General features: G+C 62.7%; 49 protein-coding genes and 2 pseudogenes (2 of these 51 running past the window's edge). 23 read left to right on the top strand and 28 right to left on the bottom strand.

Features of this window, described 5'->3' with window-relative positions; translation table 11 throughout:
• The 4 genes from REH34_RS18635 to REH34_RS18620 form a co-directional block, all read right to left on the bottom strand.
• Positions 1-165, bottom strand: the 5' portion of a protein-coding gene (locus REH34_RS18635; protein WP_311968742.1) for an SDR family NAD(P)-dependent oxidoreductase. Its footprint begins 633 nt before the window's first position; the window shows 165 of its 798 coding nt (coding positions 1-165); its start codon is at positions 163-165; its stop codon lies beyond the left edge, outside the window.
• Positions 165-953, bottom strand: coding sequence for a phytanoyl-CoA dioxygenase family protein (locus REH34_RS18630; protein ID WP_311968741.1), 789 nt, complete (start codon positions 951-953; stop codon positions 165-167). The genes REH34_RS18635 and REH34_RS18630 overlap by 1 nt, the downstream gene beginning before the upstream one ends.
• 30 nt (positions 954-983) lie before the next feature.
• A complete protein-coding gene (locus REH34_RS18625) occupies positions 984-1682 on the bottom strand; it encodes a GntR family transcriptional regulator (RefSeq protein WP_311968740.1) in 699 nt (232 codons plus the stop codon).
• Positions 1683-1890: 208 nt separating this feature from the next.
• Positions 1891-2334: a response regulator gene (locus REH34_RS18620; protein WP_226504466.1), complete on the bottom strand. Its 444-nt coding sequence runs from the start codon at positions 2332-2334 to the stop codon at positions 1891-1893.
• A gap of 218 nt (positions 2335-2552) precedes the next feature.
• On the opposite strand from REH34_RS18620, the gene REH34_RS18615 reads away from it, so the two are divergent.
• The 7 genes from REH34_RS18615 to REH34_RS18585 all read left to right on the top strand — a co-directional run bounded on the left by REH34_RS18615 (position 2553) and on the right by REH34_RS18585 (position 10773).
• Complete coding sequence (locus tag REH34_RS18615) at positions 2553-4493, top strand: DUF294 nucleotidyltransferase-like domain-containing protein (RefSeq protein ID WP_311968739.1); 1941 nt, start codon at positions 2553-2555, stop codon at positions 4491-4493.
• Positions 4490-5209 carry a 3'-5' exonuclease gene (locus REH34_RS18610; RefSeq protein WP_311968738.1) on the top strand — a complete coding sequence of 240 codons (720 nt, stop codon included), beginning with the start codon at positions 4490-4492 and terminating at the stop codon, positions 5207-5209. The genes REH34_RS18615 and REH34_RS18610 overlap by 4 nt, the downstream gene beginning before the upstream one ends.
• Positions 5210-5329: 120 nt before the next feature.
• Positions 5330-5848 (top strand): RNA polymerase sigma factor, encoded by a 519-nt coding sequence (locus REH34_RS18605; RefSeq protein ID WP_226504334.1) that lies wholly within the window; start codon positions 5330-5332, stop codon positions 5846-5848.
• Positions 5815-6813 carry a FecR family protein gene (locus tag REH34_RS18600; RefSeq protein WP_311968737.1) on the top strand — a complete coding sequence of 333 codons (999 nt, stop codon included), beginning with the start codon at positions 5815-5817 and terminating at the stop codon, positions 6811-6813. Before REH34_RS18605 ends, REH34_RS18600 begins: the two co-directional genes overlap by 34 nt.
• Before the next feature lie 142 nt (positions 6814-6955).
• Complete coding sequence (locus tag REH34_RS18595; RefSeq protein WP_311968736.1) at positions 6956-9391, top strand: TonB-dependent siderophore receptor; 2436 nt, start codon at positions 6956-6958, stop codon at positions 9389-9391.
• 63 nt (positions 9392-9454) lie between these two features.
• Positions 9455-10573 (top strand): PepSY domain-containing protein, encoded by a 1119-nt coding sequence (locus tag REH34_RS18590; RefSeq protein WP_311968735.1) that lies wholly within the window; start codon positions 9455-9457, stop codon positions 10571-10573.
• Positions 10570-10773, top strand: a complete 204-nt coding sequence (locus REH34_RS18585; RefSeq protein ID WP_311968734.1) for a hypothetical protein — start codon at positions 10570-10572, stop codon at positions 10771-10773. Before REH34_RS18590 ends, REH34_RS18585 begins: the two co-directional genes overlap by 4 nt.
• Positions 10774-10803: 30 nt before the next feature.
• Here REH34_RS18585 and REH34_RS18580 read toward each other — a convergent pair whose 3' ends face one another.
• The gene (locus REH34_RS18580) at positions 10804-11316 is read right to left on the bottom strand and encodes an ATP-dependent zinc protease (RefSeq protein ID WP_226504329.1); all 513 of its coding nucleotides are present in this window, start codon (positions 11314-11316) and stop codon (positions 10804-10806) included.
• A gap of 224 nt (positions 11317-11540) precedes the next feature.
• Here REH34_RS18580 and REH34_RS18575 point away from each other — a divergent pair, with 224 nt between their 5' ends.
• Entirely contained in the window at positions 11541-12428 is an 888-nt protein-coding gene (locus tag REH34_RS18575; RefSeq protein WP_311968733.1) for an acyltransferase, read from the top strand.
• A 296-nt stretch (positions 12429-12724) separates the two neighbouring features.
• Here the strand turns inward: REH34_RS18575 and REH34_RS18570 are convergent, their stop codons facing one another.
• Both REH34_RS18570 and REH34_RS18565 read right to left on the bottom strand, forming a co-directional pair.
• Entirely contained in the window at positions 12725-13294 is a 570-nt protein-coding gene (locus REH34_RS18570) for a DUF2780 domain-containing protein (protein WP_311968732.1), read from the bottom strand.
• A gap of 249 nt (positions 13295-13543) precedes the next feature.
• On the bottom strand, positions 13544-15967 hold the full coding sequence (locus REH34_RS18565; protein ID WP_311968731.1) for a glucose/quinate/shikimate family membrane-bound PQQ-dependent dehydrogenase: 2424 nt from the start codon (positions 15965-15967) through the stop codon (positions 13544-13546).
• A gap of 386 nt (positions 15968-16353) precedes the next feature.
• Between REH34_RS18565 and REH34_RS18560 the strand changes: the two genes are divergently transcribed.
• On the top strand, positions 16354-17205 hold the full coding sequence (locus tag REH34_RS18560; protein ID WP_311968730.1) for an RHS repeat-associated core domain-containing protein: 852 nt from the start codon (positions 16354-16356) through the stop codon (positions 17203-17205).
• 154 nt (positions 17206-17359) lie between these two features.
• Positions 17360-18025, top strand: coding sequence for an RHS repeat-associated core domain-containing protein (locus REH34_RS18555; RefSeq protein ID WP_311968729.1), 666 nt, complete (start codon positions 17360-17362; stop codon positions 18023-18025).
• Between the two features lie 89 nt (positions 18026-18114).
• On the opposite strand, the gene fdhA is transcribed toward REH34_RS18555, so the two are convergent.
• From fdhA to REH34_RS18515, 8 genes are all read right to left on the bottom strand, one after another.
• On the bottom strand, positions 18115-19314 hold the full coding sequence (gene fdhA, locus REH34_RS18550) for a formaldehyde dehydrogenase, glutathione-independent (protein ID WP_311968728.1): 1200 nt from the start codon (positions 19312-19314) through the stop codon (positions 18115-18117).
• Between the two features lie 228 nt (positions 19315-19542).
• A complete protein-coding gene (gene purU / locus REH34_RS18545; RefSeq protein WP_311968727.1) occupies positions 19543-20400 on the bottom strand; it encodes a formyltetrahydrofolate deformylase in 858 nt (285 codons plus the stop codon).
• Positions 20401-20638: 238 nt separating this feature from the next.
• On the bottom strand, positions 20639-21271 hold the full coding sequence (locus REH34_RS18540) for a sarcosine oxidase subunit gamma (RefSeq protein WP_226504320.1): 633 nt from the start codon (positions 21269-21271) through the stop codon (positions 20639-20641).
• 123 nt (positions 21272-21394) lie between these two features.
• Positions 21395-24412 carry a sarcosine oxidase subunit alpha gene (locus REH34_RS18535; protein ID WP_311968726.1) on the bottom strand — a complete coding sequence of 1006 codons (3018 nt, stop codon included), beginning with the start codon at positions 24410-24412 and terminating at the stop codon, positions 21395-21397.
• Positions 24409-24705 carry a sarcosine oxidase subunit delta gene (locus REH34_RS18530; protein WP_226504318.1) on the bottom strand — a complete coding sequence of 99 codons (297 nt, stop codon included), beginning with the start codon at positions 24703-24705 and terminating at the stop codon, positions 24409-24411. Before REH34_RS18530 ends, REH34_RS18535 begins: the two co-directional genes overlap by 4 nt.
• A 14-nt stretch (positions 24706-24719) precedes the next feature.
• Positions 24720-25970 (bottom strand): sarcosine oxidase subunit beta family protein, encoded by a 1251-nt coding sequence (locus tag REH34_RS18525; protein WP_226504317.1) that lies wholly within the window; start codon positions 25968-25970, stop codon positions 24720-24722.
• A gap of 23 nt (positions 25971-25993) precedes the next feature.
• Positions 25994-27247, bottom strand: coding sequence for a serine hydroxymethyltransferase (gene glyA, locus REH34_RS18520; RefSeq protein ID WP_226504316.1), 1254 nt, complete (start codon positions 27245-27247; stop codon positions 25994-25996).
• Between the two features lie 174 nt (positions 27248-27421).
• Complete coding sequence (locus tag REH34_RS18515; RefSeq protein ID WP_311968725.1) at positions 27422-28147, bottom strand: TraX family protein; 726 nt, start codon at positions 28145-28147, stop codon at positions 27422-27424.
• Positions 28148-28366: 219 nt separating this feature from the next.
• On the opposite strand from REH34_RS18515, the gene REH34_RS18510 reads away from it, so the two are divergent.
• Positions 28367-29410 (top strand): low specificity L-threonine aldolase, encoded by a 1044-nt coding sequence (locus REH34_RS18510; RefSeq protein ID WP_226504314.1) that lies wholly within the window; start codon positions 28367-28369, stop codon positions 29408-29410.
• Between the two features lie 137 nt (positions 29411-29547).
• Here the strand turns inward: REH34_RS18510 and REH34_RS30265 are convergent, their stop codons facing one another.
• Entirely contained in the window at positions 29548-30276 is a 729-nt protein-coding gene (locus REH34_RS30265; RefSeq protein WP_409373336.1) for a methyl-accepting chemotaxis protein, read from the bottom strand.
• A gap of 135 nt (positions 30277-30411) precedes the next feature.
• A pseudogene (locus REH34_RS30260) lies at positions 30412-31320 on the bottom strand (cache and HAMP domain-containing protein); the annotation flags it as partial.
• 455 nt (positions 31321-31775) lie between these two features.
• Here REH34_RS30260 and REH34_RS18500 point away from each other — a divergent pair.
• The 5 genes from REH34_RS18500 to REH34_RS18480 all read left to right on the top strand — a co-directional run bounded on the left by REH34_RS18500 (position 31776) and on the right by REH34_RS18480 (position 37691).
• The gene (locus tag REH34_RS18500) at positions 31776-32270 is read left to right on the top strand and encodes a CS1 type fimbrial major subunit (protein WP_311968723.1); all 495 of its coding nucleotides are present in this window, start codon (positions 31776-31778) and stop codon (positions 32268-32270) included.
• Between the two features lie 111 nt (positions 32271-32381).
• Complete coding sequence (locus REH34_RS18495) at positions 32382-34904, top strand: CS1-pili formation C-terminal domain-containing protein (protein ID WP_311968722.1); 2523 nt, start codon at positions 32382-32384, stop codon at positions 34902-34904.
• Between the two features lie 18 nt (positions 34905-34922).
• Positions 34923-36164 (top strand): hypothetical protein, encoded by a 1242-nt coding sequence (locus REH34_RS18490; RefSeq protein ID WP_311968721.1) that lies wholly within the window; start codon positions 34923-34925, stop codon positions 36162-36164.
• Positions 36165-36194: 30 nt separating this feature from the next.
• Positions 36195-36923, top strand: a complete 729-nt coding sequence (locus tag REH34_RS18485; RefSeq protein WP_311968720.1) for a molecular chaperone — start codon at positions 36195-36197, stop codon at positions 36921-36923.
• Positions 36924-36953: 30 nt separating this feature from the next.
• Positions 36954-37691: a molecular chaperone gene (locus REH34_RS18480; protein WP_226504308.1), complete on the top strand. Its 738-nt coding sequence runs from the start codon at positions 36954-36956 to the stop codon at positions 37689-37691.
• Between the two features lie 174 nt (positions 37692-37865).
• Here REH34_RS18480 and REH34_RS18475 read toward each other — a convergent pair whose 3' ends face one another.
• Both REH34_RS18475 and REH34_RS18470 read right to left on the bottom strand, forming a co-directional pair.
• Complete coding sequence (locus REH34_RS18475) at positions 37866-38168, bottom strand: cell division protein ZapA (protein ID WP_311968719.1); 303 nt, start codon at positions 38166-38168, stop codon at positions 37866-37868.
• Complete coding sequence (locus tag REH34_RS18470) at positions 38165-38389, bottom strand: hypothetical protein (RefSeq protein WP_226504306.1); 225 nt, start codon at positions 38387-38389, stop codon at positions 38165-38167. Before REH34_RS18470 ends, REH34_RS18475 begins: the two co-directional genes overlap by 4 nt.
• 307 nt (positions 38390-38696) lie before the next feature.
• Here REH34_RS18470 and REH34_RS30255 point away from each other — a divergent pair.
• Positions 38697-39467: pseudogene (locus REH34_RS30255) on the top strand (MCP four helix bundle domain-containing protein); the annotation flags it as partial.
• Positions 39450-40322 carry a methyl-accepting chemotaxis protein gene (locus REH34_RS30250; RefSeq protein WP_409373335.1) on the top strand — a complete coding sequence of 291 codons (873 nt, stop codon included), beginning with the start codon at positions 39450-39452 and terminating at the stop codon, positions 40320-40322. The pseudogene REH34_RS30255 and the gene REH34_RS30250, both read left to right, overlap by 18 nt.
• A gap of 180 nt (positions 40323-40502) precedes the next feature.
• On the opposite strand, the gene gbcB is transcribed toward REH34_RS30250, so the two are convergent.
• Positions 40503-41603 (bottom strand): glycine-betaine demethylase subunit GbcB, encoded by a 1101-nt coding sequence (gene gbcB, locus REH34_RS18460; RefSeq protein ID WP_226504304.1) that lies wholly within the window; start codon positions 41601-41603, stop codon positions 40503-40505.
• A gap of 287 nt (positions 41604-41890) precedes the next feature.
• Here gbcB and gbcA point away from each other — a divergent pair, with 287 nt between their 5' ends.
• The gene (gbcA, locus tag REH34_RS18455; protein ID WP_226504303.1) at positions 41891-43186 is read left to right on the top strand and encodes a glycine-betaine demethylase subunit GbcA; all 1296 of its coding nucleotides are present in this window, start codon (positions 41891-41893) and stop codon (positions 43184-43186) included.
• A gap of 510 nt (positions 43187-43696) precedes the next feature.
• Positions 43697-45706 carry an acyltransferase family protein gene (locus REH34_RS18450; RefSeq protein ID WP_311968718.1) on the top strand — a complete coding sequence of 670 codons (2010 nt, stop codon included), beginning with the start codon at positions 43697-43699 and terminating at the stop codon, positions 45704-45706.
• A 158-nt stretch (positions 45707-45864) separates the two neighbouring features.
• Here the strand turns inward: REH34_RS18450 and REH34_RS18445 are convergent, their stop codons facing one another.
• The 7 genes from REH34_RS18445 to REH34_RS18415 all read right to left on the bottom strand — a co-directional run bounded on the left by REH34_RS18445 (position 45865) and on the right by REH34_RS18415 (position 55342).
• On the bottom strand, positions 45865-46635 hold the full coding sequence (locus REH34_RS18445) for an electron transfer flavoprotein subunit beta (RefSeq protein WP_226504465.1): 771 nt from the start codon (positions 46633-46635) through the stop codon (positions 45865-45867).
• Between the two features lie 34 nt (positions 46636-46669).
• Positions 46670-47890 carry an electron transfer flavoprotein subunit alpha/FixB family protein gene (locus REH34_RS18440; RefSeq protein WP_311968717.1) on the bottom strand — a complete coding sequence of 407 codons (1221 nt, stop codon included), beginning with the start codon at positions 47888-47890 and terminating at the stop codon, positions 46670-46672.
• Positions 47890-49836: a dimethylglycine demethylation protein DgcB gene (gene dgcB, locus REH34_RS18435; RefSeq protein ID WP_311968716.1), complete on the bottom strand. Its 1947-nt coding sequence runs from the start codon at positions 49834-49836 to the stop codon at positions 47890-47892. The genes REH34_RS18440 and dgcB overlap by 1 nt, the downstream gene beginning before the upstream one ends.
• Before the next feature lie 179 nt (positions 49837-50015).
• Positions 50016-52076: a dimethylglycine demethylation protein DgcA gene (gene dgcA / locus REH34_RS18430; RefSeq protein WP_311968715.1), complete on the bottom strand. Its 2061-nt coding sequence runs from the start codon at positions 52074-52076 to the stop codon at positions 50016-50018.
• A 15-nt stretch (positions 52077-52091) separates the two neighbouring features.
• Positions 52092-52622, bottom strand: a complete 531-nt coding sequence (locus tag REH34_RS18425; RefSeq protein WP_226504297.1) for a DUF5943 domain-containing protein — start codon at positions 52620-52622, stop codon at positions 52092-52094.
• Between the two features lie 84 nt (positions 52623-52706).
• Complete coding sequence (locus REH34_RS18420; RefSeq protein ID WP_226504296.1) at positions 52707-53684, bottom strand: dipeptidase; 978 nt, start codon at positions 53682-53684, stop codon at positions 52707-52709.
• A 158-nt stretch (positions 53685-53842) separates the two neighbouring features.
• Positions 53843-55342: an amidase family protein gene (locus REH34_RS18415; RefSeq protein WP_311968714.1), complete on the bottom strand. Its 1500-nt coding sequence runs from the start codon at positions 55340-55342 to the stop codon at positions 53843-53845.
• Positions 55343-55580: 238 nt separating this feature from the next.
• Here REH34_RS18415 and REH34_RS18410 point away from each other — a divergent pair, with 238 nt between their 5' ends.
• Complete coding sequence (locus REH34_RS18410) at positions 55581-56015, top strand: lysozyme inhibitor LprI family protein (protein WP_311968713.1); 435 nt, start codon at positions 55581-55583, stop codon at positions 56013-56015.
• Positions 56012-56428, top strand: coding sequence for a DUF3010 family protein (locus REH34_RS18405; protein ID WP_311968712.1), 417 nt, complete (start codon positions 56012-56014; stop codon positions 56426-56428). Before REH34_RS18410 ends, REH34_RS18405 begins: the two co-directional genes overlap by 4 nt.
• A gap of 27 nt (positions 56429-56455) precedes the next feature.
• On the opposite strand, the gene REH34_RS18400 is transcribed toward REH34_RS18405, so the two are convergent.
• Positions 56456-57391: a GlxA family transcriptional regulator gene (locus tag REH34_RS18400; RefSeq protein WP_311968711.1), complete on the bottom strand. Its 936-nt coding sequence runs from the start codon at positions 57389-57391 to the stop codon at positions 56456-56458.
• 228 nt (positions 57392-57619) lie between these two features.
• On the opposite strand from REH34_RS18400, the gene choX reads away from it, so the two are divergent.
• Positions 57620-57671, top strand: partial view of a choline ABC transporter substrate-binding protein gene (gene choX, locus REH34_RS18395; RefSeq protein WP_311968710.1) — the start only. 896 nt of this gene lie beyond the right edge of the window; the window shows 52 of its 948 coding nt (coding positions 1-52); its start codon is at positions 57620-57622; its stop codon lies off the right edge, out of view.

The raw sequence follows: 57671 nt of genomic DNA, 5'->3' as shown, positions 1-57671 counted from the left end.
CATCGCGCAGGTCTGCTCGGCACTGGCCAGGTTACGGTCCACCGCCAGCACCCGCGCGCCTTCACGGGCATACAGCAACGCGGCAGCGCGACCATTGCTCATGCCGTCGGCAATGGCCCCGGCGCCGGTGACGATCACGGTCTTGCCGTGCATGCGCGGGCTCATCAGGCCACCGCCTGGTCGAAACCGGCGAGGCAGTGATCGTCTAGCGTTTCGATCGGCGTGAAGTCGCGATGGGCGATAAAGTCCGGGCGCTTGAAGCGAGTGATGGCGTTGTCCACCGAGTTGGTGGTCACGTACAGGGTGTTGCGATCCCAAGGCGACAGATTTGGCGACGAGGCATGCACCAGCGTGCTCTGGAAAATCAGCACGGTACCCGCCCGACCCTTGGGCGCGACGATGCCGCCTTCGGCCACCAGCTCGGCGACCTTGGCGTTATCCAGCGTCCACAGCGGATAACTGGTGGTGCTGCGGTCGTGGCTGGCCTCGATGCGCCCGCGTTTGTGGGAGCGCGGAATGAACATCAGCGGGCCGTTGAATTCGTTGACCTCGTCGAGGAACACCGCGACGTTCATGGCCCGCGCCTCGGGCATGCCGTCGTCCTCGTGCCAGGTGCCGAAATCCTGGTGCCATTGCCACACGTCGCCGTTGAACGCGGCCTTGGCATTGACCTTGAACTGGTGCATGTACACGTCGCTGCCAAGCAATTGCCGCGCCGGATCGATGAGCCGGGGATGGCGGGCCACGCGGGCGAACACCTCGTCAAAGGTGTGGGCGGCGAACACGGTGCGCACGGCGCCGCTTTTTTCCTTGATCACCTCATCGCGATCGAGTTTGTACAAGCGTGGCAGACGGGACTTCATCAACGCCGCCTCGTCCGGGCTGAACAGCCCTTCGAGGAGGATGTAGCCGTCGGTTTCATAAGCTTCGATTTGTTCTTGTGTCAGCTTCATGAGTGTCTCCAGGGAGTGTTGCGCAGGCCATCAGGCCTGCTTGCGTTTGGACGCGTGTGCCGAGCCCTCCAGAATCCGCGCCAGGTGTTCGGCTGCGCTTTCGGCATGCTGCTGGGCGAGGAACCCGGCACGGTCCTCGTCGCCAATGAGTACGGCTTGCAAGATGGCCTGGTGCTCGTCCCAGACGCTGTCGAAGGAGCGCACCTCGTGCTTGAGCACCGAGCTCATGGTGCGGCGGATATGCTGCCAGTGCAGCGCAGTGGTTTCGGCGATCATCGGATTGCCCGAGAGCTGGTAGAGCCACTGGTGGAAGGCCATGTCCAGGCGCAGCAGGGCGTTGAGGTCTTGCCCTGCGGCGGCTTGGCGCCCGGCGGCGATCAAGGCGTGCCCCTCGGCCTCGCAAGTTTCGGGGCCGAGATCGTACACCCGCCGCGCCGCGCCCCGGGCCGCCAGCGCGTCGAGGGCGGCCCGCACCTGATATAGCTGCACCAGCTTCTGCGGGTCCAGCGGGGTGATGATCACGCCTTTGCGCCCGGATTCTTCGATAAAGCCCTGGCGCTTGAGCAGTTGGAAAGCCTGCAGGATTGGCTGGCGCGACACGCCCAGTTGCTCGGCCAGACCTTCCTGAGTGACCCGCTCGTTGGGCTGCAGGGTGCCTTGGCAGATGGCATCGAGGATCGACTCGTAGACCTGCTCGACCAGTTGCGTTTGGGAAGGGATCTTGTGCATGGGCCAGTGCGCCTGTTTAGATACAGTGTTCTGTATACAGACTACAAAGCCATGGGGGTTACGTCAAATGGATCTTGGTGATGGCTGACGGCCTCTTCGCGGGCAAGCCTTGCTCCCACGGGGGTACGCCGTAGGACCTGTTTACCCGGTGGGAGCAAGGCTTGCCCGCGAAGAGGCCAGTGAAATAAACATACCCATTGCAGACTGCCTACAACCCCAACTCCCGCCGCGCCAGCTTCACCAGCTTCAACGCGTCGATCGGCTTCAGCAAAAAATCCACCACGCTCAAATGCATGGCTGCGATCGCGTCCTTCACCCCGGCGTCGCCGGAAATGATGATGATCGGCAATGCCGCCCGCTCCGATTCGCGCACCTTGCGGATCAGCTCCAGGCCATTCATGGGCCCCATGCGCAGATCGGTGATGAGCAGGCCGATGGAGCGGTCGGTGATCAGTCGCAACGCCTCTTCGGCGCAGCCGGCGGTCACGCAGGCGATATCGTGGAGCTCGAGAATCTGCGCCATCAAGTCCCGCGAATCGGCATCGTCATCCACCACCAGTGCACGCAGCGGCGGCAGGCTCGGGGCGAGCATCGCTTCACTCAGGGCCTCGCGCTCGGCATCGCTCAGCAGCTCAGGATCGTGGTCGGTCATACGTCTCTCGGCAAACAGAAAGCCAAAGGTAACTGCATTGGTTTCAGACCCGCGCAATCTCAATCCGCCATCACCCTCTGTCGGATCGATGCGCTGGTGTTGCATGATGCGTAGGATCGTAGCGTTCTAGAAGCTTTTTTTTTAGACTGTCATCGTACAACTATAAAAAACGCCACCCGCTGGCGACCACTGCTCAAGCACCACAGGCGACCGCAGTCATGACCAAAGACGAAGAGGCCTTCAGCAAGGCCGGCAAGACCGCGGTGCAGCAGAACATCCATGGCACGCTGCAATTCCTCCAGCGATTCTCGCCTTTCAACCAGATGGAACACGCGCACCTGGCCTATCTGGTGGAGCAGTGCCGACTGTGCTTTTATGCCGCCGAAGAGAGCATCATCAAGCCTGCCGATGGCCCGGTCGACTACTTCTATATCGTCAAGCAGGGCCGCGTGGTCGGCGAACGCCCGCACTCGGCCAGGCGCGGCACCGAGACCACCTTCGAAATCACCACCGGCGAATGCTTCCCGCTGGCCGCCCTGCTCGGCGAACGCGCGACCCGCACCGAGCACCTGGCCGCCGAAGATACCTTCTGCCTGCAGCTCAACAAGGCTGCGTTCGTCAAACTGTTCGCGCTGTCGAGCACCTTTCGCGACTTCGCCCTGCGCGGGGTCAGCAGCCTGCTCGATCAGGTCAACCAGCAGGTCCAGCGCCAGGCCGTGGAGACCCTCGGCACCCAGTATTCGCTGAACACCCGCCTGGGCGATCTGGCCATGCGGCACCCGGTCACCTGCGGCCCGCAGCTGCCCCTGCGCGATGCGGTGGCGCTGATGAACGAGCACCAGGTCGGCAGCATCGCGGTGATCGACGAGCTGCGCTTCCCGCGGGGCATCTTTACCCTGCGCGACCTGCGCCAGGTGGTGGCCGACGGCACGGGCGACTTCACCCAGCCGATCGCCGACTACATGATCCCCGAGCCGTTCTACCTGAGCCCGGAAGCCAGCGCCTTCGACGCGGCCATGGCCATGACCGAGCGGCATATCGCGCACATCTGCCTGGTTCGTGATCGGGTGCTGTGCGGTGTGATTTCCGAGCGCGATCTGTTCTCCCTGCAACGCGTCGACCTGGTGCACCTGTCGCGCACCATCCGCAACGCCACCCGGATCGAGGCGCTGGTGGCGATTCGCAGCGAGATCAGCCAGCTGGTCGAGCGCATGCTGGCGTTCGGCGCCTCGTCGACCCAGATTACCCGCATCATCACCCAGCTCAACGACCACACCACCTGCCGGGTCATCGAACTCACGCTCGAAGAGATGGGCGATCCCGGCGTGCCGTTCACCTGGCTGTGTTTCGGCAGCGAAGCGCGGCGCGAGCAGACCCTGTACAGCGATCAGGACAACGGCATCCTCTTCGAGGCCCGCGACGATGCCGAGGCGGCGGCCTTTCGCACTTTGCTGCTGCCGGTGGCGCAGCAGATCAACCAGCGCCTGGCGCAGTGCGGCTTCGCCCTGTGCCGCGGCAACATCATGGCTGGCAACCCCGAGTTGTGTCTGTCGCGGGTCGAATGGGCGCGGCGCTTTGCCGGCTTCATCCGCGAGGCCACCCCGGAGCACTTGCTGAGTTCAAGCATCTATTTCGACCTGCGTTCGGTGTGGGGCGACGACACCGGTTGCGCGCGCCTGCGCCAAGGCATGCTCGATCAGGTGGCGGAGAACAAGCTGTTCCAGCGCATGCTGGCCGAGACCGCCCTGCGCCTGCGCCCGCCGGTGGGGCGTTTCCGCGAGTTCGTGCTGGTGCGCCGCGGTGCCGATCGGGTCGCCACCCTGGATCTCAAGGCCGATGGCCTGACGCCCTTCGTCGAGGGTGCGCGCCTGTTGGCGCTGGCCCACGGCATCGACGCCAGCAACACCATGGAGCGCCTGCGCCAACTGGTGCTCAAGGAAGTCATCGATGCACTGGATGGCGCCGCCTTTGAAGAGGCCTATCAGTTTATCCAGCAAAGCCGTATGCAGCAGCACCAGCGTCAGGCCCGCGAGAACCGTCCGTACTCCAACCGCATGGACCCGGACAGCCTCAACGACCTCGACCGGCGCATCCTGCGCGAATCGCTGCGCCAGGCCAAGCGCCTGCAAAGCAGCCTGGCCCTGAGGTATCAGCTGTGAGTCTGCTGGCCCGCCTGCCCAGTTGGCTTCGTCGTGCGGCTCCCCTCTTGAGCGCCGAACAGCAAGCCCGCCTGCTGGCCTTGCCCGCTCCGGCCGCACCGAGTGACCAAAGCCTGCGCCGCCAGCGTTGGGTGGTGGTCGATACCGAAACCACCGGCCTGAACCTGAGCCGCGATTGTCTATTGTCCATCGGCGCGGTGGTGATCGAGGATGGCGCCATCGACCTGGGTGCCGGCTTCGAGCGGACCTTGCAATACAGCAGCAACAAGACCGCCCCCAGCGTGTTGATCCATGGCCTGAGCCCCAGCGCGCTGGCCGCCGGCAGTGAGCCGAAAGAAGCGCTGCTGGAGTTTCTCGAGTTCGTCGGCGACAGCCCGTTGCTGGCCTTCCACGCCTGGTTCGACCAACACATGCTGGGCAAGGCTCTCAAGGAAAACCTCGGTTACAAATCCGCCCATCGCTGGCTCGACGTCGCAGACATCGCGCCCATGCTGTTTCCCGATCAGGTCGGGCGCCTGGCGGGCCTCGACAACTGGGTCGAGCACTTCGCCCTGCACGTCGAGGAGCGCCATCACGCCAGTGCCGATGCGTTGGTGACTGCCGAGCTGTGCATGATTCTGTTCAGCCACGCACGGCGCCAGAGCATCGACAGCCCCGTGCTGCTGGAAGATCGCCTGAACCAGTGGCGCCGGCATCAGCAGGCGCCGTCGGTGTGATCGACTCTATCCTTGCATGCCCAGAATCTTCCGACAGAGCCCTATTGCACCTTCCGGAACCCCCTGCCACAATCGCGAACAATTCTCGTTAGTTATAACATTTTGTTTCCGGGGACCGCCTTGTCCATTGCCCAGAGCCCTCAGCGCGAGTTGATCGGTACGCTTTACCGCGACCACCGCAGCTGGCTGCTTGCCTGGTTGAAGCGCAGCATCGCCTGCCCGCAGCGTGCCGAGGACCTCAGCCAGGATACCTTCGTGCGCCTGCTGGGCCGCGAGCGCCTGGACACCCCGCGCGAACCCCGGGCGTTTTTGCTGGCCATCGCCAAGGGCCTGCTGTTCGACCATTTCCGTCGCGCCGCCCTGGAACAGACCTACCTGGCCGAACTGATGCGCCTGCCCGAGGCCGAACAGCCCTCCCCCGAAGACCGCCAGTTGATCCTCGAAGACCTCAAGGCCATCGACGCACTGCTCGGTAAACTCTCCAGCAAAGCCCGCAGCGCCTTCTTGCTCAATCGCCTCGACGGCCTGAGCCACGGCGAAATCGCCGAGCAACTTGGGGTCTCGGTGCCGCGAGTGCGCCAGTACCTCGCCCAAGGCATGCGCCAATGCTACGTGGCACTCTACGGCCAGCCGACGTGAATGCCGCCAGCGCTCCGGTCTCGGCGCACGTGCTGGATGCCGCCATCAACTGGCAGCTGCGCCTGGACGGCCCCCTCAGCGCGCCTGAACGCGAAGCCCTGATACGCTGGCTCGCCGCCCATGAAGAGCACGCCCGCGCCTGGCAGCAACTGGGCATGCTCGACCAACGCTTCAGCAACGCCACCGGCCCGGTGCGCAAGGCCCTGCTGCAATCGCGCGAGGGCAGCCGCCGGCGCGTGCGTACCTTGGGTGGGGGCTTGGCTGGCGTGGTCGCGCTGATCGCCGTCGCGTTGATCGCCAATGACCGCACCGCGCCGCTGGGCTACTGGCTGGCCGACCAGCGCACCGCCACCGGCGAGCAAAAGGTGGTGCAACTGGACGACGGCACGGTGATCAACCTCAACACTCATAGCGCCATCGACGTGCGCTTCAGCGCCGAGCAACGCCTGATCGTGCTGCGCGAGGGCGAAATCCTCGTCGAGACCGGGCACAAATATCACGATCAGCGCCCGTTCATCGTCACCACCGACGATGGCCAGATGCGCGCCCTGGGCACGCGCTTCGTGGTGCGCCGCGAGGACCATGGCACCCGCCTGAGCGTCTTGCACTCTGCGGTCGCAGCGCAGGCGCAAGCCGCTGGCGGCGAACGCATCATCAACGAAGGCGAACAAGTGCTGCTGCACCGCGACGGCCTCGACGCCACCCTGGCCCTGCGCCCCGGCGCCGACGCCTGGACCCGCGGCATGCTGGTGGTCGACAACGTGCGCCTGGCCGACCTGATCGATGAACTGGGCCGCTATCGCCGCGGCCACCTGGGCGTCGGCCCCGACGCCGCCGACCTGCGCATCACCGGCAGCTTCCCGCTCAAGGACACCAACCTGGCTCTCAAGGCCCTCCCGACTACCTTGCCGGTACAGATCGAACAGCGCACGCCGTGGTGGGTGACGGTAGTGGCCAAACAATAAGCTGCAAATACGTGTAGTGATGCAACTGGCCACAAGAACACCGTAAAAACCCTGCCAAAAAAATTATTTCCCTCCGCCCTATCACTTTCTCGATCTCGTCCGGCACACATGCAATCGCCTATTTCCTTCCAGGAGCTGCTGCATGTCCCGCCCTATGAACGCGCTGTTACGCCCTCGCTTGCTGGCCGTTGCCATCGCCATGGCGTTGCCGTTGGCCGGCACCGTTGCCTACGCTGCCGAGCAGGGCGCGGTGCGCAGCTACACCCTGCCGGCCGGCCCCTTGGCCAGCACCTTGAATCAAATCGCGAGCCAGGCCGGTATTACCCTGGCGCTGGACCCGAGCCTGGCCAACGGCCGCACTTCGGCGCCGGTCAACGGGCCATTCAGCGGGGTGGGCGCCTTGCAGGCAGCATTGAACGGCACGGGCGTGCAGCTGCAGCAGAGCAGCGCCGGTACCTACACCCTGGTGGCGGCGCCGGTGGGGGCGGTGGCGTTGCCGTCGACTGACATCAATGCGGCCGCAAACGAGGAAAGCGCCTGGGGGCCCGTCGAGGGCTACGTCGCAACCCGTACCGCGGCCGGGACCAAGACCGACACCGCACTGGTGGAAACCCCACGCTCCATCTCCGTGGCCACCCGCCAGCAGATGGACGACCGCGGCGTGCAGACCCTCGAAGACGCCGTCAAATACATGCCCGGCATCGTCTCGGCGAGCTACGGCAGCGACACCCGCTACGACTGGATGCGCGTACGCGGCTTCGAGCCGACCCAGTTCCTCGATGGCCTGCCGCTGCCCAAGGGCACCTACGCCAACCCGAAAATGGAAACCTGGGACCTGGACCGCCTCTCCCTGCTGCGCGGCCCGGCCTCTTCGCTGTACGGCCAGACGCCTCCCGGCGGCCTGATCGACATGGTCAGCCGGCGCCCGAGCGACGTCACCAGCCACGAAATATCCCTGCAGTACGGCAGCGACAACTGGCGCCAGATCAATTTCGCCAGCACCGGCAAGATCGACGACGAAGGCCGCTTCCTCTACGGCATCAGCGGCGTGATCCGTGACAGTGGCACCCAGATCGACCACGTCGACAACAAGCGCTACAACATCGCCCCCAGCCTGACCTGGAACATCGACCCGGACACCAAACTGACCTTCCTCAGCCAGTTCACCCGCGACGATACCGGCACCACCAGCCAGTTCCTGCCGATTCAGGGCACCAAGATCAAGACCCCGTTCGGCGACATCTCCCACCACAAGAACCTGGGCGATCCTGACTACGACTACTACGACCGCACCTACTACGCGCTGGGCTATGCGTTCGAGCATCGCTTCAACGACGTGTGGCAGTTCCACCAGAACCTGCGCTACACCAAGTCCGATCTCGCGTTCCAGACCGTCACCGTCAACTCCTACATTTCGGGTCTCCCCAATTACACCGTGGACGCCAACGGTAATCTCGGCCGCGGCAGCACCAACGTCGACGAAGACATCAGCCAGTTCGCCCTGGACAACAACTTCCAGGCAGACTTCAACACGGGCGATATCAGTCATACCTTGCTGATGGGAGCCGACCTGCAGCGCATCAACACCAATTACCTGTCGATCTTCGGCACCGCCTCGTCGATCAACGTCAACGACCCGGTGACCACCACGCCAACCGTTCGCCCTGCGCGCTCCACTGCGTTCTACGACTACGATCAGAAAACCACCCAGACCGGCGTCTACCTGCAAGACCAGATGGCCTTGGACAAATGGCGCTTCACCCTGGGCGGTCGCGAAGACTGGGTGCACACCGGCACCAAGTTCTTCAACAAGAGCGATGCCACCAACACCGCGCGAGACAGCAACTTCAGCCTGAACTCGGCCGTCAGCTACGTGTTCGATTCGGGCGTGGTGCCTTACCTGTCCTACGCCGAGTCGTTCCAGCCGACCATGGGCGCGGACATGACCACCACCAGCTCGTTCAAGCCGACCCAGGGCAAGCAGTGGGAATTGGGCATCAAGTACCAGCCGCCGGGCTCCAAGACCCTGCTGAGCGCTGCCGTGTATAACCTGACGCAGAAAAACGTAGCGGTCACCGACAGCGCCAGCGGCACCCCGATCACCAGCCAGGAAGGCGAAGTCAAAGTCAAAGGCCTCGAACTGCAAGCCATCTCCGACCTGACCGACAACATCAAGCTGATCGCCGCCTACACCCTGGCCAAGTCCGACATCCAAAAAGGCGACAACAAAGGCAACCGTCTGCAACTGATGCCGAACCAACAAGCCTCCCTGTGGACCGACTACACCTGGCACAACGGCGTACTCAACGGCTTCGGCATCGGCGCGGGCGCCCGCTACACTGGCAACACCTATGGCGACCAGGCCAACACCTGGCTGGGCAAGGCCGACGCCTACACCGTATTCGATGCCTCGGCGCACTACGACCTAGGCGCGCTGTCCGGCAAGCTCAAAGGCGCCTCCCTTGGTGTAACCGCGAAGAACGTCTTCAACAAGGACTACATCTCCACCTGCGACGGTTACTACTGCTACTACGGCGACCAGCGCAGCGTCGTCGCCAGCGCCACCTACAAATGGTAAGCGCCTGATGCCTCACACCAGCCGCCCTCAGGGGCGGCTTTTGTCGTTCTGGACACCTGTGAAATGAACAGTAAAACAATTCGTCGCTGGTCCTTCATCCACACCTGGTCCAGCCTGATCTGTACGCTCTTCCTCCTGTTGCTGGCGCTCACCGGCCTGCCGTTGATCTTCCACCATCAGATCGACCATCTGCTGGGCAACGAGCCGACTTTCGCCACGCTGCCCGCCGGCACCCCGAACCTGGACCTGCAGCAACTGGTCGAGGCCGCCGAGCGCCATCGCCCGGGCGAGGTGGTGCAGTATTTCGGCTGGGATGACGACGCCCCTGAAGGCGTGATGGCGATCACCGCCGCCACGGCCGACACCGAGCCCAACTCGTCCCACACCTTCATGCTCGACGCGCGCACCGGCCAGGCGCTGGCGATGCCGTCAGCCAACGGCGGCTTCATGATGGTCATGCTGCGCCTGCACGTGGACATGTACGCGGGGCTGCCGGGCAAGCTGTTGCTGGCGTTCATGGGCGTGCTGTTCGTGCTGGCGATCGTCTCCGGGGTGGTGCTCTATGCGCCCTTCATGCGCCGCCTGGACTTCGCCACCGTGCGCCAGCACAAGTCGCGCCGGGTGCGCTGGCTCGACCTGCACAATCTGCTGGGCATCGTCACGCTGACCTGGGCGCTGGTGGTGGGCGTCACCGGGGTGGTGAGCGCCTGCGCCGACCTGCTGATCGCCGCCTGGCGCAACGACAGCCTCAGCGCCATGGTCGCGCCCTACCGCGATGCGCCGCCGCTGGTGCAGCGTGCGCCGGCCACACGCTTGCTGGAGATAGCCGAACAGGCCGCGCCGGGCATGACCGCCGATTTCATCGCCTTCCCCGGCACGCGGTTTTCCAGCGCGCATCACTATGCGGTTTTCCTCAAAGGCGCCACGCACCTGACCTCGCACCTGCTGACCCCGGTGCTGATCGACGCACGTACCTTGCAGGTCACTGCGGTCGCCGAGCGGCCTTGGTACATGGATGCCATGGGGCTGTCACAGCCATTACATTTCGGTGACTACGGCGGGCTGCCGATGCAGGTGCTGTGGGCACTGCTGGATGGCTTGACGATCATTATCCTGGGCAGTGGCGTGTATCTGTGGTGGGTACGACGCCGGGCGGCGGCGCAGCTCGAGGTGGCGCCATGAGCAAGCGCAAGCCCAGGCTGTGGCCGGTGTTCAAGGTGCCGGTGTCGATAGGGCTGCTGAGCGCCGCCGGGTTGTTCGCGGCGCTGCTGGGCGATGGCGCTTGGGACACGCTGAGCTGGGTGGGGCTGGGGCTACCGGCGTGGCTGGCGCTGCGCGGGCTGTTGGCGCGACGCGGCCCGATGCCACCGCACAAGCACTAGGCGACCGCTCACGAGCGGCTATGCACCGGGTCAGGAGCAGTCCGGCTGTCCTGCCGTAAAGCGCCGCATCGGGTTGATCGCCGCGTTGAAGTCGCGCATCCCCTTGACCCCGATCAGCAGCGGGTAGGTGAAGTTGCTGCGATCGGTCAGGCTGACCTCGACCGTCTGCTTGTCTTCGCCAATGCACATGCTCAGCTCGATCACCGGACGCTCGGCCGCCTCGGCCGCCTCTCGGACGTCATCTTCTTCGATACGGCTCTTGACCTTGGCGACGCGCGCCAGCCGGTGCTCGTACACCTTGGCGTCGTCCTTGTCGCTGCCCAGCTGAAAACTCACCCACTGCTCGCCGTCTCGCTCGAAGCGCTGGATGTTCCTGGCCGACAACGATGAGGTCAGCGCGCCGGTGTCCATCTTGGCTTTGAGCGTCTCGCCGATCTCCGGCAACTTGATGTATTCGTAACGGCCATACAGTACGGGGTCTTCGCCAGCCAGGGCCAGGATCGGCAATACCAGGAGCGACAGCAGGACACAAACCGATTTCACGTAAGGATTTCCTCGATGGGCGCGCGCGGCCGTCCTTGCCTGGCAAAACGCAGTAACAGCATAAGACCACTCATCACCAAGAGGTTCGCGGTTCCAGCAAGCATGGCCTGTGGCCGTTTTAATAAAAAGTAAAAATTTAGTTAGCTAAAGCCGACCGGGTGAATTGGCGTAAGCCCCTGACCTGCTTATCATTGCCGGCCAAAACAATGACCCCGAGTTTCGCCATGCGTCGCGTGCTTACTGGCCTGACTGCCAGCCTGCTGTTACTCCTCAATACGCTGTTCTGGATCGTCCCTCTGCTGATTTTCGCCGTGATCAAACTGGCGTTGAGGGGTCGCTGGCGCGACCACGCGTCGCGGGCGGTGATGTGGTTCGCCGAAACCTGGGCCGAGGTCGACAAACTGATCTTCGCCCTGTGCACCCCTACCCGATGGGACATCCGTGGCGCCGAACATTTGCGCATCGACCGCTCCTATCTGGTGGTCAGCAATCACCAGTCGTGGGTCGACATCCCGGCGCTGATCCAGGCCTTCAACCGGCGCACGCCGTTCTTCAAGTTCTTCCTGAAAAAAGAGCTGATCTGGGTGCCGCTGTTGGGCCTGGCCTGGTGGGCGCTGGACTACCCCTTCATGAAGCGCTACAGCAAAGCCTTCCTCGACAAGCACCCGCAGCTCAAGGGTGAAGACCTGAAAATCACCAAGGCCGCCTGCGCGCTGTTCAAGCGTCAGCCGGTGACCATCGTCAATTACCTCGAAGGCACGCGCTTCACTCAGGCCAAACACGACGAGCAGCGATCGCCCTATCGTTATCTGCTAAAGCCCAAGGCCGGCGGCGTGGCCTTCGTGCTGGCGGCGCTGGGGGAGCAACTGGACACCGTGCTGGACGTGACCGTGGTGTATCCGAATGGGCGGATTCCGGGGTTCTGGGATTTGCTGTGCGGCTCGGTGAGCAAGGTGATCGTGGATATCCGCGCACTGCCGATCGAGCGGGGGCTGGTCGAAGGGTGCTATGAAAGCGACCCGGTGTTTCGCGAGAAGGTGCAGGGCTGGGTGAATGGGTTGTGGGAAGCCAAGGACGAGCGGATCAAGTCAATACACGCACAAAGGCTTTGAGATACGGCGCGTATTACCTGATCCAGCAGCACTGAATTCAGTAAAAGTGGCACGCTCAAGCTCTTCTGATATAGGTCACAGGACGATAATCCACCTTGTGTCCGGCGGACGACGATGATGCGCACGCTTTGAGCCCTGTTTGTGATCAATCATCGGGACTGATGGAGGGCCAATTGGATTGCTGCCAGTGAAGAGGACATCCGTCACCACGCAATACTTACGGCGAGAATCCAACTAGCAGTTCTGTCAGCTTGTGGCATCGATACAGAACCGCTAGTTATCAAACGAGCAGCATGTCAGTTACCGGTCCCCCAGATGCTGCCGAGGCTCTTGAGCACCGTCCCGCCCACGCCTTGCTGCCCCAAATACTGCAGAATCACCGGCGCAAATTGGCCGACCATACCACTGTCCATGCCCAGTTTGGTGAAGGCGCTGTTCATGTCGGCCGTAGACTTCACGTTATCAAGCGCACTGCCTAGGCCGGCGGCACTGCTGCTGCCGCCCGAGCCCAGCAGCCCACCCAGGCCGTTCAGGCCACCCAAGGCATTGGCGCCTGACAGCGAATCGAGGCCCGGCACCTGCTTGGTCAACTGCGAATAATCGCCGCTGCCGAGTTTGTTCTTGGCAAGCGCGAGCATGGCGCCGGTACCGCCTACCGCTTGCTGCGGGGTGACGTTGAGCTGGGTGCCCAGGGTGTTCAGCAACCCCGCCGCCTGCGGGGCCGCCGCCACTGCTGCGCCGTCGCTTTTGTTGTTGCCCTGAAGGGTCGAAGCAGCGTTGACGGCGTCGTTCAGGTTGAAAGCGAAAGCCGAACTGGACGCCAGGGCCATCAGCACGGCGAGGGACAGGGAACGTGGGGTATTCATGAAAGGCAGCCTCTTGCAGCAAAAGTCGAATTCGCCCTGTTGGAGGGTGAAAGGCTGATTATGTTGCAATTGTGTCGAAAATTATGTGAAGGGCTGACGGCCCCTTCGCGGGCAAGCCTTGCTCCCAAACCTGTGGGAGCAGGGCTTGCCCGCGAAGAGGCCCGCAAGATCACGCTGATTGATCGCCTGAAACAAAAAACCCGCTGCCACCCTTTCAGGCGACAGCGGGTTTCGAGTACCGCGACCTACTTACTTGCTGTCAGGCAACGCGTAAGCGATCACATAGTCGCCACGATCAGGTGACTGACGCGCACCGCCGGCAGTGATGACCACGTATTGCTTGCCGGTCTTGGGCGAAACGAAAGTCATCGGGCCGCCCTGGCTGCCCACGGGCAGACGGGCCTTCCAGGCCTCTTCACCGTTGGCGGTGTTGAAGGCGCGCAGGTAGTAGTCCTGAGTACCGGCGATGAACACCAGGCCACCTTGGGTCGACAGCGTGCCACCCAGGGTCGGCATGCCGATCGGCAGTTGCAGGCCCATCTTGATGCCCATCGGGCCAGTGTCCTGCACGGTACCGACGGGTACTTGCCAGGCGATTTTCTGGGTCTTCATGTCGATCGCGCTCAGCGTACCGAACGGTGGCGCCTGGCAAGGGATGCCGGCTACCGACAGGAAGCGGTTCTTGTTGACGGCGTATGGCGTGCCCTTGAGCGGTACAGCGCCCATGCCGGTGTTGATCGCTTCGCCACCCGAGGAGGCCTTGGCGTCTTTCTGCTGCGGCACCATCTGGCTCCACAGGCCCAGACGCATGTCGTTGACGAAGATGAAGCCGTGCACCGGGTCAACCGACAGGCTGCCCCAGTTCATGCCACCCAGCGAACCCGGGAAGCTCAGCGAAACGTCGGTACCCGGCGCGGTGTACAGACCGTCGTAGCGCATTTGCTTGAACGAGATACGGCACAGCATCTGGTCGAACGGCGTGGCGCCCCACATGTCCGATTCGGTCAGGGTCTGCGCGCCGATCTGCGGCATGCCCACCGATTTCGGCTGGGTCGGCGAGTACGGTTCGCCGGGGATGTCGGATTTCTTGACCGGGACTTCTTCAACCTTGGTCAATGGCTGACCGGTCTTGCGATCCAGCACGTAGATCTGACCGGCCTTGGTGCCGATCACCACGGCCGGAACCTTGGTGCCGTCAGCCTTGGCGAAATCGGTAAGGGTCGGCTGCATCGGCAGGTCGAAATCCCATAGGTCGTTGTGAACGGTCTGATAGACCCACTTCTGGTCGCCGGTGGTGGCGTTCAGTGCGACGACCGAGGCGCCGTATTTGTGGTTCAGGTCGGTCCGCTCGACACCATAGATGTCGGTCGAGGAGCTGCCCATCGGCAGGAACACGGTATTCATCAGCGGATCGTAGGACATCGGCGCCCAGCTGTTCGGGGTGCTGCGCACGTAGGTCTTGCCATCAGCAGGGGCTTGCTTGTCCGCAGGGTTGCCCGGGTCGAACGCCCAGCGCATGGCGCCAGTGACCACGTCGAAACCACGGATCACGCCGCCAGGCATGTCGGTCTGCACGTTGTCGGCTACCCGGCCGCCAACCACAACGGTGGTACCGGCCATCAACGGCGCCGAGGACAGCTGGTAGTAGGAGTCAGGCACGTTGCCCAGGCCGGCTTTCAGGTCGATTTCGCCCTTGTTGCCGAAGCCCTGGCACAGCTCGCCGGTGTCGGCGTCAACGGCGATCAGGCGTGCGTCGATGGTGTTGGTCAGCAGGCGACGGGTGCAGTTGGCGCCAGCGGGCACGGCCACCGGTGCATCCGGCGTGCTGCCATCCGTCGGGGCGGCAATCGCGGCGCTGGCATCGAAGTAGGCCAGACCACGGCAACGCTGCCACACGGCCGATTTCGCGTCGGTCTTGTGCTGCCACAGCTGTTTGCCGGTATCGGCATCCAGCGCGATGATGTTGTTGTGCGGGGTACAGATGAACACCTTGTCGCCCACTTGCAGCGGGGTCATCTGGTCTTCTGCACCATTGCCGTTGCTGATTGCCACGTCACCGGTGTGGAAGGTCCAGGCCGGCACCAGCTTGGCGACGTTGCTGCGGTTGATCTGGTCGAGCGCGGCGAAGCGGCTGCCACCTTCATCGTTACCGTAGTGCTCCCAATTCTTCTGTGCGTGGGCAGGGTCGACCTTGGTCAGGCCCGGCAACTCGCCGTTTGGCGCCACCGAGGCGTGGGGAATGAACATGCCATAACCACCCGCGACCACCGCGATCGCCAGCAGGCCGGCCAGTGCATAACCGCCGCGACCGCCCGCCAGACCATTGGCCTTGCGCAGAGTCGGGTAGGTCAGCGCGACGACCAGGCTGAGTACACCCAGGGCGAACAGGCGCGAGATCTGCGGCCAGAACACCAGGCCGGCATCGACCAGCGCCCAGATCACCGACAGCACCATGACGGCCGCGAACAGCCAGGCGCCCAGCAGGCGTTTGCGGGCGTACAGCACGGCCGAAACGATCATGCCGAGGCCGGCCAGCAGGAAGTACCAGCTACCGCCCAAAGAGGCGAGGTAACCACCGAGACCCGCGAACGGGAGGCCAAATACCAGCATGCCGAACGCAGCGAGCCACAGGGGCCAACGGGCGGCGGTTGCCGTGGTGTGAGACTTAGTCATGTTGCATGATCCTACTGACGCATGAACGTGGGAGGGGAACTGTTTAAGGGTAGTGCAGCCAACGGCCATCATCCCTGTGCGGGGGAGGTCGTTGGGACGTTCTGACGACCATCAGCGCCGCAGGCGTGCGATGTGAGGCCGCAAACGCTGGGCCAGGTGGACGCCAGCCAAGGTATTAACCAGTTAGTTAGTTTTGCAACGATAGCAAAAAAAGGCCGTAGCTGCGACAAATTGTCGTTTGCAAGAATGCGAAAGACTATTGTGGGGATGGTAATAATCAGCGGGGGGGCGGAGCTTTGCCAACCGCCCCTACCTATCAGATCTGCTAGTACCGCTAGCGTGAAACCCGGTTGAAACTCGAAGCTCACGATTCCGGAGATGTCGACATGCCCACAGATCAGCAGTCCCAAGTACTCCTCGCCACCGACCAAGGTGCCTCAGTTCTCATGCGCCTGATGGGGCAAGGCATGACCCCCTTCAATTACACTCCCTTCGGTCACTCATCCTCAGACGAACCAGGCTCGCGCTCATCATTTAACGGCCAAATGCGTGAAGGCCTGCTACCGATCTATTTGCTCGGTCAAGGCTACCGCGCATTCAATACCGCACAGCAACGCTTCCACAGCCCCGATAACCTGAGCCCGTTCGATGAAGGTGGGTTGAATGCTTATGCTTACTGCCTTGGTGACCCGGTGAATCAAACAGACCCCAGTGGCCATTCACTACTGAGTAAATTCCTTAGTCTATTTGGCAAAAGCGCAAAAAAAACGGGAAGAAAATCTGGAAACATCACCACGAAATCCGTAAATAAAATAAATAGCCCAACGCTCCAGCGTTCTTCCGAAGACGTCTTCCGCACAGTGAGTCAAAACGTAGAATCCCCAATGACCCCGCGGTCTTCTTCAATTTTGTCCACTTCATCTTCTGAAGCTGCCATGGTTGTAAAAAAAATCAAAGCAGCCCCCGTAAAGGCTCCGAAAAAAGTAAAAGGCATAATTGAAATGTCCGGGCAAAACCCTGACGGCAGCCCATTCCTATGGCGCCCAGAATCGCCTCGCGCGCCCATCCTTACCCAGTCCAGAATCAATACAAATTTCCCGCCAGGGTTTAACGGCCCCACTCGCGTATCAACTTCAACCGTAAGGGTGGGGCTCAACGTACCGCAGGGGGCGCCCACTTCGACCGGAAGCGGGATATCTGCCATACGGAAAACCAACAGCAATGTACCTTATCGATAGCGCAGGGTCGCCCAGCCTGGTCTCTGGGCGAGATCGCCAGACAGTACTGGAGCCTGGAAAAATTTGAGGTTTTGACATGCGAACCCAAGCTGCACTCTTCTCGCTCTTCGCCACCGACCAGAGCAACTCAGTCCTACACACTGGACGACACTCCATGACGTACGGCCCGTTCGGCTATTGTCAGAACCTCATGGCTGCCGCGTCTGGATTCAATGGCGAGGTGTTCGATCCCGTTATGGGTGGGTATCTCCTGGGTAACGGCTATCGAAATTACAGTCCTGAATTACAGCGTTTTCATACCCCGGACAGCTTGAGCCCGTTTGAGGCTGGCGGGATCAATGCTTATATTTATTGCGAGGGGGATCCGATCAACGCTGCAGACCCGAGCGGTCACGGCAGAATCTTGAAGTTTTTCAGAAATATATTCTCCCGAAAATCAAGCCTTAAAAAATCTTCAAGCTTGAAAAACGTGTCCGGCGACGTCGCGGCGTCATCCAGCCTATTAAAAAAATCCAAGAGCACCTCAGCGTTGAATAGTGCCCCTAAAGGAGTATCAAAAACAATATCTGCACCCAGCACATCAAAAAATGTCAGATTCAAAAACAGCACCCCCGTCAACACTATCAACAATCCAGCCTCTGCAGGCAAGGTGCCAAACGTTGAGAACTATCAGAGGGAGATGTTCTTTTTCGACGGCGAAACAATGCAATCACGCTTGATAACCAGCGGCACGGAAGGGAAGCACAAGGGTGCACTATTCATTACACAGAACCTCGCCATGGAGGATTTCCGCAAGAGAATAAACAGCGTGCGTCAGTGACTCGATCGTAAACAACATTATCGCGGGCGTCGGCCTGATATATTCCAAGCCGACGTGCGTCATCGGGAGCAAGCCCCATCACTACAGTTTTACGCAGCGCTAAAAAGCTTATGCGGATCAATCACAAACTTCTTCGGCACCCCCGCATCGAACTCGCCATACCCTTGCGGCGCCTGATCCAGGCTGATCACCTGCACCCCCACCACCTCGGCGATATTGATACGCCCCCACATGATCGCCTGCATCAACTGGCGGTTGTACTTCATGGTCGGAGTTTGTCCGGTATGGAAGCTATGGGATTTCGCCCAGCCGAGGCCGAAGCGAATGCTCAGGCTGCCCAGCTTCGCCGCGGCATCAACCGCGCCCGGATCTTCCGTGACATAGAGCCCAGGAATGCCGATCTTGCCCGCCACCCGTACCACGCCCATCAACGAGTTCAGGACGGTGGCCGGGGCTTCGGCCTGGGCGCCGACATGGCCGTGGCCGCGGGCTTCGAAGCCGACCGCATCGACGGCGCAGTCCACTTCCGGCTCGCCCAATAGCGCGGCGATCTGTTCGTGCAGTGGTGTGTCGGTGGACAGGTCGGCGATCTCGAAGCCCTGGGACTTGGCGTGGGCCAGGCGTGCCGGATTAACGTCACCGACGATCACCACCGCCGCACCGAGCAAACGTGCTGAAGCGGCCGCCGCCAGGCCGACCGGACCCGCGCCGGCGATGTAGACCGTGCTGCCCGGGCCGACACCGGCCGTGACTGCGCCGTGGTAGCCGGTGGGGAGGATGTCGGAGAGGCAGGTCAGGTCGCGGATCTTCTCCATGGCCTTGTCGCGATCCGGCAGCTTGAGCAAGTTGAAGTCGGCGTACGGTACCAGCACAAACTCGGCCTGGCCGCCGACCCAGTCGCCCATGTCGACATAGCCATAGGCACCGCCCGGGCGGGCCGGGTTGACGGTCAAGCACACGCCGGTGTGTTGTTCCTTGCAGCTGCGGCAGCGGCCGCAGGCAACGTTGAAGGGCACCGAGACCAGGTCGCCGACCTTGATGTGCTCGACATCGCGACCGACTTCCAGCACTTCGCCGGTGATCTCGTGGCCGAGCACCAGGCCGACCTGAGCGGTGGTGCGGCCGCGGACCATGTGCTGGTCGGAGCCGCAGATGTTGGTGGACACCACACGCAGGATGACCCCGTGTTCGATGCGCTTGCCGCGCGGGTCCTGCATTTTCGGGAAGGGGATAGATTGCACCTCGACCTTGCCGTTGCCGAGATACACCACACCACGATTATCAGACATGCGTTCACCTCTATTATTTTTGGAAAAGAGTGTTACTGGCTTGCTTGGAGCTACTGCTCAATGACAGTGCGGGATTGGGGTGTTACTGGGCAGTGGTCAATCCCGTGCTGCTGTGTTGAATATGAGGGCCTCTTCGCAGGCAAGCCTTGCTCCCACAATGGAGCGCCGTACATCTGTGGGAGCAAGGCTTGCCCGCGAAGGGGCCGGCATGAACGACATATAAAACTGCTACAACACCACCGTACGATTGGCATTCAGGAACACCCGCCGCTCGATATGAAACCCCACCGCGCGCGCCAGGGTCTGGCATTCGATGTCGCGGCCCTTGGCGATCAGGTCTTCAGGGTAGGCGCTGTGGTCCACAACTTCCACGCCCTGGGCGATGATCGGGCCTTCGTCGAGGTCGTTGTTGATGTAATGCGCGGTCGCACCGACCAGCTTCACGCCTTTGTTGTAGGCCTGGTGATAGGGCTTGGCGCCTTTGAAACCGGGCAGCAACGAGTGATGGATGTTGATCGCCCAGCCATCCAGACGGCGGCACAGCTCGGGCGACAGCACTTGCATGTAACGGGCGAGAATCACCAGCTCGGCGCCGGTCTGCTCGATCACCTCAAGCACTTTGCGCTCTTGCGCGGGCTTGTCGTGGGGGTCGAGGGGGAAATGGTGGTAAGGGATACCGTGCCAGGCGGCCAGCGGTTCGAGGTCGGGATGGTTGGAGACCACCGCGACCACGTCCATGGACAGCTGGTTGATGCGCTGGCGATAGAGCAGGTCGTTGAGGCAGTGGTCGGCCTTGGAGACCATGATCACCACCTTGGGCCGGAACTGCGGCGGGGTCAGCTCGAAGACCATGCCGAATTGCTGGCCACGCTCGCTGAGGCCGGCGCGGAAGGCTTGCTCGTCGAAGCCGTCAGGCTGGCGGAACTCGACGCGGATGAAGAAACGCGCGCTAAGGCGATCATCGAACGAATGGTGCTCGGTGACGTAGCAGCCCTGCTCGAACAGGTAGCGAGTGACGGCGTCCACCGTACCCAGCAGGCTGGGGCAGTCGGCGGTGAGGATCCAGGTATCGGGGGCGCGGCTCATGGGGTGTCCTTGCTCTTTATGGTAGCGAGGGGGCTTGCCCCCGGAAAATTTGCCTGATACACCGCCGATCGGTGGCAAGCTCCCTCGCTACAGTTATGTGGAGGTCTTACGGGCCCCTTCGCGGGCAAGCCTTGCTCCCACAGGTGTACGACAATCCATTGTAGGAGCAGGGCTTGCTCCCACAGGTGTACGGCGATCCAGTGTGGGAGCAGGGCTTGCCCGCGAAGGGGCCGCCAGGTCAGGCCTTGATTTCCAGCCCGAACTCGGCCGAAGCATCCTGCAACCACAACCACCAGTAATCGGCGAAGCTGCGGCGGATCAGCAGTTCCCAAGTCGTTTCATCAGCGCGACGAATCACCAGCTGCGATTTGGCGAACACCGTGCCAATCGCCTTGCCCACCGGGAAGTTGTTGGGGTGCACGTCGTAGCTGGTGGACTTCATCAACACCTCGCGCACATTGGCGCCGGTCAGTTCGAGCAGCGTCTGGCCGCCACTGACGTTGACCACTGCGATATGCAGGCCGGCCAGGGCTTCACGCAGCTTTTGCTCGGCTGCCAGTTCTTCACCGCTCGGCACGATCAGCAGCCACTCATCCGGGCCCAGCCACTGCAGCGAAGTTTCGCCGTTGTAAACCACCTTGAGCGCCGACGGCAGCTCCAGGCCCAGGGCCTTGTGCACACCGCCGGCAAAGGCGGGATCGTGGCCGTCGCCGCGCAGGGTCAGGTGGCCCAGCAGTTTTTTCTCGCGCAGCGTCACGCCGGCGTTGCTGCGGCCCTTGCCGACCAGGCTGGCAAGGTCGGCATGGTGCAGCGGTGTCTCGACTTTCACGCCCTCGGCGGGGCGTTGTTGGTAAACGTTGACTGTGGTCATAAGGACACCTGTCGTTGAATGCTGTACGTCGGAGATCTCGGGTGTACTCACTGTGGGAGCAAGGCTTGCCCGCGAAGGCATTCTCGAGGGCCCTTCGCGGGCAAACCTTGCTCCTACAATCGGTCAGATATTCTGCCGCTCCCCCTTCGGATCGATGAACACCGAGGAGCAGATCTCCGCCTCGATCACCGTGCCATCGGCCAGCGGTGCGAACACCTTCTCGCCCATGCGCTTCAAGCCGCCCTTCACCACCGCCAAGGCAAATGAATGCCCCAGGCTCGAGCTCATGTAGCTCGACGTCACGTGGCCGCACATGCTCCTCGGGATCGACTGTTGGGTGTCGAACACCAGCTGCGCGCCCTCAGGCAGCACCTTGTTGCCGTCCACCGGCTTGAGGCCGACCAGCTGTTTACGCTGCTCGCGCACGCAGTCTTCGCGATTCATGCCGCGCCAGCCGATCCACGAGAACGGCTTGGTACGGCCTACACACCAGCCCATGTTCAAGTCGTCCGGGGTCATCGAGCCGTCGGTGTCCTGGCCGACGATGATGAAGCCCTTCTCGGCACGCAGCACGTGCATGGTCTCGGTGCCGTACGGGGTGAGGTTGTACTGCTTGCCCGCCGCGACGATCTTTTCCAGCACACCCATGGCGTAGTCGGCCTGGATGTTGACCTCGTAAGACAACTCGCCGGTAAACGAAATCCGGAACACCCGCGCCGGTACACCGCCCACCAGGCCTTCCTTCCAGGTCATGAACGGGAAGGCGTCCTTGTCCAGGTCGATGTCGGTCACTTCACTCAGCAGCTTGCGGCTGTTGGGGCCCGACAGGGTCAGGGTCGCCCAGTGGTCGGTGACCGAGGTGAAGTACACCTTCAGGTCTGGCCATTCGGTCTGCTGATAGATTTCCAGCCACTGCAGCACGCGTGCAGCGCCGCCGGTGGTGGTGGTCATCAGAAAGTGGTTGTCGGCCAGGCAGGCGGTCACGCCGTCGTCGAACACCATGCCGTCTTCTTTGCACATCAGGCCGTAACGGGCCTTGCCCACGTCCAGTTTGGTCCAGGCGTTGGTATAGATGCGGTTGAGGAATTCCCGCGCGTCCGGGCCCTGAATGTCGATCTTGCCCAGGGTCGAAGCGTCCAGCAGGCCGACGCTGTCACGCACGGCCTTGCACTCGCGGGCGACCGCCGCATGCAGGTCTTCGCCGCGCTTGGGGAAGTACCACGGGCGTTTCCACTGGCCGACGTCTTCGAACTCGGCACCATTGGCCACATGCCAGGCGTGCAGCGCGGTGAAGCGCACCGGTTCGAACAGGTGACCGGCATGACGGCCGACGATGGCGCCGAAGGTCACCGGGGTGTAGTTGGGGCGGAACATGGTGGTGCCCATCTCGGTGATCGAGATGCCGCGGCTGCGGGCGGCGATGGCCAGGCCGTTGATGTTGCCCAGCTTGCCCTGATCGGTACCGAAGCCCAGCGCGGTGTAGCGCTTGACGTGCTCGACCGACTCGAAGCCCTCGCGAGTCGCCAGTTCGATGGCGGCGGCGGTGACGTCGTTCTGCAAGTCGACGAACTGCTTGGGTGCCCGAGCGGTCGGCTTGTCGTGGGGCACTTGATACAGCGCCACGGTGGCTTCTTCAGGGCGCGAAAGGGTCTGCGGCACAGTGCCTTCGACGATCTTGAAGCCCGCTTCGGCGGCAGCGCGGGCGCCCCCTTCAAAGCCATCGGCCAGCGCGTCGCCCAAGGCGAACACACCGTTGATACCACCCACGCACACACGTTTTTGCGGTGCATCACCCGGCACGAAACCAAGGATATCTTCACGCCACACCGGCTTGCCGCCCAAGTGCGAAGCCAGATGCACCACCGGGCTGTAGCCGCCGGAGCTGGTGATCAGGTCGCAATCGAGCCACTCGCCGGGGCTGGTGACCTGCAAGCGCGCGACGTCGATGGCGGCGATGCGCGCGCCGGTCACGTGCTTGCTGCCACGGGCTTCGATCACGGCGCTGGAGGTGAGAATACGCACGCCCTTGGCGCGGGCTTCTTCCACCAGTGCGCCACGCGGGTTGCTGCGTGCATCGGCCACGGCCACCACTTGCAGGCCGGCGTCGAGCCAGTCCAGCACCACGCGGTAGGCGAAATCGTTGTTGGTGCCGAGCACCAGTTTCTTGCCCGGCGCCACGCTGTAACGGTGGAGGTAGGTGGACACCGCACCCGCGAGCATGTTGCCCGGCACATCGTTGTTGCCATACACCAGCGGACGCTCGTGGGCGCCGGTGGCCAACACCACGCGCTTGGCGCGCACACGGTGCAGGCGCTGACGCACCTGGCCGATCGGCGCGCGGTCACCGAGGTGATCGGTCAGGCGCTCGTGGATGGTCAGGAAATTGTGGTCGTGATAGCCGTTGACGGTCGCACGGGGCAGCAGCACCACGTCGGGCAGGCTGCGCAGTTCGGCGATCACGCTGGCGACCCACTCGGTCGCCGGCTGGCCGTCCAGGCTCTCGCGGGTGTCCAGCAGGCTGCCGCCGAACTCTTCCTGCTCATCGGCCAGAATCACCCGTGCACCGCTGCGCGCAGCGGCCAGTGCGGCGGCCAGACCGGCGGGGCCGGAGCCCACCACCAGCACGTCGCAGTGCTGGTTGTAGTTGTCGTAGGTGTCCGGATCGACTTCAGTCGGCGAACGGCCCAGGCCCGCGGCTTTGCGGATGTACTTCTCGTACGTCATCCAGAACGACTGCGGGTACATGAACGTCTTGTAGTAGAAGCCTGGCGGCATCAGCTTGCCGCCGACCTTGCCGAGGATGCCCATCACGTCGGTGTTGACGTTCGGCCAGCCGTTGGTGCTGGTAGCTACCAGGCCCTGGTACAGCGCCTGCTGAGTGGCCCGCACGTTGGGGATCTGGGTGGCTTCGGTGGCGCCGATCTGCAGCACCGCATTGGGCTCTTCGGCGCCGGCGGCGACGATGCCGCGTGGCCGCGAGTACTTGAAGCTGCGGCCGATGATGTCGACGCCGTTGGCCAGCAACGCGGCAGCCAGGGTGTCGCCTTCATAGCCCTTGTAGCTCTGGCCGTTGAAGGTGAACGTCAGGACCTTGCTGCGATCGATACGACCGCCGTTGGACAGGCGATTGACCTGGCTCATGCTTTCTCTCCTGCGCCAGTCACTTGCGGCCTGGTGCCGATCGGATAGGTTTCGAGAATCTCGTAGGTCACGGTGTCGCGGGTGGCGTTGAAGTACTGACGGCAACCGGCGGCGTGAATCCACAGCTCGTGGTGAAGGCCACGCGGGTTGTCACGGAAGAACATGTACTCGCCCCACTCGGCATCGGTGCAAGCACCGGGGTCCAGCGGACGCGGAATGTGCGCCTGGCCCGAGCCGTGGAATTCTTCTTCGGAGCGCAGTTCGCCGCAATGAGGACAGAAGATGTGCAACATGGATGATTCTCCTGTTAGTGGGCGACCGCGGCAGCGCCGTGTTCGTCGATCAGTGCGCCGTTGTGGAAGCGCTCGATGGAAAAGGGTTTGGCCAGCGGGTGCATTTCACCCTTGGCCAGGCTTGCGGCAAACACGTTGCCCGAACCCGGCGTGGCCTTGAAACCGCCGGTGCCCCAACCGCAGTTGAAGAACATGTTCGGCACCGGCGTCTTGGAGATGATCGGGCAGGCGTCCGGCGTGGTGTCGACGATGCCGCCCCACTGACGGTTCATGCGCACCCGCGAGAGCACCGGGAACATCTCGACGATGGCCTGGATGGTGTGCTCGATCACCGGGTACGAACCGCGCTGGCCGTAGCCGACCCAGCCGTCGATGCCGGCACCGATCACCAGGTCGCCCTTGTCGGACTGGCTGATGTAACCGTGCACGGCGTTGGACATGATCACGCTGTCGATGATGGGTTTGATCGGTTCCGACACCAGCGCTTGCAGCGGGTGGGATTCAACCGGCAGACGGAAGCCCGCCAGCTTGGCCATGTGCCCGGAGTTACCGGCTGTCACGACACCGACGCGCTTGGCGCCGATAAAGCCCTTGTTGGTCTCGACGCCGATACAGACGCCGTTTTCCTTGCGAAAACCGATCACCTCGGTCTGCTGGATCAGGTCCACGCCCAAGGCGTCGGCCGCACGGGCGAAGCCCCAGGCCACGGCATCGTGACGGGCCACGCCACCGCGACGCTGCACGGTGGCGCCGATGATCGGGTAACGGGTGTTCTTGCTGCAGTCCAGGTACGGAATCTCTTCAGCCACCTGCTTGCCGTTGAGCAGTTCGCCATCGACGCCATTGAGGCGGTTGGCGCTCACCCGACGCTCGGAGTCACGCATGTCCTGCAGGGTGTGGCACAGGTTGTAGACACCGCGCTGCGAGAACATCACGTTGTAGTTGATGTCCTGAGACAGACCTTCCCACAGTTTCATCGCGTGTTCGTACAGGAACGCCGACTCGTCCCACAGGTAGTTGGAGCGCACGATGGTGGTGTTGCGCGCGGTGTTGCCGCCGCCCAACCAGCCCTTCTCGACCACGGCCACGTTGGTGATGCCGTGCTCCTTGGCCAGATAGTAGGCCGTGGCCAGGCCGTGCCCGCCGCCGCCGACGATGACCACGTCGTAGACCTTTTTCGGGGTCGGCGTGCGCCACATGCGCTGCCAGTTTTCATGATGGCTGAGCGAGTGCTTGAAGAGGCCGAAGCCCGAATAGCGTTGCATAGTCATTTACTCCAGACAGGCTCTCAGCGGTAAACCGGGAAGTCGGCGCACAGGGCGGTGACGTTCCTGGCCACATCGGCCTCGACGTCGGCATCGCCCAGGTTGTCGAGGATGTCGCAGATCCAGCCGGCCAGCGCCACGCATTGGCTGACCTTGAAGCCACGGCTGGTGACGGCCGGCGTACCGATGCGCAGGCCCGAGGTCACGAATGGCGACTGTGGATCGTTAGGTACGGCGTTCTTGTTGACGGTAATGTGCGCGCGGCCCAGGGCGGCGTCGGCCTCTTTGCCGGTCAGGCCCTGGCGGATCAGGCTGACCAGGAACAGGTGGTTATCGGTGCCGCCGGACACTACATCGTAGCCACGCTCGATAAACACGCCAGCCATCGCCTGGGCGTTGTCGATCACTTGCTGCTGATAGGCCTTGAAGCTCGGCTCCAGGGCTTCCTTGAAGCACACCGCCTTGGCCGCGATCACATGCATCAGCGGGCCGCCCTGACCACCAGGGAACACCGCAGAGTTGAGCTTTTTCTCGATCTCTTCGTTGGCCTTGGCCAGGATCAAGCCGCCACGGGGGCCGCGCAGGGTCTTGTGCGTGGTAGTGGTGACCACGTCAGCGTAGGGCAACGGATTGGGGTACAGACCGGCGGCGACCAGACCGGCCACGTGGGCCATGTCGACGAACAGATAGGCACCGACCTTGTCGGCGATCTCGCGGAAACGCGGGAAATCCAGAGTTTTCGAATACGCCGAGAAGCCGGCGATGATCATCTTCGGCTGGTGCTCCACGGCCAGGCGCTCGACTTCGTCGTAGTCGATCAGCCCGGTGTCGGTATCGATGCCGTACTGCACGGCGTTGTAGAGCTTGCCCGAGAAGCTCACCTTGGCGCCGTGGGTCAGGTGACCGCCGTGGGCCAGGCTCATGCCCAGCACGGTGTCACCGGCCTGCAGCAGGGCGAGGTACACCGCGGCGTTGGCTTGCGAACCCGAGTGCGGCTGGACGTTGGCGTAATCGGCACCGAACAGCTGCTTGGCGCGCTCGATGGCCAGCAATTCGACCTTGTCGACATGCTCGCAACCCCCGTAGTAACGCTTGCCCGGATAGCCTTCGGCGTACTTGTTGGTCAGGCCGCTGCCTTGAGCCTGCATCACGCGCTTGCTGGTGTAGTTCTCCGAGGCGATCAGTTCGATGTGATCTTCCTGACGCTGCTCTTCGGCGTTCATGGCCGCCAGCAGGGCGTCGTCGTAACCTTGGATCTGGTCTTGTTTGCTGAACATCAGGGTTCTCCCGGCGGCGGCGTCGCGCCTGTGGCATCAGGTCAGCGGCCCCCACGGGAAGGCCGCCCTATGGATGCGATGGTAGGGCTGGCGCGTGCGGCTCAGATGCCTACGCACGCCACGCAAAGGTGCGTTTACGACATGGCTGTCGGTGGCGCTATGGATTGAGCCCTGTCAAGACGCTGCAGGCCCCAGAATCAGGGCCTTCAGCGCCCACAAGCAGAGGAAGTGCAGCGGGTAGAAACCGTAGCCCCAACGGCCCAAAGGCGGGATAGCCACAGCCAGGCGCTGACGCAAAAGCGACATGCCCAGCGCCGGCGCCAGCAGGCAGGCGGCGATGCCCGCCATGGCCACCCAATAGCCCTGCATCGACTGATCGAGCAGTTCGAGCCACACGTTCGCCAACAGGCACACCAGCCCCGGCAGGATCTGCCACGCCAGCGGGCGCTTATAGACCAGCCACATCACCGCCGGCAGCAGCACGCCGGGCAGACCGAACATCAAATCGTCGCTCCAGCGCGCCGCCACGCCCAATGCCAGCGTGCCTAGCGCGAGGGCCAAGGGCGTGCGTTGCCTGAGCGCATTGGCGACCAGCAGGCCGAGCGTCAGGGTGGGCATGACACTGAGTGTTTCAGCCGGTACGACGAACAGCCGATACGGCCATTCCGACAACAGCGTGAACGCCAGCATCCAGCCCAGGTACCGCCACGGCAACGGTGCGGTTCGATCACGCCGCGCCTGATGCGCGGCAATCGCCAGGCAAAACCACGGGAACGCCAGGCGACCGGGGATATACAGCGGGTCCAATGAATCGCCGATGTAGCGCAGGTGGTCGAGCACCATGCTCAGCATGGCCAGCCACTTGAGGGCATCCAGTGCCGTGTCGCGATTTGCCTGCATGTGGGTTTCCCTATGGCGTTTGTGTGGCTGTACCGGCCTCTTCGCCGCCGAACGCGCACCCTTGCTCCCACAGTGCAAGCAGCACCTGAGCCGTACACTTGTGGGAGCAAGGGTGCGCGTTCGGCCGCGAAGAGGCTCTCGGCTTCACCACCATTTACCGATACGCACACGCCGCATTTCCCGCTAAAGTGCCCCATCATCGATCACAAGGAACCGGCCATGAACGAGCAAAGCCAGCAGTTTGCCAGCGACAACTATTCAGGCATCTGCCCGGAGGCCTGGGCAGCGATGGAAGCCGCCAACCACGGTCACGAGCGCGCCTATGGCGACGATCAATGGACCGCCAAGGCCGCCGATCAATTCCGCCAATTGTTCGAAACCGACTGTGAAGTCTTCTTCGCCTTCAACGGCACAGCGGCCAACTCCCTGGCCCTGTCGTCACTGTGCCAGAGCTACCACAGCGTCATCTGCTCCGAAACCGCCCATGTCGACACCGACGAATGCGGCGCCCCGGAATTCTTCTCCAACGGTTCCAAACTTCTCACCGCCCGCACCGAAGACGGCAAACTCACCCCCGCTGCCATCCGCGAAGTGGCCCTCAAGCGTCAGGACATCCACTACCCCAAACCGCGCGTGGTCACTCTCACCCAAGCCACCGAGTGCGGCAGCGTCTACACCCCCGACGAGATCAAGGCGATCAGCGCCACCTGCAAGGAACTGGGCCTCAACCTGCACATGGACGGCGCCCGTTTCGCCAACGCCTGCGCCTTCCTCGGCTGCACACCGGCCGAACTGACCTGGCAATCCGGCGTCGACGTGCTGTGCTTCGGCGGCACCAAAAACGGCATGGCGGTAGGCGAAGCCATCCTGTTCTTCAAACACGAACTGGCCACCGACTTCGATTACCGCTGCAAACAGGCCGGCCAACTAGCCTCGAAGATGCGCTTCCTCTCGGCCCCCTGGGTCGGCCTGCTGGAAAACGACGCCTGGCTCAAACATGCTCGCCACGCCAACGCCAGCGCCCAACTGCTCAAGCAGCTGACAGCCGACATCCCCGGCGTGGAGTTGTTGTTCCCGGTGCAGGCCAATGGGGTGTTTCTGCAAATGTCGGAAGCGGCACTGGAAGCGTTGCGCGGTAAGGGCTGGAGGTTCTACACCTTCATTGGCGAAGGTGGCGCGCGGTTCATGTGCTCGTGGGATACGCAAGAAGCGCGCGTTCACGCCCTGGCGGCGGATATCCGAGCGGTGATGCAAGGCGGGTGACAGGCTCACCGCGCACGACGCCTGTAGCGAGGGCGCTTGCCCCCGAAAACGGCCCAGACACCGAGTAGTGCCTGATACGTCCAATCCGGGGCAAGCCCCCTCGCTACAGAGTAGATCTACAAAAATCCGGGTCCGCGTTAAAGCCTGAATCCCCCCATCTGCCGCGCCAGATCATCCGCCAACCCGGTCAACGCTCGACACTCCTCGCGGCAATCCCTTACCTCGCCCGCCGTCGCCCGGGCCAGGTCGGAAATCCCTTGCACATTGCGGTTGATCTCTTCGGTCACCGCTGATTGCTCTTCGGTCGCCGTCGCCACCTGATGGTTCATATCGCTGATCCGCTCGACCTGCTCGGTAATCGCCGCCAACGACGCGCCGGTGCGCTGACTCGATTGCACACCGGTGCCGGTTGCCGCCTGCCCGGTCTGCATTGACGACACGGCGTTCTGCGCGCCCTGCTTCAAGCGCGCGATCATCTGCTGAATCTCGTCGGTCGACAGCTGCGTACGCTTGGCCAAGGTCCGCACCTCATCCGCCACCACCGCAAAGCCACGGCCCATCTCCCCCGCCCGCGCCGCCTCGATCGCCGCGTTCAAGGCCAGCAAATTGGTCTGCTCCGAAATCCCGCGGATCACCGCCAGCACCTGATCGATCGACGCCACCTGGGTCGCCAGCTCACCCACCGCCGCCGACGCCACCCCGATCTCGTCGCTCATGCCCTCGATATGCACGATCGACCCGCGCACCACCTCCCGCGCCTGCAACGCCTCATCGCGCGCTGACTGCGAGGCGCTGGCCGCATTGCCGGCGTTCTGCGCGATCTCCTGCACCGTCAGCCCCATCTCATGCACCGCCGTGGCAACCATATCGGTCATCTCCTGCTGGCGCCCGGCGCGATCTGCGGTGTTATCCACCACCCGGGCCACCTGCCCCACGGTCGAGCGCAAGCGCTCGCTGGTGCTCAACACATCCGCGATCATGTCCCGCTGACTGCCCAAAAACCGATTGAAACCCCGCGCCAGATCCCCCAACTCATCCGCGCGGCTGTCATCCAGCCGATGGGTCAAATCCCCCCCGCCACTGCCGATCGCCACCAACGCTGTGGTCACCTGGCGAATCGGCTTGACCAGACTACGCGCAAGCCACACCACCAACAGCAAGCACACCAGCGCCACACCCAGGCCGATCAGACTGGTCAACCACATGGCCTGCCGCGCCTGGGCGTAGATCTGCGCCTCGGGCACCTCGGCCACCAGTGTCCAGTTCAGATCCCGCAAAGGCAGACTCAAGGCCAGATAGTCCTCGCCACCGCGCTGAAACTTTGCGGTGCTCAGCACCGACTTGCCCAGCACCGACTGCGCCGCCTGCGCGCCAATCTGCTCCGCCAACTGACGCTTGCCGCTCAGATCGGTTTGCGGATGAATCTGGATCAAGCCATCACCGCGCACCAGATACACCTTGCCGCGCTCGCCAAAGCTGTAGTTTTTGATCAAGCCCGACAGCTCGTCCATGCTCAAACCCAGCCCCGCGATACCCAGCAACTTGCCGGCCTGTTCCACGCGCAGGTCGATGAACAGCGTCAAGGCGCCGGTGGCCGTGTCGTTATCGATATTGAGGGTGCGCGGCTTGCCGCTGTCGAGAAAACCGTAGAACCAGGCGTCCTTCGAGTCGGTACGGCTGAGGGTCCGGTCCAGGCCTTTTTCGGTGTAATAACGACTGGTCGCCGCCGACCCGATCAGCGCAGTGAATGCCTTGTGCTGCGCCCGCACGCCATCCAGATAGCCCGCAAACTGCGGCACCTGAGCACCGTTTTCGCCCTCGGCCAACCACTGGCGCACCATGGTGTTGCTGGCGATGTCCTCGGCGGCGGTGAGCGGGCGCACCAGAATCCGCTCAATGTCGTTGCGCATCGCCTCGATGCTGGCCGGCATGGCCGTCTCGAGCAGATAGGTCTGAGCCAGGCGGTTGACCACCACGGCATAGATGCCGACCACGATCAAAATACTGACCAGCAGGGCGGTGCCCATGCTCAAGATCAGCTGCCATTGGATACTGCGTCGCCAGAACTGCATGGAGAACCCCCAAAGTGTGTATCTGGGAGCCTGCAACTGCCGTGCCGATTGTATACAAATACTGGTAATAGTCAGGACAATCCATCAACCGCCAGTCTGCCCTTCAAAACGAGGGGTATTTACCTTTTAAAAAAGTTACCGCGACAAAAAACATTAGCGCGCTTCATTTTAAGACTTGTCCTATATTTCCCCCTCGGAATTCCCCTTAAAGTCCGCACCGTCGAAACCGCTACAGGCCACGTGCCGTAAGGGTTTTGGACCGTTCAAGTTTGTCCACACCAAAGGGAAATTCCATGTCTTTGATCAAAAATGCTGTCCTTGCTCCCCTCGCCATCGCGGCACTCGCCGCCTCCGTCAGCAGTCAGGCCGCACAGATCCGCCACACCATCCAGCTCGAAGCCAGCGTGCCGTCGTCCTCGTTCATGGTACAGCCAGTCGATCCGGACCTGACCTCCAAGGTCAACAACCTGAAGTGGAACCCCGGCGCCGAATCCCTCGAATCCCTGCGCGCCGCCTTCTACGCCAAGCACACCGCTGGCAGCATCGAAGCCTCGGTACTGGATCTGCCCGCCCTGAGCAGCGCCACCGAAACCATCGACCTGAGCGTCAAGTTCAATGGTGTCGCCCTCACCACCACCCCTGTAGCCGTGCTGACCAAAGCCGAGGCTGCCCTGTCGCCGACGGTTTACCTGGACATCGATCCGGTCAAGCCCACCACCGGTGGCTACAAGGAAGGCACCTACGTGGGCAACGTCAACCTGGCCTTCGACGCTGTCCTGGTTCCTTGATCGCGTCATTCCTCAATGACGCACCCGCTCTGAGCTGAACCCCTCGTTGCCCCCGCAACCGTGTCGTCGTCGCGGGGCAACGCGCTAGACCACACCCGCCAAGGATTTGCCATGTTCCGTATGACGCCGCTCGCCAGCGCGATAGCCCTGATCGCCTGCGTGGGCATGCCCGTCGCCGCATCAGAACCGCCCGCTGCGCAACCGAGTCTGCTGGCACAGGCGAAAGGCTTGCCACAAGAATTTCAAGAACACTTTTTCGACGTACCGCTGGCCGTGCGCGTCGTGCTGGACAACAAGGAACTCGGTGAAGCCATGGTGGTGCTGTCCCGCGATGACCGCGTGACCCTGCTCGACTTCACCGACACCCGCGACAGCGACATCGGCCCCGCCGAGCGCGATCTCTGGCGCGCCTGGCTGCAACAAGGCGTCGCCCTGGGTGCCTGTCAAACCGCTTGCGACAACGGCCTGCTCGCGGTGCACTACAGCCTGCAAAACTCCGAACTGGCCCTGGTGACCCGCAACGTCGAACGCGCCACCGCCGAGTCGCAGTTCTACCACCTGCCCGAACAGGGCAGCACCGGCGTGATGCTGCGCAACCAGCTGAACCTCTCCGGCGGCCAGGATCAGGACATGGGTGGCCGCTATGGCCTGCAAGCCATCGCCAGCCTCGGCAACTGGACGCAGACCGCCAACATGCAGGCCAACAGGACCGGCGGCCAATACGGCCAGACCCAATACGCCCTGCATGAACTCCACACCCAGACCGAACGCGAAGGCAGCTTCGTGCGCTTGGGTTATTTCATGCCCACCGCCGAAGGCCTGAGCCGCCAGCCGCGCACCTTTGGCGCCAGCCCCGACACAGTCATGGGCGTCATGCTGGGCAGTTCCGACAGCCTCGCCGTCGAAGGCACCAAGGCCGCGGTGTATCCGCTGTACGTCACCGCCAACCGCGAAGCCGTGGTCGAGATCTACCGCGACGGCGTGCTGATCAACACCCAGCAAGTGCAACCCGGGCTGCAGACCCTCGACACCCGGCCATTGCCCGGCGGCATCTACGACGTCGAAGTGCGTTTGCTCGAAGACGGCCAAGAGACATCCCGCACCGACGAGTTGGTGTACAAGCCCAACAACTGGCGCAACCCCGACCAGCGCTGGCGCTTCAACATCTTTCTGGGCCGCGAAACGCAACTGCTCAGCAGCTGGGACCCACAACCCGATGCTGGCACCACCGCAGGCGCGGCCGTCAACTACCTGCTCCATCCACGCGCCGTGGTCGGGCTGTCGGCCCGTCAGGTCAAGGCACGCAATCAGCTGGGCACCTCCCTCGACCTAGGCGTAGGCAGCGCTTCCAACCTGTACGCCAACCTCTATAAGACTCAGGACCACGGCACCGGCATGGACGTGCAGGCCCTGCACAACTACGGCAGCGGCAACCTGATCGCCAGTCACAACCGCAGCTGGCTCGACAACCGCAATACTTACGAGACCCTCATCGATGGCACCCAGGTGCGCCAGCGTTATCTCTACAACGGCCCGGTCAGCAATTCATCGCTGGCGCTCAACCATCGCCTCAGCTCGACCCACAGCCTCAACGCCCGTTACTCCTACACGCAAGGCCAGATCCAAGGCTCGGCCATCGACCTCAGCTGGCTGCGCCACGGCCGCCTGTTCGGCAACGCCGCCACCTGGCAACTCTCGGTCTTTGATCGCCCAGCCAGCATCAGCAGTGGCAACGAGCGCAACCGCGGCGTCGACCTGCGTGTCACCCTGGCTGTCGGCGGCCAGGGCAAAAGCCTCAATGCCAGCCTCGGCACCCGCACCGACCGCGAAGGCAACAGCGATCGCAACGCCAGCATCGGCTACCAGCAGCAACTGCAAAGCGGCCCGCTGACCAGCGTCTCGGCCACGGCCACCACCGACACCTACGGCATCGGCCTCAGCGGCTCCGGGCGTTTCCACACACCACTGGCCGAAGGCGATGTGTTCTTGCAGCGCTCGTCCTACAACAACGCGCTCACCGGCGCACTTAACCTCACCAGCAACCTGGTGGTGGGTGGCGGCAAGGTCGTCCTCACCGGCAGCAGCACGCAGCAGCAGGCCGGAATGATCATCGACGTCGAATCCGACCTGGACACCATCACCCTGCGCGCCGACGACCTCAGCGGCACCGGCACGATCCTCAAGCCGGGGCGCAATTTCGTACCGGTGTCGGCCTACCGCGACAGCACCGTGCAGTTCGACTTCCAGGGCAACCATGCCCCCGCCGCCAACATCCAGCCGCCCCGCGCCCGCTATCACCTCAACAAAGGCGGCGTGGCTTACAGCAAAGTGCGGGTGATGAAGACCATGACCGTGCTCGGCCGCCTGCTCGATGCCAACGGCCGCCCCATGAAAGGCCAGCACATCGTCAACCACGCCAGCCGCAGCGTCACCGAGGTGGACGGCTTCTTCTCCCTGGAGATGAGCGAAGGCACGCCCACGCTTGAAGTACGCAAGAACGACCAGCGCGTGTGCGCCTTTACCTTGGACCCGACCCAGCTGAACCGTGAGAACGACGTGCTGATGGTGGGTGATTTGCGTTGCGTGACGGCCGAAGTGGCCGTCGCAACCCCGGCGGTCGAGACCGCGGGTTAAAACACAGGAATATTTGAAGTGACTACTGAATTTTTCAAAGGTTGGGTGCAAGCCTTGGGGCTGGGCTGCGTGTTGATGGCAGCTGAGTCGGCTATGGCATTTAACGCAAGGATTACCGCAGAGTTCGTGCCTTCGCTGGCCGATCCCACCAACAATGTGTTTACCAACACCTCGGCGCCGGGCTACCTGTGCGGGACCATGCCCGCCATTTGTGACGGGAATGTCAGTATCACCTTCCCTGGACGCTTCGCGAATCAAACACCAATCATCGCTAATAATCCTGATCCCCGACAAAGTTTCTTCATCAAACTCCCGGCCGATTGGCGTGATATCACAGTGCAGCATGCGACCACAGGCCAAACGAGCACTGTGCAGCTGCGATTCACCAGTTTTGGCGGAGAACTCAGGATCGCGCCTAACGCGACCTTCGCGACCGGTATTCCTGACGTGACGGCTGCTCACAGCGCTTTATGGAACGGTGGGGGGCTGGAAGTCCCGCCCTCGCCCTGCACCAGCCGACTGCACCGCGTCGACGGAGACACTACCATCCGATTCTTCTGGCAAATGCCCGTAGTCGCTGAATGTGCGAAACAGACTGCGTTCGGTTTGGACCAACTCCACATCTACGCTTTGGAGCTGATGTATGAAATACGCACTCCGACGCCGCTGAACATGGCAGCGGGTATCTGGGAAGCCGATTATTTGTACACCCTCGGCCCAGGGGCTGACTTCGATTTCGGCGACAACTTGCTCCCATACGACCCCAACCTCAATATCAAAATAACCCTCACCGTTTCCCACCACCTGCGCGCCGTATTCCCGCCCGGCGCCGACCGCCTGGCCCTCGAACCCGAGGGCGGCTGGATCCCCTGGCTTAACGGTGGCCGACGCCCCGAACGGATCATTCGCGACCAACCGTTCCAGTTCACCAGCTCCGGGCCGGTGAAAATGCGTATCGAGTGCCAGTACCTGATGGGCGGCAACTGCGCCATCGCCAATCCGGCCGGCCACCGGGTCCCCGTGGAAACGCGCATCACCCTCCCCGCCGGCATGCACGAACTGACCGGAGGCCCGGTCAGCAGGAAGCTGCTCTCCACCATCGATGACGTCACTGCCCTGGCGAGCCGTTACGTGGCTGACCAGACCGGCAATCTGCACTTCGAAGTCGCCCGCAGCGATGTCAACGACATGCTGACGTACCCCGACACCACCTACTCCGGCAACGTCACGGTAGTGTGGGATTCGTTCCTCATACCCTGATGCTCGCCAGTCAAACAATGGATCCGTGCCATGTATAAATTCATCCTCGCCGCCCTGCTGGGAGCCCTCAGCCTGTCGGCCACCGCCGCGCCCGACATTTATATCGGCACGGTCTATGACTACCTGGACGGCGCCCAGTCCAGCTACCGCAAGCGCATCAGCAACAGTGGCGACAGCACCGCCTTCGTACGGGTCGACCTGTATGAAATCACCTACGGCGCAGACGGCCCCCAGGAAACACCCCTGCACAGCGCGCCTGATGGCCAGCGCCGGGGCCTGATCGCCACCCCCTCGCGGTTGATCATCCCGCCCAAGGGCATGCAAGCCACACGGCTGTTGTTTCAGGGCGAGCGTGATCGGGAACGTTACTACCGCGTGCGCTACATCCCGGTGGTGCCCGAAAAGGACGACCAGTTCGCGGTGCCCGAGGATGAGCGACAGGCCTACAAAGCGGCTGTGGAGACTGGCATCAACGTCCTCACAGGCTACGGCGCGATCTTCATCGTGCGGCCCACGCATACCCGCTTCGACACACGCATCGAGCAAACCGACACGCACTACAGCCTGACCAATGCGGGCAACAGCACCGTCGTGCTGGAGGACTTGAAGGAGTGCTCGGCGGGCGACGAGCCGGTCTGCGACCCCAGCCGCCTGCAACATGTGATGCCGGGCAAGACCACCCGTTTCGAGAGAACCCCCGGGCGCGTCCTGCACTTCAAGCGCATCGAAGGCGATGCCAGCCACCCCACCCAGGTTTGACCCCCCTGCACCCATCCAGAGCATTCGATCATGTACAAGTTCGCTTTCGCCGCGCTCCTGAGCGCCTTGGCGGTCACCACCCAAGCTGCACCCAATATCAACATCGGGAACATTTTCGATTATCTCGATGGCGCGCAATCCACCTACCTCAAGCGTATCTACAACAGCGGTGACAGCACGGCGTTCGTCAGGGTCAACATCGCCGAGATCCACTACGCCGCCGATGGCTCCCGCACAGAGGTGCCCCTCACCATCGATGGCCCCGCCCAACAACGCAAAGGCCTGGTCGCCAGCCCGGCGCGGTTGATCATCCCGGTCAACGGCATGCAGGCGACCCGCCTGCTGTACATGGGCGAGCGCGATCGCGAGCGCTATTTTCGAGTGAGGTATGTGCCGGTGATCCCGGAGAAGGAAGATCAGTTCGCGGTATCGGCCGAAGAGCGCGAAGCCTACAAGGCCAGCATGAGCGCCGGCGTCAACGTCATGGCCAGCTACGGTGCGATCTTTTTCGTGCGCCCCACCAACACCCAGTTCGACACGCGCATCGAGCAAACCGCAACGCGCTACAGCGTCCACAACGCGGGCAACAGCACCCTGATGCTCGATCATTTTCGTGATTGTTCGGCCAGCGATGAACGCAACTGCGAGGCCACCCGCCTGCATCATGTGATGCCCGGCAAGACATTCGCGTTCGATAAAGTGCCGGGGCGGGTGTATCGGTTCAATGTGACGGAGGGTAGCGAACAGCGGGAGATGCATGTTGATTAGTTGAACACGCGCAGCGGGAGTCGCACCGTATGCATCATCCAGGCGCCTGCCTCAAGAGCGGCGAGCAGGAGTGATCAGATCGAACGCCGCGTGAGGGCGCAGGGGAGACCCGGCAGGAGCCGGATCAGCCGTACAGGCTTGTATCAAGCAGGGCAAGCGCGAATGCCCGGCGCATCAGTCCCGTTCCAGCGTGCGCGCCACCGCCTCGACGGTGGCCTCCACCTGCGCCTGATAGCGCAACAACGCCGCGGCGTGATCCCGTTGCAGCTCCAGTTGCCTGGAGCACAGGTTCATCGCCGTCAGCACCAGCAATTTATCGCCCACCAGCGTTGGGTATTTACGCTTGGTGTCGGCCAGGGTGGCCTTGAGCAGTTCGGCGGCATCGACGATCGCCTGGGCCTCAACGGCGGGCGCCTTGATCGAGTAGTCGTTGCCGAGGATTGAAATGACCTTGACCGTCTCTGCCGCGCCACTCATGCGTTGACCGCGCTCGCCCGCTCGACCAGCGCCTGGATACGCGCCGCAGTGCTGCCGTGCTTCTCTTCCTGTTCGAGCAGATTGAGCTGCAGCGTCTCGTTTTCGTCCTGGCTGGAACGCAGTTCAGTGGCCAATTGGCTGTTGCTCGCTTGCAGTTGGCGGTTTTGCTCGACGAGTTCGCCGACCAAGGTTTCGAGTTGACTGAGAGATGATTCCAACATTTTGATTTCTCTAGAATTAATGGGTGGCACACGATAAGGAAAAAGGCCTTTTCAGGCCAGGCAAACCACCGTTTTACTGATGAATTTAGTGACAGGTAATTTCAGCGACACCGAAATAAGAAGCCGCCCCATGGACTCGACTGTGCCCTTTGGGTTCCCCAAGGGCGTCAACGTCAGACCAATGGGTAATTGCAAAATAATGGCGCCGTTCAGCTGACACGCCTCAAGAGTTGCCCCTTCCTGACGATAGCCCTGTCATTGCTTTCTCTTACTTCGCACGGATCGCCTCTCCCCCCGGTATTACCCCATGTCTCTACGTTCCATGAATATCGCAGCCCGTTCGCTGCTCGGCTTCGCCCTGATCGGCATCCTGATGATCATCCTCGGCGTATTCGCCCTCAGCCAGATGAGCAAGATCCGCTCAGCCGGTGTGGAAATCGAAGCCAACAGCTTGCCCAGCATTACCAGCCTGGATGACTTCACCCAACTGACCCTGCGCCTGCGCGTGCTGTCCTACCGCTTGCTGCTCAACCGCGAGCCGGATATCCAGCAAAAGACCGTACAGCTTTTCGACCTGCGCAACGAGCAGATCGCCAAGGCCCAGGCTAAATACGAAAAACTGATCGGCGGCCCTGAAGAGCAAGCCACCTATGAAGAGTACAAGCGCCTGCTGGGCCAGTACCGCCAGCTTGAAAGCAAGATGAAGGCGCTGTCCGCCGCCGGACAGGTCGAAGAGCTGCGCAACATGCTCAACACCGACATGCTTGCCAACTCCGAGCAGGTCAACGTGGTGCTCGACAAGCTGGTGAAGATCAACACCCAGCAGACCGCGGATACCAACAAGGCCGCCGGCGACCAATATTCCTCGGCCTTCACCCTGGTGCTGGTGATGCTGGCCATCGCCACGTTCATGACCTTCCTGTTCGCCTGGCTGCTGACCCGCAGCATCACGCAGCCGATCAATCAGGCCGTGAACGCCGCCGAAGAGATCGCCGAAGGCGACCTGACTCGGCCGATCCACATCACCGGCAACGACGAGGCCGCGCGCCTGCTGACCGCCATGCAGAAGATGCAGGGCAAGCTGCGTGACACCCTGCAGCGGATTTCCGGCTCGGCCACCCAGTTGGCCTCGGCCGCCGAAGAGCTGAACAGCGTGACCGACGAAAGCGCCCGCGGCCTGGTGCAGCAGAACAACGAAATCGAACAGGCCGCCACGGCGGTCAACGAAATGACCAGCGCCGTGGAAGAAGTTGCACGCAACGCCGTGAGCACTTCCGAAGCCTCCCGCGAAGCCACCAATTCGGTAGGCGACGGTCGCGACCTGGTCATGGAAACCGTGGGTGCCATCGAGCGCATGAGCGCTGACGTGCAGAGCACTTCGGAACTGATCGGCAACTTGGCGGAAGAATCGCGCGACATCGGCAAGGTGCTCGACGTGATCCGCGGCCTGGCCGACCAGACCAACCTGCTGGCCCTGAACGCCGCCATCGAAGCCGCCCGTGCCGGTGAAGCCGGGCGTGGTTTTGCGGTGGTAGCCGACGAAGTGCGGGCCTTGGCCCATCGCACCCAGCAGTCGACCAGCGAGATCGAACGCATGATCGGCAGCATCCAGGGCGGGACCGAGAAGGCCGTGGGCTCGATGCGCAACAGCACCGAGCGGGCCGAATCGACCCTCAACATCGCCAAGGGCGCGGGCCTGGCGCTGGATACCATCAATGGTGCGGTGCAGCAGATCAACGAGCGCAACCTGGTGATCGCCAGCGCCGCCGAAGAGCAGGCGCAGGTCGCCCGCGAAGTGGACCGCAACCTGGTGAACATTCGGGACTTGTCGGTGCAATCGGCAGCGGGTGCCAATCAGACCACCGCCGCCAGCAATGAGCTGGCGCGCCTGGCAGTGGACTTGAACGGGATGGTGGCGCGGTTCAAGGTGTAATCGAGAGTCGACGGTGAGCCTCGAAGATCATCGCCGTGCTTGCCGGCCTCTTCGCAGGCAAGCCTTGCTCCCACAGGTGCCAGGCTCGCCGGCTGCTTTGCTTCTGAGAATGCACACCGTCGGCGCGGCTGGCCCTGTGGGAGCAAAGCTTGCTCGCGAAGGGCCCAGCACGGACCCGGATCAATACTCGATCCGCACATCCCCCTTCGGCACGCTGCAGCACGACAGGATGTAGCCTTCGGCTTCGTCTTCCTCGGTGATCCCGCCGTTGTGGTCCATCACCACCTCGCCGCCCAGCTTGAGCACCTTGCAGGTCCCGCAGATACCCATGCCGCAGGCCTTGGGGATCATCATCCCGAGCTTGGCCGCCGCCGCATGCACGGTCTCGCCGGGTGCCACGCGGATGCTCTTGCCCGAGGCCGTGAACTCCACCTGGTGCAACTCGCCCTGTGCCACCTCCGGTGCATCGGCCGCCTGCTCCGCTTGCTCGACCGCATCGGCACGGGCTTCGGGCGGCGTCGCCCCGAACGACTCCTCGTGATAGCGGGTCATGTCGTAGCCGCAGTTCTGCAGCAGGTTCTTCACCGCATTCATGTAGGGCGTCGGTCCGCAGCAGTAGATCTCGCGCTCCATGAAGTCCGACGCGATCAACTCCAGCAGCTTGTGATTCAGATACCCGCGGTACCCCGCCCAAGGCTCGCCCAGCCCGTGCTTCTCGCAAATGAGGTGCAGGCTGAAGTTATCGATCCGCGACGCCATGTGCTCCAGCTCGCGGTGGTAGATGATGTCCTTGGGTGAGCGGGCGCTGTGCACGAACACCATGTCGACGTTGGCGTTGGTGTCGTAGAACCAGCGCGCCATCGACATCACCGGCGTGATCCCGACCCCGCCGCTGAGGTACAGCACCTTCGGGCTCGGAAAGTCGATGGCGTTGAACAAGCCCACCGGCCCGTGCACCGCCAGCTCCTGGCCCTCGTGCAGATTGTCGTGCAGCCAGTTGGAGACCTTGCCGCCGGGCACACGCTTGATGGTCACCGAAAAACTGTAAGGCACCGACGGCGCGCTCGAGATGGTGTACGAGCGCATGATCGGCTGGCCTTCGATTTCCAGCTCCAGGGTGACGAACTGCCCCGGCTTGAAAAAGAACATGATCGGCTGGTCGGCCATGAAGCAGAAGGTGCGCACGTCCCAGGTTTCCTGGATGACTTTGACGCAACGGACAATGTGTCGACCATTGGCCCAGGTCTGGGTAGTTACCGGGTTCAGGAACGGATTGGACATGCTCATCTCCACGGCCGACGGTCGGCCTTCATGGAAGCGATAATGGGGGCGCCGCACACGAATGACTTTTCTATCTGCGACATTCACATGCTTATGGCGACCAGCCCCATCAGGCATGGGTTAGGGCGTCGGGAACAGATTTGGCCATGTCGCCCATGGATAAGGATCATGATGCGACCAGTCGCACACTCCACCGCAAGCCAATCAGCATTCAACAGCCTTGCGCAGCACACCGTAATAGCCACTTTTTTTCGACGGCCACACCGCATGGCCATGAGGATCGATCGATGGACGTCACCGCAACCCTGAGCCTGGGCGACCCGCTGGAACCCGCACGCAAGGCTACCGCCGAAATGCTGCAGAACCGCGAGCGCACCTTCTCGCTGCCGCAACCGTTCTATAACGACGAGCGGCTGTTCGAGATCGACATGCAGGAGATCTTCCACAAGGAATGGCTGATCGCTGGCATGACCAGCGAAATCCCGACCAAGGGTAATTTCCTCACCCTGCAGATCGGCAAGAACCCGATCATCGTAGTGCGCGGTGCCGAAGGCAAAGTCCATGCATTCCACAACGTCTGCCGCCACCGCGGCTCGCGCCTGTGCACCGCCGAAAAGGGCAAGGTCGCCAAGCTGGTGTGCGGCTACCACCAGTGGACCTACGAGCTTGACGGCCGCCTGCTGTTCGCCGGCACCGAAATGGGCGCCGATTTCGACATGAAGCAATACGGCCTCAAGCCGGTCAACGTGAAGACTGCCGGGGGTTACATCTTCATCAGCCTGGCCGAAAACCCGCCAGCCATCGATAACTTCCTCAGTACGCTCGACCATTACATGGAACCGTACGACATGGAAAACACCAAGGTGGCGGTGCAAACCACCCTGGTCGAAAAAGCCAACTGGAAGCTGGTGCTCGAGAACAACCGCGAGTGCTACCACTGCGGCGGCTCGCACCCAGAGCTGCTGAAAACCCTGCTCGAATGGGACGACGTCACCGACCCGCGCGCCGACCAGGCCTTCAAGGACCACGTAGCCGCTTCCGCCGCCGCCTGGGAAGCCGAGAAGATCCCTTACGCCCACGCCAGCTTCGGCCTGCGCAACCGGATCGTGCGCATGCCACTGCTCAAGGGCACCGTGTCCATGACCCTCGACGGCCAGGTCGGCTGCAAAAAACTCATGGGCCGCATCAAGAACCCCGACCTGGGCTCGATGCGCATCCTCCACCTGCCGCACTCGTGGAACCACTGCATGGGCGACCACATCATCGTTTTCACGGTGTGGCCGATCAGCGCTCAGGAAACCATCGTCACCACCAAGTGGCTGGTGCACAAGGATGCTGTAGAAGGCGTGGACTACGACGTAGAGCGTATGCGCCAGGTGTGGGATGCGACCAACGACCAGGACCGCCGCCTGGCGGAAGTGAACCAGCAGGGCATCAACTCGACGGCGTATCAGCCAGGGCCATATTCGAAGACCTATGAGTTTGGGGTGGTGAATTTTATCGATTGGTACAGCGAGCGGCTGCTGGCGAATCTGGGGGCTGAGCCTGCGGCGTATTTGAAAGGGGTGGCGGTGCACGAGTAGGTTCAAAACGAGATAGGGCGCCTGCTCGTTGCAGTAGGCGCGATATTTTCTAGCTTCCCCGAATGGCGAGCATATCCGCAGGTAAAGGTGTACGGGGGCGTGGCGCTGGAACAGACTTGCGCCAGCTAGAAGCTGACATCCGCTCAAGTTCCAGCCTCATTCTTTTGAGCGCCATTGTGGGCCAGCGCCAGAGAAGGCGAACCTGATACTTCTGACAGGTTGCAATGCATACGCGGCGGGGACGAGTTATCGGCGGTCGGGCTGCGGCTGCCTAGGTATCGTTCGCCAGCCGCTGCCAATTCAGCGGCCGGATTTGACCGTCCGACCAAGACGACGTGACGCAGGGATGCAGAACCGCGACTAAGCCTCGCCGCGGCGCAGAGTGCATGCCCTCCCATAGGCCGCTCTGCGCCATCAGAATTGAAATACCCCGCAATCCAATAGCTCTGCCGCCTTCGCGCCTCTTGCTTTAACGTCGTTGCCCCTCCAAGCACAAGAGACGGGCCGCCCATGTATTCCCCCTCGCTCCAGATCCCATCGTCGCCGGCGCGCGCCGCTCACTACCTGCCCGGCATCGACGGCCTGCGCGCCATCGCGATGCTGAGTGTGATCGTGTTCCATCTCGACTTCCTCGACCTGCTACCGGGCGGGTTTACCGGGGTCGACATGTTCTTCGTCATCTCCGGCTACGTGATCACCCGCGCCCTCGCCGAGCGCACGCACCTGGGGTTTGGCGCGTATCTGCTGGATTTCTACCGCCGTCGCCTGCTGCGCATCCTGCCGGCGTTGCTGGTGGTGCTGCTGGTCAGCTTCGTAGTGGCGGCGTTGTTCGTGCCGCAGGTGTGGCTGAGCAATCAAAACGACCAGACCGGACTGGCGGCCATCATTGGCTTGAGCAATTTCACCCTGGCGGGGAACATCAACCCGTACTTTTCGCCCCGCGCCGAGCTCAACCCCTTCTTGCATACCTGGTCGCTGGGGGTGGAAGAACAGTTCTACCTGCTGTTTCCAGCGATTTATTTTTTGTACCGCCGTTGTAGGACGCATCTGAAGTTTGCCTGGGCGCTGCTGCCGGCCCTTGCGCTGGCCTCGTTGATCGTCAGTGGCGTGCAAACCGCTACCGATCCGCTGTCGGCGTTCTACCTGTTGCCCAGTCGGTTCTGGGAGCTGGCCGCCGGAGCGCTGCTGTTTCAGGCGCTGGGCAACAAAACGCTCACCGTTCGCGGCGGCTGGCTGGCACAGGTGCTATTGATGGCCGGCATGGGGCTGGTGACGCTGGGCTTCGTATACGCCGAGCGCAAGTTGTTCCCCTTCCCGTGGGCGTTGGTGACCGTCAGTGGCACCTTGCTGCTGATCGCCGCCGTGACCCTCCAACCCGCGAGCTGCCGGTCGCCGCTGCATACACTGCTGCAATCGCCGCCCCTGGTGTACGTCGGTCGGCTGTCCTATTCGCTGTACCTGTGGCACTGGCCGGTGGCGGTGTTCCTGCGCTGGACTACCGGCCTGGAGCTGCTGGAGGCGCAGGTGCTCTATCCCTTTATCGTACTGGCGCTGGCGGCAGGCTCCTATCACTGGATCGAAACCCCGATTCGCGCGGGGCGTTCGCTGCTGCAGCGCAACGCTTGGGTCACGATCAGCGCCAGCCTCGTGGCAGTGGGCATGACGTGGCTGGCGGCTCTGTGGATCACCGACAATACCGCGGCGATATCGCTCAGCCAGACCCGCGACAGCTACCTGTGGCACGCCTACAAGCACTATCCTCGCGAGACCGTCGAGCCCGTGGACGACCCCGAGATCGAGGGCCGGCAGCTGTTCGTGCTGGGCGACTCCCATACTGCGGCCTATCGCACCCTGCTCAAGCTGGTGGAGCTGCGCCTAGGGGTGCAAGTCCGGGAATACGAGCACGGCGGCTGTGCTGTGGTGAGCCTGATCGGTGCCGATCCCGAAGACTGCGACGCAGAGCGTGAAGCGGCGCTGGCGGACATCGAAGCGCGGGCCAACCCGGGGGATATCGTGTGGCTGGCCTCGCTGCGCATGCCCGAACTGGCCGGGCGTGATTGGCAGGCCGGGGAGCAGGCTGCCTGGGCGCAGGCATTGGCCGAGGTGGATACAACACAGGCGGATATCTCCGCGCGGGCCATGCTGACGCGGCTTGCAGCGACCCAGGCGCAAATCCTCATCGATGCGCCCAAGCCGCTGTTCAAGGCACCGCCCAACCGCTGCTCGGACGGGTTCAACCACATGAACCCGGTATGCGCTCCCGGCCTGACGGTCGAGCGCGCCCAGATTGCGAAACTGCGCGCGCCGCAGTTGCAACTACTGGCGCAGTTGCAACGGGACTACCCCAGCCTGCATGTCTGGGACCCGCTACCACTGCTCTGCCCGTATTCGGCCTGTTCGGCGTACGACAGAGAGGGCAGGCCGCTGTACGACGATTCGGATCATCTCAGCGGGCATGGCAATCGGACTCTGGAGCGCAGCTTGACCGGGGCGCTGATAAGTATCTGGCGGGATATATAATTTGCCTTGCTACTAGATGAATGGCGGGTTGGCAAACTATATCAGGCGGCGAAGCTGACGACTTTTTTCAAAGGGAGGAGTCATCGTCGGCGTACTGGACGAGCCAACACCCCGTGACGTAGATAATCCTGGAATAGGGTAGAGGACTCCAGACCGTGTCAGCGCACCACCCCCTCCTCCACCAGCAATTTGAGTATCGCCGCCGCACCCTCCTCGGCGCTCACCCCCTTGAGCACTTGCCCGCCGCCGCCACTGGCCTTGGCCGTGGCGGCTTTCATGCGATCTGCGCCGCTCTTGGCCTTGATCACCTTCAAGCGCTTGGGCCGCGGCTTGGCCGGTTGCAGCTCGGCGCTGGCGAGCAGTTGGTCGTCGACGATCTCCACTTCATCGACCTCGAAGGTCCCGCGCTGGGCCGGGCCGTAGGCGCTTTGCCGGGGCTTGGGGGCGGCGTTATCAACCGTGGCGAGCATCGGCAAGCGCACCTTGAGGCGCCGCCGTTGCCCGCGCGGCAAGGCTTGCAGCACCAAGGCCACGCCGTGCTCGATGGACTCGACCTCGGCCAGCCCGACGATCACCGGCCAGCCCAATTGCTCGGCGAGCAGAAACGGCAGCATGCCGGAGCCTTCGCCGGTTTCCGCCTGGGCGCCGGTGAGCACCAATTGGGCTCCGGCATCGCGCAGGTAGTCAGCCAGCGCCGGTAGCGCATCGCCACCGGCCGGGGTTTCCAGTACGTGCAGGCACTCCAGGCCCATGCCCATGTAGGCGCGCAAGGCCGGCTCGTTGGCGTCGCCGGCGTGCAGCACCTGCAACTGCGTGCCGACCAACTGCAGGCCCAGCTCCACGGCGCGGGCATCCTGCTCGGCGCGTCGCGCGCGGCCCGAGGTCGGGTGGGCGCCGATGGACACCAGGCTGATGACCTTGGTGCTCAGTGGGTGCTTGAAAGGTGCATTCACAACAGTCTCCTCAGGCCGCATCGCGCGTGGCTGGGTTACGGTAGGCCGCCATGGCGGCGATCAGTGCCTGGAGGATCGCGGCGCTCTCGCCGATCACCGACAAGTCCGCGCGTTTGATCATGTCGCAACCGGCATCTAGGTTGATGGCAATGACCTTGTCGCACGCGCCTATCCCTTGCAGATGCTGGATCGCACCGCTGATGCCGACCGCCACATAGACCCGCGCCGTGACCCAGGTGCCACTGGCACCCACTTGCCGATCGCGCCCCATGAAGCCATCGTCCACGGCCACCCGCGAGGCACCTTCAGTGGCGCCCAGGGCGGCGGCGGTGCGGTGAAACAAATCCCAGTCCTTGACGCCGTTACCGCCCGAGAAGATGAACTCCGCCTCGGCCATGGGAATCGCTGCCGGGTCGACTGCCACCGCACCCAGGTCCTCGATGCGCGGCAAGCTGCGCGCAGCCCTTGTGGATAACTCCACGGCCAGCGCTTCATGACGGGTTTCATCCACAGGCTCGGCGCATTCGGCAGCGGCCAGAATCAACCGTGGCAAATCGCGGGCGAGGTCTTGCAGCCCCGCACCGGCGCGGCCGATGCACTGTTGATCCTTGATCTGCCACACCCGTGTCGCCGGTCGCTCGCCGAGGCTGGCGGCAAAGCGCCTGCCCAATTCACCACCGCCGGTACGGCTGTCGGGCAGCAACCAGTGCCGCGGGCGCAACTGGCTGTCCACAGCGCGCAGGCCCTGCACCCGTTGCTCAGGCGCATAGCCGTCGAATTCGCTGCCGTCGAGTATCAACAGGCGGTCGACGCCGGCGGTATCGAAGGCGCTCTCCTTATGCTCGCCGAACACGATCGCCAGCACCGCGCCATCGCTACCGGCCAAGCGATGTGCCAGGCCCAGCACGTCGCGGTCATGGCTGCTCAGGCGGCCGCCGACCATGTCGGGCACCACACTGATATAAAACGCTGGCTCGGCAATCCGATGCAGCGGCAACTGCACTTGCGGGGCGGCGCCACGTTTGCTGCTGCCACCCTGCTGCGCGCCGCTGCGGTCGATACGCTTGACGCCGTTGGGGCCGATAAAAGCGCCCACATGCGGGTTTTTACGGATGACGCCCTGGGGCCCCATCCAGCTGCCTTGCACCGGCTGCAGGGCGGCATGCAGCGGGTGCAAGCGATTGCGGGCGATCCACTCGGCACGGGGATCGCGGCGGATGATGTCGCTCATCAGTTGACCTCCGCGGGTTCACGTTTGACCACTACCGGCTTGGCGGCGGCCGCTTCTTCGATCAGGGCATCGGCGACCAGCTCGGCGATGTCCTTGATCAACGGCCGTGGCTCGACCACCCCTTCAAGCATGGCCGTGCATTGCGGGCAACCGACGGCGACCAGTTCGGCCTGGGTCTCGCGAATGTCGTCCATGCGCATGTCAGGGATGCGCTGTTTGCCAGGGATATCGGTGATCGGCGCACCGCCGCCGCCGCCGCAGCAACGCGAACGGAAACCCGAGCGCTGCATCTCCTTGACCTCGATGCCCAGCGCCTTGAGCACGTCGCGCGGCGCCTGGTATTCGCCGTTGTAGCGGCCCAGGTAGCACGGGTCGTGATAGGTGACGCTGCCGCCTTTGTGCTGAACGAGACTGAGTTGGCCGGCGGTCACCAGTTCGGCCATGAAGGTGCTGTGGTGCAGCACCTCATAGTGGCCGCCGAGGGCGCCGTATTCGTTCTTCAGCACGTGAAAGCTGTGCGGATCGCAGGTGACGATGCGCTTGAAACGGTACTGGTCGAGGGTCTTGATATTGCGTTTGGCCAGCAGTTGAAAGGTCGCTTCGTCACCCAGGCGACGGGCGACGTCACCGCTGTCACGCTCTTCGAGCCCAAGCACGGCGAAGTCGACCTTGGCGGCCTTGAGCACTTTGACGAAGGCGCGCAGGGTGCGCTGGTTGCGCATGTCGAAGGCACCGTCGCCGACCCAGAACAGCACCTGGGCATCAGGCTTGTCGGCCATCAGGCTGAGGTTGAGGTCGGCCGCCCAGTTCATTCGCCCACCCGGGTTGAAGCCGCCGGGGTTATCGGTGGCGATCAGGTTGTCGAGCACTTCGGCGCCCTTGTTGGGCGTGGCGCCCTTCTCGAGGGTGAGATGGCGGCGCATGTCGACGATGGCATCGACGTGCTCGATCATCATCGGGCATTCCTCGACGCAGGCGCGGCAGGTGGTGCACGACCACAGAGTGTCGGCGTCCACCAGGCCGTTGACGATCGGCTGGTGCGGATTGCCGCTGTGTTCGCCAACAGGCTTGCCTGGATACGGGCTACCGGCGAACTTGGCGTCGGTACCGCCCGCCAGGCCGACGACCATGTCCTGAATCAGTTTTTTCGGGTTCAACGGCTGGCCGGCGGCGAACGCCGGGCACGCGGCTTCGCACTTGCCGCACTGCACGCAGGCGTCGAAACCGAGCAGTTGGTTCCAGGTGAAGTCCTTGGGTTTTTCGACGCCCAGCGGCGCACCCTTGTCGGCGAAGTCCAGCGGCTTGAGACCAGTCGAGCGGCCACCGTTGAAACGTTCGGCGCGCCGGTGCCAGGCCAGGTGCAGGGCACCGGCGAAGGCGTGCTTCATCGGCCCGCCCCAGGTCATGCCGAAAAACAGTTCCGACACGCCCCAGAACACGCCGATACCAAGGATCACGGCCACGACCCAGCCACCAAAGTCGGCTGGGAGGATGCCGGCCACCGGCAAGGTGGCGATAAAAAAGCTTGCCGAAAACATCAGCAGGCTCTTCGGCAGCCGCATCCACGGACCCTTGGACAGCCGCGCCGGTGGATGGCGACGGCGCGCATAGACGAAGCAGGCACCGACGAACATCAGAGCGGTGGCCAACAGCAGCGCGTAGCCGAGGAAGCGGTTGTGCAGACCAAAACCATGCACCAGGATCGCCAGTACGGCTGCCAGCACCGCACCGCCAGCCGTGGCCACGTGAGTGTTGGCGATGTATTTATCGCGGGCCACCACATGGTGCAGGTCGACCATGTAGCGCTTGGGCATGGCCAGCAGGCCACCGAGCAGGTCGACCTGCGCGGCACGGCCCCGGCGCCACATGCGCACCCGGCGCACCGCGCCCAGAGCAGCAAGCCCCAGCGCCGCGAACAGCAGGATCGGGAGAAGGGTGTTCAACATGATGCGGGCTCCCAAAGACCACGGGTCTTGCAGGCGAAAATTGCGGATGCCTTGCGCATTACCTGTGGGAGCAGAGCTTGCTCGCGAAGCAGACGCCGCGGCGCATCCGTTGCTGCGCGTCGCGCCCTTCGCGGGCAAGCCTTGCTCCCACAGGTCATGGGCAAGCCGTTAGAGCAGCCTTAGAAATCCTTGCACAACCGCAGCGCGTCGTAGATCGCCGCGTGGGTGTTGCGCTGGGCCACGCAGTCGCCGATACGGAACAGCAAATAGCCGTCACCCGTGGTGCTCAGCGAAGGCTGCGGCTGGATCGCGAACAAGGCGTCGATATCGATCTGGCCCTTGTTGCGCGAGCCTTCCTTGAGCCCGTAGTAGAGGACTTCGTCAGGCCGCACGCCGTTCTCGACCACCACCTGGTCGACCACCCGCTCCTCTTTGGCGCCGGTGTATTCGTTCTCCAGCACCGCCACCAGCTTGTCGCCCTCGCGGTAGACCTTTTCCAGCATCAGGTCGCCGGTCATGATCACTTCCTTGGGGTACATGCTGCGGTAGTAGGTCGGGAACGACGTACCGCCGATGGCCACGCCGGGCTTGATGTCATCGGTGACGATCTCCACCTGGCTGCCCTTGTCGGCCAGAAAGTCCGCCACCGACATGCCGGTGAACTCGCAGATGGTGTCGTACACCAGCACGTTCTTGCCTGGCGCGACCTTGCCGTCGAGCACGTCCCAGCTGCTGACCACCAGCCCCTCGGCCGCACCCCAGTGTTCGTTCTGCTCGAGGAACGGGTGCCCGCCCACCGCCAGCACGATCACGTCCGGACGCAAGTCCATGATGGTGGCGATATCGGCAGCGGTGCCCAGGCGCAGGTCGACCTTCAAGCGCGCCAGCTCCAGCTGGAACCAGCGAGTGATACCGGCGATCTGGTCCCGTTGCGGCGCCTTGGACGCCGTGGTGATCTGCCCGCCGATGAATTCCTTCTTCTCGAACAACGTCACGTCGTGGCCGCGTTCGGCCGACACACGGGCGGCTTCCATCCCGGCCGGCCCGGCACCGACGATCACCACCTTGCGCTTGATGCCGGTGGTTTTCTCGATGATGTGCGGCACGCCCATGTACTCACGGGAGGTGGCGGCGTTCTGGATGCACAGCACGTCCAGCCCCTGATACTGGCGGTCGATGCAGTAGTTGGCGCCCACACACTGCTTGATCTGGTCGATCTGGCCCATCTTGATCTTGGCGATCAGGTGCGGGTCGGCGATGTGCGCGCGGGTCATGCCGACCATGTCGACGTAGCCGCCTTCCAGAATCCGCGTAGCCTGGTTCGGGTCCTTGATGTTCTGCGCGTGCAGCACCGGGACCTTGACCACTTCCTTGATACCGGCTGCCAGGTGCAGGAACGGCTCCGGCGGGTAGCTCATGTTGGGGATGACGTTGGCCAGGGTGTTGTGGGTGTCGCACCCCGAGCCGACCACGCCGAGGAAGTCGATCATGCCGGTGTCGGCGTAGTACTTGGCGATCTCCTTCATGTCCTCGTGGCTGAGGCCATCGGGGTGGAATTCATCGCCGCAGATGCGCAGGCCCACGCAGAAATCGTCGCCGACCTCTTTGCGCACGGCCTTGAGCACTTCCATGCCGAAGCGCATGCGGTTCTCGAAGCTGCCGCCCCATTCGTCGATACGCTTGTTGACCCGCGGGCTCCAGAACTGGTCGATCATGTGCTGGTGCACGGCCGACAGCTCGACGCCGTCCAGGCCCCCGGCCTTGGCCCGCGCCGCAGCGCTGGCGTAGTTGCCGATCACGCGCCAGATTTCTTCAGGCTCGATGGTCTTGCAGGTGGCGCGGTGCACCGGCTCGCGGATGCCCGACGGCGACATCAGGGTTGGCCAGTGGTCGCCGTCCCAGCGCGAGCGACGGCCCATGTGGGTGATCTGGATCATGATCTTGGCGCCGTGCTTGTGCATGGCGTCGGCGAGATTCTGGAAGTGCGGGATGATCTTGTCGGTGGCCAGGTTGACGGATTTCCACCAGCCCTGAGGGCTGTCGATGGCCACGCTGGAGGAGCCGCCGCAAATGGCCAGGCCGATACCGCCCTTGGCTTTCTCTTCGTAATACTTGACGTATCTGTCGGTGGTCATGCCGCCATCGGTGGCATAGACCTCGGCGTGCGCAGTACTGAGCACGCGGTTGCGGATCGTCAGTTTGCCGATCTGGATCGGCTGGAACATCGCTTCGAAAGCCATGGCACGGTCCTCGGCTTACAACGGTTTGACGGTGAACAGGCCATCTTCGTGGCCTTCTTCGGAGCCGCCATACACTTGCTCGGCGACGGTACGCACACTGCTGCCCTTGGCGGCGAGGATCTGGTCCATGGCACCGGCGAACCAGCCGGTGAACATGTAGTCGACCTTGCGCCCGACCTTGCCGTACACGTAGACGAAGCAGGAGTGCTCGAGCTTGACGCTGGCGGTGCCTTTGTCGAGGTCGATGTCCTGAATCTTGAACAGGCCCCAGCCACGCTGCGACAGGCGCTTCATGTAGTGCTCGAACACCGCGACGCCTTCGATGCCATGGCATTCGGCTTCTTTTTCGCACCAGTGCCAGGCAGATTTGTAGCCGGCCTTGTAGAGGATCTCGGCGTAGGCATCGGCGCCCAGGACTTCTTCGATACCCATGTGGTTGTTGACGAAAAAGTGCCGCGGCACGTAGAGCATCGGCAGGGCATCGGAGGTCCAGACGCCGGTTTCGCTGTCGACTTCGATGGGCAGTTGCGGGGCGATTTTGGCCATGGTGCTTGAACTCCGGAAAGGGGATGTCGGCCCTCCGCCCTGGGGCGGAGGTTGGAAAAGAGAGATTGAAAGGGTGGGGACTACTTATTCTCCCCACACATCCTTGAGGACGTTCACCCAGTTCTCGCCCATGATCTTGCGCACCGTGCGCTCGCTGTGGCCGCGCTTGAGCAGGGTCTCGGTCAAATTGGGGAACTCGCCCACGGTGCGGATGCCCAGCGGGTTGATGATCTTGCCGAAGCTGGTCAAGCGGCGAGCGTAGCCCTTGTCGTGGGTCAGGTATTCGAAGAAGTCCTGGCCGTGGCCCTGGGTGAAGTCGGTACCGATGCCGATGGCGTCTTCACCGACGATGTTCATGGTGTATTCGATGGCTTCGGCGTAATCGTCGATGGTCGACTCGATGCCCTTGGCCAGGAATGGCGCGAACATGGTCACACCGACGAAACCGCCGTGGTCGGCGATGAATTTGAGCTCGGCGTCGGATTTGTTGCGCGGGTGCTCCTTGAGGCCCGACGGCAGGCAGTGGGAGTAGCACACCGGTTTTTTCGATTCGAGGATGACTTCTTCGGATGTTTTCGAGCCGACGTGGGACAGGTCGCACATCACCCCGACGCGGTTCATCTCGGCGACGATCTCGCGCCCGAAGCCCGACAGGCCGCCGTCGCGCTCGTAGCAGCCGGTGCCGACCAGGTTCTGGGTGTTGTAGCACATCTGTACGATACCGACGCCCAGCTGCTTGAAGATCTCGACATAGCCGATCTGGTCTTCAAAGGCGTGGGCGTTCTGGAAGCCGAACATGATGCCGGTCTTGCCGGTTTCCTTGGCTTTGCGGATGTCGGCGGTGGTGCGCACCGGCATGACCAGGTCACTGTTCTCGCGCATCAGCTTCTGGCTGGAGCAGATGCTGTTGATCGTCGCCTGGAAACCTTCCCACACCGACACGGTGCAGTTGGCCATGGTCAGGCCGCCTTTGCGCATGTCTTCGAACAGTTCACGGTTCCACTTGGCGATGATCAGGCCATCGATAACGATGCTGTCGGCGTGCAATTCGGCTGGGCTCATCAGGCTGTCCCCTATAGGCGTGGTACGCCGAATCGTCTGCCGGCGCTATTGAGGCCAGCATATGCCTAGGCGCCAGACGGCCCGGATGCAAAAACGACAAGGGAATTGCCGAAAGCGTCAAAGGGCGACAAAGGAGGCCCGCGGACCTCCTTTGCGGCTTACAGGGTCGGGCAGTTGGCGGGGACGAGCCCCTCATAGGCGGCAGCGAGCGCCAGCAGGTCGGTTTCGGCCTTGGCCTTGCCGATAAAGGTCATACCGCCCGGCAGGCCGTCGTCACCGTGCCCGGTGGGCACGTTCAGGCTCGGATAGCCCGCGCTGGCGGCCATCGCCCAGGACGGCTGCGCCGTCGGAAATACCAGCGCATCCAGCGTGTGCGCCTCAAGGGGGGCATCCAGTGCCGCTTGGTTAACAGCGACTACGCGTTCGAGCATGGCGGTGTACTGATCAGGCGTCATTTCCCAGTTGCTGGCCATCAGCATCCACGCCTGGTTGTACTCGGCGTTGCCCGGCTGGGTGCGATTGAACTCGATCAGCTCTTCGAGGGTACTGAGGCCCAGGCCTTCGCGACTTTGCAGGTAGGCGGGGATGGCGGTCTTGAAGTCTTGCAGCAGCAGGTACAGTACGTCGAAATCAGGGGCCACCTGCGCGGAAATCGGCACCAGTTGCGCACCGGCCTCGCGCATGGCCGCCAGCGCCTTCAAGAACAGTGGCTGGTCGCTGCGCTGCGCCGGGCCCTCGGCGTATTCCACGGGAAATCCGATGCGCTTGCCGTCCAGGCTGGCGGAACCTAGCGTTTGCTGGTACTGCTCAGCCAGTGATTCATCGCCCTGCAGGATCGCCAGCAACAGTGCGCTGTCGGCGACGGTCCGGGCCATAGGCCCGGCGGTGTCCTGACGCACCGACAGCGGCACGATGCCCTCGTTGACGATCAGTCCCTGGGTCGGCTTGAGGCCCACGACGCCGGCATGGAGCGCCGGACAGATGATCGAGCCGAGCGTCTCGGTGCCGACCGCCAGCGGCGCGAAGCCAGCGGCGACAGCCACCGCCGAACCGCTGCTGGAGCCGCAGGCTTCATAATCCGCACCATAGGCGCTGAGCGTTTGCCCACCTCGCCCGCTCCAACCATTGGGGATATTGGTACCACGAAAGTTCGCCCATTCACTCATATTGGCCTTGCCGAGGATCAGCGCGCCCGACGCGCGCAGATTGGCGACCAGCGGCGCATCACGGGAGGCCGATGCCGCTACCATCGCCAGCGAGCCGGCAGCGGTCTTGAGGGTGTCGGCGGTCTCGATACTGTCCTTGAGCAACACCGGAATACCGTGCAGCGCCCCGCGCACATTGCCTTCGGCGCGCTCGGCATCCAGTGCGCGCGCCAGCTCCAGGGCTTCGGCGTTGGTTTCTATCACAGCGCGCAACTGCGGCCCTTGCTCGTTGAGGCGCTCGATTCGCGCCAGCAGATGCGTGACCAGGCGTTCGGAAGTCAGATCGCCACTTTCCATGGCCGCGATCAGTTCGGCGACCGTCGCGTACTCCAGGCCCGCCTCGATACCGCACGCCGCGACAGGGGTCGGCGCCGCATTGGCGACGGAAACTGTGGTAGACATCGCCAGCACAGCGCCGGCAACCACAGTGAATAGTTTTGCAGAGAAGTCCATTTCTTACTCCAGAAGTGAGGGATTGCAAAGCCAATCTATCGCAGAGCGCGCGGACGAAAACGCCCTTCTGCCAACGCCAAACGTGCGAAAGCTGCCGCCCCACCTACTCAAAATTCCTTGCCGAGGCACGGACAGCCCTGTGCCGTCCGTCAATCCAAAATCGCCGGCTGTTCTTTACGGCCAACCTGAGCCAAAATCCAGCCACAAAATGTTTCGTAGACTGATGAGGGCGTCACCGATGAGATCAATGCTTTGGGTATTGGCCGTGCTGGCCGTCGGCGCACATGCCGCAGACAAGGACGAAGACGGCCCGACACCCTGCGACAAGGTAGAAACCAGCGCCCAGAGCCTGAAGTGCTCGGTCTACAACAAGGACACCGCGCAAAGTGGCCTGGATGAAGCCTACAACCAGCTGATGGCGCGTATCTCCGCGCAGTTCAGCGATCAGAAAGAACTGCTCAAGACCTACCAGGACAAGGTCAAAGCCGCCAACGACCTGTGGATAAAACTGCGCGACGCCGATTGCGCGGTAGAAATCCTCGAGTCCAGCAGCGACGACAGCGACGCCGAAACCACCAAGAATAACTGCCTGGCTCAGCGCAGCGACGAGCGGTCGGAATACCTGCAGACCTTGGCGACCCAAGGCGGCGAATCGGACGCTCCTGACGAATGAAGACCTGTGGTGTGGAAATCAAGGCAAGCGAGGCGATCTTCGCCCTGGCCGTTATAGAGGGTGGCGCGGTGAATCATTTGCCGTTGACGCTCAAGAAGCTGGCGTTGGACGATGATGACCAGGCGGCGAATGTACGGGCATTTGCGGCACAAGCTGCTGCCTTCGTCGCTGAAAATGGCATCCAGCGGTTGGCGATCAAGAAGCGCGGTAAAAAAGGCGAGTTTGCCGGCGGCCCGACGACGTTCAAGATCGAGGGCATCCTGCAGTTGCTCGAAGGATGCGAAACCGTTCTCGTCTCCCCGCAAACCATCAGCGCTCAGGCCAAGAAGCATGGCGCCGAACTGCCTTCGTCCCTGAACAAATATCAGCACGACGCTTTCAAGGCCGCTTGCGCCGTATTGCTCAAGCGCTGATTCTGCGCTGTCTGCACGGGCCTCCCCCTAAACCCGCCGATCCTCCCGCGGGCTCTTGCCGAACTTCACCCGGTAGCTGCGGGTGAAATACGACGCCGATTCAAACCCGCAGGCAATACTCACCTCCAGCACACTCATGTCCGTCTGGCGCAGCAGCTGGCGGCCCTTATCCAGCCGCAGGCGCAGGTAGAAGTTGCTCGGCGTGTCGTTGAGGTACAGTTTGAACAGCCGCTCCAATTGCCGCCGGGTGATCTTGGCCAGTTCGGCCAGCTCCAGGGTGCTGAGCGGCGGCTCCATGTGCTGCTCCATCTCACCGATCACCTGCACCAGCTTCTTGTTGTTGATGCCGTAGCGCGTGGCGACCTGCATGCGCTGGTGGTCCTTGCGCGGGCGGATGCGGCTGAGCACGAACTGCTCGGAGACCTGGATGGCGAGTTCGCTGCCGTGGGCCTGGGCGATCAGGTCGAGCATCAGGTCGATGCTCGCCGTGCCGCCAGCGCAGGTGATACGCCGGCCATCGACTTCGAAGAGTTCCTGGCTGGCCTCGAGCGCGGGATAGGACTCGCGAAAGGCGTCCAGCGCCTCCCAGTGCAAAGCCACGCGATGACCGCTCAGCAACCCGGCCTCGGCCAGGACGAAGCTGCCGGTGTCGATGCCACCCAGCGTCACCCCTTCCCCATCATGGCGACGCAGCCAATGTTGCAACGGCGCGCAAAACGCCTGTAATGGATCGAAGCCTGCCACCACCATAAGCGTTGCGCCCTTGCTCAACGCGATCAAGCCGTCATCGGCGTTCACCGACATGCCGTTGCTGGCAGTCACCGGCCCGCCATCCAGGCTCAACACCTGCCAGCGATACAGCTCGCCCTTGAAGCGATTGGCCACGCGCAACGGCTCGATGGCCGAGATGAACCCCATCGCCGAAAAGCCGGGTAACAACAGGAAATGAAAACACTGGGGCATGGGGGTCTTCTTTACGGACTGGGACCACGGGCATGACTTGCCTGCGAAAGCGATTTAAGCAACACCACTACCTGCACGTTAATACCGTGGCAGGTCGCCAGCGTGCAAGTCCCCGTCGCAGCAGTGCGATTTTTCCCTCGGGCAGCTGCGTACCTTAGACAGGGCCACGGTGCCCAGACATCGACGCCCTATAACAACGAGAAACTGCCGCCAGCCCGAGGAGCCATCATGAACAAATCGATGAGTTGCTGTTTGCTGAGCCTGACCGCCAGCGCGATAT

This window comes from Pseudomonas baltica (assembly GCF_031880315.1).
Taxonomy (GTDB): domain Bacteria; phylum Pseudomonadota; class Gammaproteobacteria; order Pseudomonadales; family Pseudomonadaceae; genus Aquipseudomonas.
Note: the sequence above shows the minus strand (reverse complement) of the source record. Positions and strands in the feature narration are given on the sequence as shown.

Coding starts and splice junctions, on each gene's coding strand:
- REH34_RS18405 (WP_311968712.1), top strand. CDS start 56,012: ATGAAGACCTGTGGTGTGGAAATCAAGGCAAGCGAGGCGATCTTCGCC.
- REH34_RS18500 (WP_311968723.1), top strand. CDS start 31,776: ATGTCTTTGATCAAAAATGCTGTCCTTGCTCCCCTCGCCATCGCGGCA.
- gbcA (WP_226504303.1), top strand. CDS start 41,891: ATGGACGTCACCGCAACCCTGAGCCTGGGCGACCCGCTGGAACCCGCA.
- REH34_RS30265 (WP_409373336.1), bottom strand. CDS start 30,276: ATGGTTGCCACGGCGGTGCATGAGATGGGGCTGACGGTGCAGGAGATC.
- purU (WP_311968727.1), bottom strand. CDS start 20,400: ATGAGCCGCGCCCCCGATACCTGGATCCTCACCGCCGACTGCCCCAGC.
- REH34_RS18440 (WP_311968717.1), bottom strand. CDS start 47,890: ATGAGCGACATCATCCGCCGCGATCCCCGTGCCGAGTGGATCGCCCGC.
- glyA (WP_226504316.1), bottom strand. CDS start 27,247: ATGTTCAGCAAACAAGACCAGATCCAAGGTTACGACGACGCCCTGCTG.
- REH34_RS18555 (WP_311968729.1), top strand. CDS start 17,360: ATGACGTACGGCCCGTTCGGCTATTGTCAGAACCTCATGGCTGCCGCG.
- REH34_RS18495 (WP_311968722.1), top strand. CDS start 32,382: ATGTTCCGTATGACGCCGCTCGCCAGCGCGATAGCCCTGATCGCCTGC.
- REH34_RS18630 (WP_311968741.1), bottom strand. CDS start 953: ATGAAGCTGACACAAGAACAAATCGAAGCTTATGAAACCGACGGCTAC.
- REH34_RS18625 (WP_311968740.1), bottom strand. CDS start 1,682: ATGCACAAGATCCCTTCCCAAACGCAACTGGTCGAGCAGGTCTACGAG.
- REH34_RS18510 (WP_226504314.1), top strand. CDS start 28,367: ATGAACGAGCAAAGCCAGCAGTTTGCCAGCGACAACTATTCAGGCATC.
- REH34_RS18450 (WP_311968718.1), top strand. CDS start 43,697: ATGTATTCCCCCTCGCTCCAGATCCCATCGTCGCCGGCGCGCGCCGCT.
- REH34_RS18565 (WP_311968731.1), bottom strand. CDS start 15,967: ATGACTAAGTCTCACACCACGGCAACCGCCGCCCGTTGGCCCCTGTGG.
- REH34_RS18590 (WP_311968735.1), top strand. CDS start 9,455: ATGAACAGTAAAACAATTCGTCGCTGGTCCTTCATCCACACCTGGTCC.
- REH34_RS18525 (WP_226504317.1), bottom strand. CDS start 25,970: ATGCAACGCTATTCGGGCTTCGGCCTCTTCAAGCACTCGCTCAGCCAT.
- REH34_RS30250 (WP_409373335.1), top strand. CDS start 39,450: ATGCAGAAGATGCAGGGCAAGCTGCGTGACACCCTGCAGCGGATTTCC.
- dgcA (WP_311968715.1), bottom strand. CDS start 52,076: ATGGCTTTCGAAGCGATGTTCCAGCCGATCCAGATCGGCAAACTGACG.
- REH34_RS18420 (WP_226504296.1), bottom strand. CDS start 53,684: ATGAGCCCAGCCGAATTGCACGCCGACAGCATCGTTATCGATGGCCTG.
- REH34_RS18470 (WP_226504306.1), bottom strand. CDS start 38,389: ATGTTGGAATCATCTCTCAGTCAACTCGAAACCTTGGTCGGCGAACTC.
- REH34_RS18620 (WP_226504466.1), bottom strand. CDS start 2,334: ATGACCGACCACGATCCTGAGCTGCTGAGCGATGCCGAGCGCGAGGCC.
- REH34_RS18410 (WP_311968713.1), top strand. CDS start 55,581: ATGAGATCAATGCTTTGGGTATTGGCCGTGCTGGCCGTCGGCGCACAT.
- REH34_RS18540 (WP_226504320.1), bottom strand. CDS start 21,271: ATGACCACAGTCAACGTTTACCAACAACGCCCCGCCGAGGGCGTGAAA.
- REH34_RS18415 (WP_311968714.1), bottom strand. CDS start 55,342: ATGGACTTCTCTGCAAAACTATTCACTGTGGTTGCCGGCGCTGTGCTG.
- gbcB (WP_226504304.1), bottom strand. CDS start 41,603: ATGTCCAATCCGTTCCTGAACCCGGTAACTACCCAGACCTGGGCCAAT.
- REH34_RS18485 (WP_311968720.1), top strand. CDS start 36,195: ATGTATAAATTCATCCTCGCCGCCCTGCTGGGAGCCCTCAGCCTGTCG.
- REH34_RS18535 (WP_311968726.1), bottom strand. CDS start 24,412: ATGAGCCAGGTCAATCGCCTGTCCAACGGCGGTCGTATCGATCGCAGC.
- REH34_RS18570 (WP_311968732.1), bottom strand. CDS start 13,294: ATGAATACCCCACGTTCCCTGTCCCTCGCCGTGCTGATGGCCCTGGCG.
- REH34_RS18425 (WP_226504297.1), bottom strand. CDS start 52,622: ATGGCCAAAATCGCCCCGCAACTGCCCATCGAAGTCGACAGCGAAACC.
- fdhA (WP_311968728.1), bottom strand. CDS start 19,314: ATGTCTGATAATCGTGGTGTGGTGTATCTCGGCAACGGCAAGGTCGAG.
- REH34_RS18400 (WP_311968711.1), bottom strand. CDS start 57,391: ATGCCCCAGTGTTTTCATTTCCTGTTGTTACCCGGCTTTTCGGCGATG.
- REH34_RS18600 (WP_311968737.1), top strand. CDS start 5,815: ATGCTACGTGGCACTCTACGGCCAGCCGACGTGAATGCCGCCAGCGCT.
- REH34_RS18530 (WP_226504318.1), bottom strand. CDS start 24,705: ATGTTGCACATCTTCTGTCCTCATTGCGGCGAACTGCGCTCCGAAGAA.
- REH34_RS18480 (WP_226504308.1), top strand. CDS start 36,954: ATGTACAAGTTCGCTTTCGCCGCGCTCCTGAGCGCCTTGGCGGTCACC.
- REH34_RS18475 (WP_311968719.1), bottom strand. CDS start 38,168: ATGAGTGGCGCGGCAGAGACGGTCAAGGTCATTTCAATCCTCGGCAAC.
- REH34_RS18595 (WP_311968736.1), top strand. CDS start 6,956: ATGTCCCGCCCTATGAACGCGCTGTTACGCCCTCGCTTGCTGGCCGTT.
- REH34_RS18585 (WP_311968734.1), top strand. CDS start 10,570: ATGAGCAAGCGCAAGCCCAGGCTGTGGCCGGTGTTCAAGGTGCCGGTG.
- REH34_RS18615 (WP_311968739.1), top strand. CDS start 2,553: ATGACCAAAGACGAAGAGGCCTTCAGCAAGGCCGGCAAGACCGCGGTG.
- REH34_RS18560 (WP_311968730.1), top strand. CDS start 16,354: ATGCCCACAGATCAGCAGTCCCAAGTACTCCTCGCCACCGACCAAGGT.
- REH34_RS18575 (WP_311968733.1), top strand. CDS start 11,541: ATGCGTCGCGTGCTTACTGGCCTGACTGCCAGCCTGCTGTTACTCCTC.
- dgcB (WP_311968716.1), bottom strand. CDS start 49,836: ATGTTGAACACCCTTCTCCCGATCCTGCTGTTCGCGGCGCTGGGGCTT.
- REH34_RS18515 (WP_311968725.1), bottom strand. CDS start 28,147: ATGCAGGCAAATCGCGACACGGCACTGGATGCCCTCAAGTGGCTGGCC.